This window comes from Oceanobacillus profundus (assembly GCF_003515705.1).
Taxonomy (GTDB): Bacteria; Bacillota; Bacilli; order Bacillales; family Amphibacillaceae; genus Oceanobacillus; species Oceanobacillus profundus.
Window position 1 is genome coordinate 57,672 of the sequence record NZ_QWEH01000011.1, and the last position, 57,671, is coordinate 115,342.

A 57,671-nucleotide genomic window follows, 5' to 3' on the forward strand; every position below is an offset into this window, starting at 1 on the left:
TCCTTTTTCTTTTTCCATAACCTTTTCGCCTGCCTCACACATTTCAAGCAACAGATAATCCCCGTCTTTTTCACATAGCTGCCTTAATGCTTCTTTCGTAATCAATGCTCTTGGATCCATTTTTTTCATATATACACGATGACCGAACCCCATAATCTTTTCTTTCTTTTGTAATTTCTTCAGTAGCAGTTCTTCAAATTCTGATACGGTTTTTACTTCATTTAACATATACATCACAGCTTCGTTTGCCCCGCCATGTAAATTTCCTTTTAAAGAAGCAATTGCCCCGGTTAACGCTCCATAGATATCCGAATTCGTGGACGCAATCACACGTGCAGCAAATGTAGAATTCGGCATTTCATGCTCACTATACAATAGAAGCAAACGGTCAAAAATTTCTACTTCTAACTCAGAAGGCTTTTCACCAGTAATCATGTACAAAAAATTTGCGCTGTAGGATAAATCCTGAAGTGGATAAACCGGCTCTTGTCCATTTATTATCCGGTGACTATTCACAGTTATCGTCGGAAGCTGACCCAGCAATTGATAAGCTCGTTTTTTATTAGCTGTCAATGTTCGATCTTCAATCGCCTCATCGAATCCTGCTAAAACAGACAGACCAGTACGCATCCCATCCATTGGATGTGTTTGCTCCGGCAATAATCGAAGTACATCCATCACATTTGAAGGCACATCATAATAATCCTTCAATATCTCTTCTAACTTCGCTTTCTCAGCTGCTGTTGGCAGTTCCCCTTCTAATAAGAGATGCACGATTTCAGCATAATCTTTACGTTTCGATAGCTCAATCAGATCATAGCCTTGAATAATGATTTGTTCCTTCTCCACATCAAGAAACGAAATGGACGTCTCTGCTGCAATTACCCCTTCCAGACCTGGCACATATTTTGCTTTTGTTTCCATGAATATCCCCCTAGCTTTTTTAAAATCTCAGAAAATACTATGACGAACAATTCGGCTCACTACATCACCAAACAGACAGCGCTTTCAAACCATTTCCAATTTCATTATAATATTGAATTGAAAATTATAAAAATATATAATATTAATAATTAGCCATTGATTTTTTCTATAGCTCATAAAAGTGAGGCGATTAAGGATGAACTATCAAGATTGGGAAATGCTGGCTGCACTATATTCTACTGAAAATATTACAAAAGCAGCAGAGCATCTTTTTTTATCACAGCCCACATTAACATCAAGGATTCAAAAATTAGAAGAGCACTACGGTGTACAGCTCATTCTCCGAAAGCGCAGAGGTGTTACATTCACACCTGAAGGAGAGCATTTAGCACAGCATGCACAAAATATGCTTCGGGAACAACGGAAGATTGAAGAGAAAATTAATAACATGAAAAATCAAGTAACAGGTACGTTACGAGTTGGTGTTTCGAATTTTTTTGCATTAAATAAGATGCCGAAATTATTACGTCTTTTTAAAAAAGAATATCCAAATGTTGAGTGTCAAATGGTAACCGGGTGGAGTAGTGAAATGCATCGACTAATTTTAAACAATGAGGTGCATATTAGCTTTATTAAAGGGGACTATCCATGGAAAGAAAACAAAGAGCTTTTATACGAAGAAGAAGTATGTATTGCATCTCCATGGGATTTCAAGTGGGAGGAACTGCCGCGCATGCCACGGATTGATTACCGCACTGACGAGCATATGAAAAGCATGGTGGATGAATGGTGGTTCCATAACTATTCACAAAGGGCTAATATTACCATTCAAGTTAATCAAGTAGAAACCTGTAAAGAAATGATTGTAAACGGACTAGGCTACGCGATTATCGCAAATTTAGTTGTTCGTCCTTATACAGAACTTTTTATAAAACCAATTATGCTACCATCTGGAGAGCCAATGACAAGAAAAACATGGATGTATTATCATGAAGATGCATTACAAATGAACATTGTACGAGCTTTTATTCGATTTATTCAAACGTTGGATGTGAAATCTTTATAACTCTCTTAAAGCCGAAACAAGAAATAGCTTATATCCGTGCATAAATAATATTATTAGTCAGAAACTAACGGAAGAAAATGAGCGAACACTTTATGAGAGGAATAAATACGTATGGGAAATCATGATAACATTAAATTAACGGCTCCAGAGATTTCAACTTTATGGGCTGGCTATCAAAGTAATTCAATGGCCATATGTGGTTTAAAGTATTTTTTAATGCATGTCGACAATGAAGATATTCGCAGCATAATTGAAAATGCACTCACATTATCAGAACAGCAGCTCGAAAAAACAACCGACTTTTTCAGGAAAGAGGGTTATCCAGTTCCACAGGGATTTACAGAGAAAGACGTAAATTTAAATGCACCCCGTCTATTCTCTGATAAGCTTTATCTTGCTTTTGTATTCAATATGACCGTTGTCAATTTAGCTAGTCATGTCGCCTCTTTGACGACTGCTGTCAGAAGTGATTTACTGCAATTCTACGCTGATTGTTTATCAGACTCTGAAGAACTGCACATGAAAACAAAAGAATTTTCAAAAGAGATAGGTATCCATATCCGTGCGCCACACATACCGACTCCCAGTCAAATTGACTTTGTTAAAAAGGAAAGCTTCACTGCAGGATGGCTGACAGACAGACGCCCATTATTAGGGTCCGAAATAACAAATCTAGTGTTCAATGCACGAAGAAATTCACTGGGGCAAGCTGTTATAACTGGATTTAGTCAAGTTGCCCAGTCAAAGGATGTACGAAAGTATTTTGAAAGAGGCCGTGAAATATCCAAAAAACATATAGAAGTTTTTAACTCTATTTTAAGCAATAGCTATTTATCAGACGGTACAATCTTGCTGACTCCAGAAGTAACTGAATCTACTGACCCCCCTTTTTCAGATAAATTCATGATGGTTTTAACATCGTCATTAATTGCAAGTGGTATTGGACAGTATGGAATGTCTTTGTCCTTAAGTCCCAGACACGATATAGCGGTACAATACAGCCGTTTAATGGTGGAAATAGCTAATTATGCAAATGACGGTGCTTCTATTATGATTGAAAATGGCTGGATGGAGCAACCACCAATGGCAGCTGATCGAAAAGGGTTAGCTAAATAGGTTAAAAATGGAAAAAAGGGCAGATTTAAAAAGTAAAAAACTTGAAGTACTTCTGTGGAGTATTGCTTTACCAGGATTCGGTCAACTTTTAAATCGTAAATATATGAAAGGTTTCGTACTAATTGGATTAGAGTTTTTAGTTAATGTAATGGGGAATTTTAACACCATTATTGTACTTAGCTTTAATATGAAAATCGAAGAGGCCATTGCACAGACAAATTATTTATGGCTGATGTTTTACCCCTGTTTATATTTCTTTGCTATCTGGGATGCTTATAAAGATGCCGGAGGTGGTGAAAAACCTTTCGCTTACCTCCCCCTTGTATTTTCAGCCTATTTTGTTACAGTAGGCTTAATTTTTTCTCCCACATTTACAATATTTGGTGTATACATTGGACCGATGTGGCTGCCTATATTATTTCTTCCAATTGGGTTAGGTGTTGGGGCACTGATTCGAAAGGTGTTGTTTAAAATTTATGTTAAAAGCTCTGGATAAATTCTTTCTGCTGCCGGTTTTAAGTATTTTATACGAAACCGGCTAATGCAAAGAAATATCCACTTTTTATTTTGTGCTATACTTTCCAGAAGTTAAGCTCTTTTTACTCCTGTTCATAAATCCACAAAGCAACCTGTAATATTAATGCATCATTAAACTTCCTCGGATCATAACCTGTCTCATTAGCAATCTTATTTATCCGATAAATTAACGTATTACGATGCAAAAATAACGCATCAGCCGTTTTTTGGATATTCAAATCATTTGTGAAAAATGCCTCTAACGTTCCTGCTTTTGTTTTGTCCACACATTGCAATATTCTGTTAGAGAACCTTTTTCCAACAGACTTATCAATCTGATACAATAATGCCCTCACTTCTAATTGAGCAAATGAAATAATCTCTGTTTTAGGATCGCCTATCCTTAAAGCAAGCTTACAATCAGAGTAGGCTTTGTTTAATTGTTGCAATTCGTGAAACATTAAGCTATAAGACATTCTAAATTTTATTTTTAGCTTCTTTAAAAGCCGTGCAAGTGATTGGATGTTAGTAAGCAGGTCCCTCTCTTCAAGTCCCGTTGTTGCAATAAAGATTTGATTAAGACTGATAAATCCTGTTATTACATACGTTTCGCCAAATACCTTCTCCAAACTCTGAATAAAATCCTGCTTGGGAATCTTAAGTTCATCTATTCGAATGACAATAGCTGTGAAAGGTGGAATAAGTTCTAATTTCAGCATACTTAGTCCTCGATTCATTACATCATAGGAAGGAGAACGTTTTAGCAGTTGTTCAATTATCATTTCTTTTGTACGTTGTTTCCATTCAAGCTGTGAAGCAATAAACTCTTGGTTAATCATAAGCTCTGTCGCCATCTTTACTAATTCTGCAATATCTCCCATTTCATCTGGATTGCCTGTTATCCCAATCACTCCGATAATTCTCTCTTTGAAAACAATTGGTAAATTAATACCCGGTTGCGCTCCTTCCCATGCTTCATCCTGATGTGAATAGATTGTAAGGGATTTCCCGTTTTTTAATACCTCAACTGCTCCTTCATGAACCGTATGTAATCTTTTTTCATCCTTTGTGGCAATAATAGTTCCATCCATATCCATAATATTAACGTTACGACCTAAACGTAAAGAAGTTTCTCTAACGATTGTCTTTGCAATTTCTTTTGTTATCATTTCCATGATTCATCATCCCCTTTAGTCGATACGTACAAAAAATGTCGGATTCACTTCCTATTTTTCATATGGTATAACCATATACATTTTTAGTCAAGATTCGTATAATTTAATCTACAGATAATGAAAACGTTTACCAGGATGTGATTGTGTGAAAATTATTATAGCACCAGACTCATTTAAAGGGAGTTTACGTGCGGTTGATGCTGCTAATTCAATCGATAGAGGAATCAAAAAGGCTTTTCCAAAAGCGGAAACAGTGATGCTACCTGTTGCAGATGGTGGCGAGGGGACATTAGAAACACTTGTCACTGCGACAAAAGGCGAGATACGAAACGTCACAGTGATCGGACCTTTAGGGGATGAAGTGAAGTCATCCTATGGTGTTTTAGGAGATAAGAAAACCTGTGTCATTGAAATGGCAACAGCATCAGGACTTACACTTCTTACGGATGAACAGCTTTCTCCTTTAAAAGCAACAACATATGGAACTGGCCAGTTGATAAAACAAGCGTTGGATGATGGATTTACTTCGTTTATCATTGCCATCGGTGGATCAGCAACCAATGATGGCGGGGCTGGAATGCTCCAAGCACTTGGATTAAAGTTATGCACTAAAGATGGTAATGAAATCGGATATGGTGGTGGTGAATTAAATAAGATCGCTTTAATAGAGGATGATTCTTTCGATTCGCGTATTAAAGCTTGCAACTTTTTAATTGCTTCTGATGTAGAAAATCCGCTTATCGGTCCAAACGGTGCCTCCTTTGTTTTTGGTCCACAAAAAGGGGCAACTCCAGAAATGGTTGAAACGCTTGACCAACATCTTACACATTGGGCCGATCATGTTGCCAAGCTTACAGGAATCCACTTACACAACCTGCCTGGTGCAGGGGCAGCAGGAGGAATTGGAGGAGCCTTTCAAGCTTTCTTCCCCTGTGAGGTAAAACGAGGCATTGATGTTGTTTTAGAGCATAGTAAATTTGCTGAACTGTTGCCAAATACCGATTTAGTCATTACTGGTGAAGGTAAAGTGGATGGACAAACTGCATCAGGCAAAACTCCGCTCGGCGTTGCTCAGACCGCTAAAAGTGAGGATGTTCCGACTATTATTATAGCTGGCTCAATTGGGGATGGAATTGAAGTACTTCATGAATTTGGAGTTGTAAGCATCCATAGTATTATCAGTCAACCGATGACACTAAAGGAATCGATAACAAATGCAGCTAAATTATTAGAACAAAGTGCTGAACAGGTTGTTCGAACTTACTTTTATTCTAATCATCAAAACAATAAAGCAAGTAGCGACATTACTACGAATAGACTTCCTACAACATAACTATAATGGTTCGGCGTGTTAATTGATTCATCGAAGTCATTAATTTAGTCCTGTTCTTTTTAAACATCAAAAGGAGATGGAAACTGTTTCTAAAACAATATTTATTACGCTTTTAAATTATTGAAAGTTATTATTCTCTTTGTTCAAAAATACTAGTAACACGAACAAGCGTTTGGTATAATTTTATTACGAATCAAATGTTCGTGGGAGGGTTTTACATGTCAAAAAGAACCATACAGCTAGTAATTGACCGAACGGAAGATTTAACGGAATTGAGAAAGTTAAGCACTATTTTTGGTTCAGCTACACGGTATGCTTTTAATCGCCTTCTAGAAGGTGAAAAGCCTTCTGATTTGATTAAAAAAGTAAATATCAAATTTGATTTAAACAAACGGTATGCAGAAGATGCCGTCTTGAAGGCACAGAGCATTATTTCAAGTCAAAAAGCACTGTTGCCCCTACGAATCGAAGAAATACAAAGAAAAATAGCAAAAACAGAACGTAAGCTAGAGGATTACCGAGCAGGTAAGAAAACACCCAATAAAGTTTCTCTAGAAACCTGTATAAAAGGATTAGATAGCCGTTTAGAAACGCTACGTAAAAAAGAAAACAATCTTTTGCTTCATCAAAAAAATGAAACGATTCCTAAGGTTATCTTCGGAGGACGGAAAAATTTTTTCAGGCGAATGCAAGGGAAAATCACCAATGAGGGGTGGAAAGAGCTTCGTTCCAATACGCTTTATTCTCGTGGAGATAAATCTAAAAAAGGCAATTTAAATACACGTATTGTGTGGGATGAAGAACAAGCGTACTTCCTATTAGAAGTAGCAAACCCATTGAATAAGAAAAATAACCGTTCTGAACGTCTGCGATATAAATTACACACTTCAGATAAACGATTTAGTGATGTAGTCAATATTGTTTTACCTCAAGAAACATCTTTTCAAGATTCTAATGGGAACATAAAAACGAATGAAGCTTACCAGCCTTATACCGTCGAACTAAAATATAAAAACGGAAAATGGTATGTATTCCTAAGCTACGACATTCAAACAGTTGGAGAAGAGTTGACATCTAAAGATAAAATCGATGCAGATATCATTGCTGGAATTGACATTAACATTGATAGAATAACGGTTTCTATTATAACCAAACAAGGTCGCCTTTTAGAAACGAAAACATTTTATTGTCACGAGATGGAGTATGTAAGAGGTAACAAGCGCTCCAATATTGCTGGTGAAATCGCAAAAGAAGTCATCGATTATTTCTTAAGCTGGAATGTTGGAGGATTTGTATTAGAAGATTTAACATTTCAACAAATCCACGATACGAATAAAATGTTGAATCGTCTTACAGCTAATTTCGCCTATAGAAAACTACATCATGCGCTAATGACTAGGGGACTAAAATACGGTTTTAAAATGAAACAAGTAAACCCAGCATATACGTCCGTCATCGGTCGTTTTAAATATAGTAAGATGTATGGATTATCTGCTCACGAAGCAGCATCTTATGTTATTGGAAGAAGAGGACTAGGATTTGATGAAAAAATTCCGAGAGAATTGATTAAAACACTAAAAGAAAAAGTTAAATCGCATTTACTTCAAATGATCAGGTCGATGGAAGAATCTGAGAAATTAGGTGAAACGCAAACACAAAAACGTAACGATTTAGTTGTATTACGAAACAACATTCAAAAGTTTAAAGAAAAGCCTAACTGGATGTTGTGGAATGTTATACAGAAAACATTACGTATGAAGAACCAGGAAATTTTACTTTTAAAGGAGGTGTAACCTGGATTCTAAAATCGCCTTTGCGGTTAGCTGATCTAGAAGAAATGGTTAATCGCAATATGCCGGCTCTAACAGAGCACCACAGGTTATCTTATACATTAGGTGTATGATAGAGACTAGTCTGGCTAGTACTCTCCTGACGGAATGGAGTGAGAATCTCCACGGTAGCCTTCTTACCTGGTTCGATGGCGTGGTAATATTTAATAGATTTTATACACTATTAAAAGATTTTGGAAACCAGGAACGATTTTATGAGCATAAAAGATACGATAGAAAAAGTACCCGGGGGACTTATGGTCGTTCCGCTTTTATTAGGAGCTTTTTTAAATACAATTGACCAAATGCATATACCTGCAGTAATGAACGTTTTAAAATTCCTCGGTGCACCCCAAACGGAGGAAGGCTATTACGAGTTTTTACAAATCGGTGGTTTCTCTCAGGAGCTGTTTAAGGATAGCGCACTTGTATTAATTGCTTTATTTCTATTTTGTGTTGGAAGCCAAATGAATTTAAAAGTTGGTGGAAAGGCATTAAAAAAAGGTGTCCTCCTAACTGGATCGAAATATTTTGCTGGCGTGGCAGTCGGCATGGCTTTCGGATACTTTTTCGATCCGATGAGTGGATTGTTCGGACTTTCGACGCTTGCATTAATTGCTGGGATGACAAATAGTAATAGTGGAATGTATGCAGCATTAACAGGTAAATTTGGAAACAGGTCTGATGTCGGCGGGCTTTCTATCCTTGCAATCAATGATGGACCGTTCTTCACGTTAGTTGCACTTGGTGTATTAGGTACTGCTTTCCCAATGATATCATTTATAGCTGTTTTATTACCTATCGGAATTGGTATGCTTTTAGGAAACTTGGATCCGAAAATACGAGAGTTTTTAAAACCTGGGGAATCGATTACAATCCCATTTTTTGCATTTGCACTAGGAGCAGGTATGGATTTGGCAAACTTCTTTAATCCAACAGTTCTTGCAGGTGGTTTGATACTTGCGATACTTACTTTCGTTTGCTCAGCTGGGATGGGAATTCTTATGTTTAAATTATTTAAAGAAAAAAGCTTTATTGCACCCATTTCAGAAGCTTCTACAGCAGGAAATGCGGCTGCAACACCGGCCGCCATTGCAGCCGCAGCAGCTGTAGCTGTTGGCGCAGGAGCAATGACACAAGCAGAGCTAGAAGCAATCCAAAACATTGTCCCTATTGCTACTGCTCAGATTTCGATATCCACAATCACTACTTCCTTACTCTGTCCAATAGGTGTTATTTTAATGGATAAATATCAACGAAAAAGAGGAATTGATGGTACACGGGAAGATCTTGGTCTGAATAATGCTGAAAGCACTTCGGGCACCCAAGAGAGGCATGCAGTCAACGATTAACATCAAAGAAAGCGCTATCCTATAGTGATATTTAGTCGTATATGATTTAATATGAGTAGATCCTGTTGCCCGTCAGCACAAATAAGAAAAAAATTATTAATGAAATGAGGTATGCATCATGAAGACAGAACTGTTATATGGAAAGCATGGTATTTCATTAGAATTGCCGGACAACGCTTTCCTTATTGAGCCAACAAATTTGCCAAAACTTGAGAATGAAAAAGAAGCAATCCGAAAAGCATTGCGAAATCCAATTGGTTCTGGATCTTTAAAAGAGTCCGTTAAATCAACGGATACGGTATCCATTGTAATAAGTGATATTACAAGACCAACACCAAATCATATACTCGTCCCCCTGCTGATTGAGGAATTAAATCATGTCCCATTAGAAAACTTTGTCATTATTAATGGAACCGGAACCCATCGTGACCAAACAAGAGAAGAGTTTGTTCAGATGCTGGGAGATTGGGTAGTAGACAATATTCGAATCATAAATAATCAATGTCATGATAAGGATACACTTGTTAACCTTGGAAGAAGCAAATTTGGTTGTGATGTCTACCTTAATAAAGAATATGTTGAATCAGATTTTCGAATTGTAACAGGTTTTATTGAACCACATTTCTTTGCTGGGTTTTCTGGAGGTCCAAAAGGTATCATGCCAGGGATCGCGGGTATTGAAACAATTTTGACATTTCATAATGCCCGAATGATTGGTGACCCTCTTTCTACGTGGGGCAACATGGAGAATAATCCAGTCCAAGATATGACTCGTGAAATTAATAGTCTATGTAAACCAGATTTCATGTTAAACGTTACATTGAACCGAGAAAAAGAGATTACAAATGTGTTTGCAGGGGAATTGTACGAATCACATGATCTCGGGTGTGCATTTGCAAAAGAGCATGCAATGTTCCGTTGTGATGAACGCTTTGATGTTGTCATAACATCCAATTCTGGCTACCCGCTTGATCAGAATTTATATCAAGCTGTAAAAGGAATGAGTGCTGCACATAAAATTGTGAAGGAAGGCGGCTCTATTATTGTCGCATCCGAATGTTCGGATGGTTTGCCTGATCACGGCAACTATGCAAAAATATTTGACATGGCTGAAAGTCCACAAAAATTGCTGGATATGATTAATGATCCAGAATTTAAAATGTTTGATCAGTGGCAGGTTCAGAAGCAAGCCGTTATCCAAGTTTGGGCTGATGTTTACGTTTATTCTAAACTATCCGATCAACAAGTAATAAATGCAATGCTAAAGCCTACGAATAACATTGAACAAACTATAGAAGATTTGAAGAAAAAGCATGGTGACACGATGACAATTGCTGTTCTTCCACTTGGTCCACTAACAATTCCATACGTTGAAGAAAAAGTAAGTATAAAATAAGAAGGCCATCATTTCTGGTCTTCTTATTTAGTACGTCATCAATTATTGTAAAGTAATTATACCCCCTTCCCTTACTACAAATGCCTCTTTTATTCCATATCTGAATATGGTAATCTATAGTGAGGCAATTTTATAATTTTCCTACAATAAGCTAAATGAATATGGAGAAGGTGAGCTGAATTTGAAAAGGTCTTACATTTACATAGCATTTTTTGTCTTACTGATCTTTCTTGCAGGCTGCAAAGATACTACAAATGAGGAACCGAATTCATCCAAAGCAAAAGAGAATGGTTCTGGTGAGGAACAAAGCAAATCCAAAGAAACGGAAGGTCAGAAAGAACCTAAAGAAAGTCCAATAGATTATAAAGAAGATATTGGCAACCTAAAGGTTTGGATCGGGGGCGAAATGATAGTAGAGGATGATCAAATCATTGTAGAAGGTCAAAGCAACCTATTGCCAGGCTCGATTATTAGCTCTTCCGGAAATAGTACATTACCGATTGCAGCTTTTATGAAGAATGCTGAGGTACAAAAGGATGGCTCTTTCCGTTTTGAATATCCCGGCTATGAAGGAAATGCGATAATCGATTTCCGATTATCTTCTCTGGGTGAGGATACGACAAAACATTATGGTGTATACTTCAACCAAGTTACAGGACCCCAACGTTATAAAACATCACAAAGCGAGCAATATGAGGTTAGGGCTAGCATTTTATTAGATGCAAACAAGGACATCCCGTACACACTCCCAATCGAAACGCCCAAATGGAGTGAACTCCCTGCGGATTATGGAGAATCGAATATATGGATGAATGTTGATGTAACTACTGATCATAAATTCATCTATATACACGGAAAAAGTAATCTACTTGAAGGAACATGGTTAGGTGGCGATTTAATGAACGCGACCGATGTTATTGTTCCATTTTCTTATGATTATACGAATGTAAATCCAGATGGTTCCTTCGCACTTAAAATACCTTATCTATCATTGCGCCCAGGCATGTATATCCCAATTCAAGTCCATGCCGATCAAAATTCTTGGGATGATGTTCTAGCAGCCTATGGTGAAGACTTTGGGAAGTTAGAAGGAGACCTTTTGCAAACCACTGATGATGGAAAACGTTATCTTGAAAAGACTATTGAATTAGATATACCAGACATGGAACCACCAGAAAAAGTGGATTTAACTGTGGCAGATGAAGAAATTAAGATGCAAGTTCCTGATGATCTGTTGTTTGATTTTGATGAAAGCACATTAAAAGATAGTTCGCAAGAGACATTAGATGGGATTCTTGCTGAATTAGAAGAATTAGAGCCTGAGACAACTGTTCATATCAATGGCCATACGGACAATCAAGGTGAGACATCGTATAATCTGAATTTATCTTTAGAACGAGCTGAATCTGTCTTTCATTATTTGGAGGAGCATGGTGATATTAGCCATTTAACGATTCATACAGAAGGATATGGCGAGACAGCTCCAATTGAATCAAATGAAGATGAAGATGGCAGAAGTAAAAATCGCCGCGTAGAGATGGTCATCAATCCAGAAGATTAAGTATAAAGGGATTTTCCACGAACTCTTTTTAGTGGGAAATCCCTTTTTCCTATCCGTTTATACATAGTAGGTATGCTTCACACTATCCCAACTATCCGTAATATTTGCGATTAAAATTGAAGAGATTTATTTATTCTTAACGTGGATTTTCATCCATATGAGCAAATCCAGAGCTAGTATCTATCTCCCCAAAGATTTTACTCCGTTCTAGATTTTTGCCACTCAACCAGGATTCAAAATCAATTTTTACTGGCTCCTGATCTCCTCCAAGTGCAATCCATGCCTGTTTTTCTTTTGGAAAATATGCCGATGTATGTAATGTACCTGACCAGCTTTTGTAGTTGCTTACAAACACCCCTTTATCCGTATCATTCAACAGTCGAAATGCTTTATACGCATCTGTTGCTTGCGCTTTCTGGTTGTTGATTGCATTGAGTCGTTCTTGTGACTCTGCGATAAAACGACGATTTTCATGCTGGAGCACCTCAAAGTGATTCGTACAGACATTCGATTGATGTACTTGAACAGACCTTGGCGTTGCTTCAATTACATAGGTTTCTTCCTTTTCATCTAACACAATGTAACTAAACGAAGTCCGGTGTGGTATCTCCTTCACAAGCTCAATTGCTTCTTCTGTAGTCGCACACATCTCTAAAATAATTCTACCAATCATATGACAAATAAATCCATCGCCTGGATCTTTACGATGCATGAAGTTGTACCCCATTACGAGTCCTTTTTCATTCATGCCATCCATCCGACCAGTAACACGTTGAGAAGGTCCGATGACAGCATATCCACCATCGGTCGGCTGGAATAGGTTGTAGCGCCCTTCATAGGTTTTCGGATGATAATCATAATTTCGGATCATATAGTCCTTCCCTGTCAAAATCGAACAGCCACTATAGACTGGTTGAACACGATAATTGCCGAAATCGCGAAGAATTATCGACATCGGCTGTTGAAGAGCATCTCGTAGACCAAGCAGTTCTTCCCATATTCCTGGTGCAAACCGCATAAATGCTTGTTTGGCTTCAGCTTCGTCAATCGTAAACCGTGGTCTTCTCAATCTCCAATCGCGATGTCTGTTTTTAATAATTAAAGAATTCTTCAGATGCTCACCTTGCATATAGCCATAATCGTAATGTCTCCCGCGAAATTGAATAATATCACTATGAACGCTTCTCACCTGTAACCACCCTTTGTTCTTCAATTTGATAACATGAATTTTATAATTACTGACGTTTACTATATAGCTTACCATCTTTCAATGAATAAAAGTGCAGTAATGATTCAGCCATACAATTGTCTCGTTACAAACTGCATATTACAAGCAAAGCCGTTTTATAGTATGTATTCATACAAAGGAAATCACTTTTCTCTAGCTTCAACATTCACGAGGTTGATTACTATTTAATTCCTCAATAACTTCTATTACACATTCAAATGATTAAAAGTTCTGAAACTTATTGATTATTAAAACACGACATGCTTTAATTTATATAGCTTAATTGATAACGCTTACAATTTGGAAGGAGAATGAAATATGGAAGAACGTCAGCAATTAAACAAAACATTGAAACCACATTGGGTTTGGGCAATTGCATTTGGGTCAGCTATTGGTTGGGGAGCTTTTGTGCTTCCAGTAGACTGGCTATCCATGGCTGGGCCACTTGGGGTAATTATTGGATTTTCAATTGGTGCGATTCTTATGATTATTATCGGAGTGAGCTTTAGTTCTCTTATCGAAAAGCTGCCAGTAACTGGAGGAGGGTTCGCATACGCTTATTATGGTCTAGGCAGATATCATGCTTTTATTTGTGGATGGTTTCTAACGTTAGGATATGTTGCAATTGTTGCGCTTAATGCTTCTGCTCTAGCACTTCTAGGAAAATTCGTTTTCCCAAGGGTTGTAGAACAAGGTTACATGTATACAATTGCCGGTTGGGAGGTTTACACCGGAGAAGTTATTGTAGCCTGTGCTGCATTAGCTATTTTCGCCCTTGTCAATATCCGGGGTGCAAGTTCTTCTGCATTTAGTCAGTTTGTGTTTTGCGTCTGCTTATTTGGCGGAGTTTTGTTATTAACCATCGCTATGATTATTCATCCTACAAGTTCCTTTTCCAATTTACAACCTCTCTTTCAGCCCGGAGTCGGTTCTATTGCATCGATAGCAGCAATAATTGCAATTGCACCATGGGCTTATATTGGTTTTGACAACATACCACAGGCTGCAGAAGAGTTTAACTTTTCCCCCAAAAAAGCTTTTCGTATTATCGTTATTGCCTTAGTTTTTGCAGCTCTTACTTACTCAATGACTGTTATTGCAACTGGAATTGGTCAACCATGGATGGAAGCTGTTCAAGCCGGGTCAGTGTGGGGAACAGCTATGATTGTTGAAAATGCTTACGGAACAATTGGTGTTATTTTATTATCGTTTGCATTAATTATGGGTATTCTGACAGGACTGAATGGGTTTTACATGTCTGCTAGCCGTTTATTGTTTGCCATGGGCAGAGCGAAAGTTATTCCTGCAGCTTTTGGAAAATTGCACCGCTCCCATAAAACACCTCATGCTGGTATTTTGTTCACATTAGCATTCACGCTTTTTGCCCCTTTCTTTGGGCGAGAAGCATTATTATGGGTTGTTGATATGTCCGCCCTTGGAGTCACCATCGCATACTTCTATACTTGCTTTATAGCATATCGATTATTCAAGTGGTCAGACAGTAATAATAAAAGGAACAATAAACGTGCTACTGTCTCCCCTGGAAGAAAGTTTCTATGTCTATTAGGTATCCTAAGCAGTGCCGGATTCCTACTATTGTTAATCGTACCAGGTTCACCTGGATTTTTGAGCACCCCTTCATGGATTGCTTTATTTGTTTGGCTAATTCTAGGAGCCCTCTTTTTCCTAGTTAAATTTAAACATATTCGAGCAATCCCTAAGGCAGAGCTAGATCATTTGATTTTAGGAGACTTTAAGGATAAACAAGAAGCAGCTGATATGGAAGACGATTTGGAAAATGTATCATCATAGTTCTTTCAAACCAAGCCATCCTTAAATCTAATAGCTTCAATACTTAGACCTAGAATATCCTAACCTATAAAAACCACCGTATCAGAGAAATCTGTTACGGTGGTTTACAATTTTATTGTAATAATAAAAAGCTCGATAATGCGTTTTATCCCAACAAAGCGCCCTGTTTTTCGTATACTTTTTTTCCGTCAATTAGTGTTGCTTCCACTGTGATATCTTTGATTTCAAGTGGATCCACGTTTGTTGGATCTTTATCTAATACAGCAAAGTCTGCACGTTTTCCTATTTCAATACTTCCCACAGTATCTTCACTAAAATTCATATATGCCCCATAAATGGTCATTGATTTTAATGCCGTTACGACATCGATTTTTTGTTCTGGTCCCAGCACTTCCCCTTCTTTCGTTAGGCGGTTTACAGCTGCCCAAACAGAAAATAGCGGTGAAATCGGAGTGACTGGACAATCGGAATGTAACGTAAATAAAATATCTCGTTTTACAATATCCGCTAACGGACTTATTCTTCTAGAACGTTCTGGACCAAGGAAAAGCCGCTTATGACGGTCTCCCCAGTAATAGACATGATTAATAAAGACCGAACCAGCTACACGGAGTTTCTGCATATTGTCAAGATCATCAATTGTTGCCGTTTGCACATGCTCTATCCGGTGACGATGGTCATCTCTTGGTGACTTTTCTTGAGCGAAAGCATATCCTTCTAAAATGGATCCTATTGCTCGATCTCCATTGCCATGAATGGTCACACGGAATCCTCGCTTGTGTAAGTCTAATATTTCTTCGTTAAACGCTTCCTGAAAATGAAGTAATTCTCCAACAACATCTGCATTATTATAATAAGGTTCTCTTAGAGCACCAGTTAAGCCTTGGATGGATCCATCCTGAAACATTTTCGCACTGTCCAGGCATGCTTTACCGTTAGATGCATTCATTATTTCTTCATTTAATTGTTCTGCTGTGTAATTACCAAACTTCTCTCCCTCTCGTAGAAGTGTGTGTATAATCATTAATTGTGAATGCATTGGATTGATACCTTTTTGTGCTGCTATCAGATGTGCTTCTAATTCTGATTCACCAAGGAACAAACCTACTCCGGCATCCGCATTTGTTGTAATCCCTTGGGCTAAATAATCCTTTGAGCCTTCTCCCAGTGCCGCTACTATCTCATCTACCGTGGGAACTGGAATTACTTTTTGAACATATTCCAACGCAGGTATTTCATGAAGCACTCCATCTAAACGTCCGTTTTTATCACGCCCAAAAAAGCCTCCCTGGGGGTTCTTTATTTGTTCATCAACACCAGCTAGTTCCAAAGCCTTTGAATTGACAGCTGCGAAATGACTCGAAATATGCGTAATAAATACTGGGTGATCAGGTGCAATCTGGTCTAGCTCTTCCCTTGTTGGATGTCTCTGTTCTTTTAAAAGTGTATCATCATAACCGTATCCTTCCAACCATTGTCCTTTTGGAGTAGAATTTGCTTTCACTTTAATTCGTTGTAATATATCATCAATACTTTCATTCGGTGGTGTACTGCAATTAACCTTATTTTTATTCAGTGAGTACATTAGAATGTGGTTATGTGTGTCGATGAAACCAGGAATTAATGTTTTTCCTTTTAAGTTAAGAACTTCAGTATTTGACGTTATTCGGACTGAAGCTGGTGGTTCTGATTCTTGCCATATTTCAATAATTCGACCATCAGTAATAGCTAATGAATGAGCAATACTATTTTGCTCATCAAGTGTTAGTATATTGGCATTTGTAATTAAGGTATCTATCTTATCCATTGTTTTTTCTCCTTTTTAGAAATTTTTGCAACACAGTCAGATTTACCTTATGAACTTATGATTTTATCAACTGGTTCTTGTTCTGTAGGATCCTTCACTGCTTTTAATGAGAAGAAATAGGCAGTCACGTCTTCGTCAGCTGAATGTTTTGTTTTAAGACTAACTATGATTAATAATAGAAAAGACATGATTAAGCCTGGCAGAATTTCATGCACTCCATAAGGTGTTCCAGCCAGCTTCCATAAAGAACAAACAATAATACTGCCAACCATACTTACAATTACTCCTGTTTTTGTAGCACGTTTCCAGAACATTGCGGCCATTACAGGCGCAACAAGCGTTACAGCTGTATAGGAAAGGGCAAATTGATAGATGGTTATAATATCTGTAATATATAATGCAATAACAAGTCCCAATACAGCCATACCTAATACAGAAATCCGGGATGTTTTTAACAACTGAGCATCTTCTGCACCAGGTGAAATCCACTCTTGGTAAATATCTTTGGCAATATTAATTGCTCCACTGAGCAAGAAAGATGTTGCACCGGTTAACAGTGCTGCTAATAGTGATACCATAAATAACCCACCTAATGGTGCTGGAAATATGTCTACTAAAAATTGGGTGTACACTTGATCAGGAGGTGTACTTGTATTTAGTATTTGTACGGCCATAATTCCAATTAATATTGCTAGTAAACCAATAAAACCAGAAATGATAAAACCAGTTGTAACAGACCATTTTGCAATTTTAGTAGATTTAGCTGCTGATAAGCGTTGCCATGTTGTTTGCCAAACCATATAGAATGGTCCGAACACAAGGAACCAGTTTAATAATTCTTTACCGCCAATACTGAAAAAGTTAAACAGATGCTTCGGGGTTTCATTTGCCAATACCTCGACCCCACCTATATGGTTAAGCCCGAGGAAAAACAATAAAATAACCCCAGCTAGAATTACGATGGTTTGCACCGTATCTGTCCAAGCAACACTAAACATTCCTCCCATAAGTGTAAAAATGAGACTGATTATAAAACCGATAACAATTCCCCATGTTACGGTAAGTGCTGTAGTAGAGGCTAATATAGAACCCATTCCTACTAACTGCATCGCAAATGTAGGGGTCATATAAAGTAATCCAATAATTAATGCTGGAAGTAATGCAGACGCTTTTCCAAAACGTTTTATAAATAAATCTGGTATTGTATATAATTTAAGTTTACGTATGGTTGGAGTTAGAATAGCGACAAATAGAATAGTAAAAGAAACGAAACTAATAGAAGTAATAAAATAGGAAATACCGATTTCAAAACCTTTTCCAGCTCCACCGATAAGTGCTGCAGATCCAGTAACTGTTGCTATAACTGTTCCTGTGATAGGAAAGAACCCAAGACTAAAGTTGGCCATTAAAAAGTCATCTGAGGTTTTAATTTTTCGTGAGGAAATAATACTTATACCAAAAATTACAATTAAAAAAACTACAATCCAAACTAACCACCAATTCATACGATCTCCCCCTTAGTAATTCAATTGATTGCTATTTACTGAAAATAAACTTAATATTCACACATATATAGAGGCATCAAGGGTGACATTACATAAATATCAGATAATAACTCGGTAGTATATGTAACTATTTAAAATAGATTATTTATACTTTATCATTAGGTATAAACGGAGTCAATGTATTCTAAAGAAATGAAATTATCGGATTTTACGATATAATTTATAGATATTCTTTATAAAACTTAAAGTCTAATACCTTCTCCCAATATTGACATTCCTCATATTGAAAGTTACGTTTAAAATGATAGAAAAACAACCATCAACAAACTGAAAGATTACTTGAAGGAGCTTATGAAGATGAAGAAAAAAATTATTGTTTATGAGCGGCTTGAAAAACCCGTACTTAAAAGTCTACAAGAAAAGTACGATGTGAAATTTTTAAAAAATATTGATACCCAAACTAATGAAGAATTTATGAACCATCTGAAAGAGGCAGAAGGTATTATTGGACTGGCTTTAGAAGTGAATAAAACATTATTAGACAATGCCCCTAATTTAAAAATCGTGAGTAATGTCTCTGTTGGTTATAATAATTTGGATATCGAAGAATTAACAAAGCGGCACATTATGGCAACAAATACACCGGACGTATTAACAGATACCGTTGCTGATACCGTGTTTGGTATTTTACTCGCAGCTGCCAGACGCATTCCAGAGCTAGACAATTTGGTTAAGTCTAAACAATGGGTAGAAGCATTAGGGCCAGACTATTATGGAGTCGATGTTCATCATAAAACGATAGGTATTATTGGAATGGGAAGAATTGGGCAAGCAATTGCACAGCGTGCTAAGTTTGGATTTGATATGAATATTTTGTATCATAGCCGGACAAGGAAACAAGACGCAGAAACAAAGTTTGATGCTACATATTGCAGTTTAGATGATTTATTATCCAAATCTGATTTTCCTGTTTTAATTACCCCGCTTACCCCAGAAACAAGAGGTCTTATTAGTAAAAGAGAATTTCAGCTTATGAAGCCTTCAGCAATTTTTATTAATGCTTCACGTGGAAAAACAGTTGTAGAAAAGGATTTAATCGCAGCATTACAAACTGGGGAAATTGCAGCTGCAGGACTGGATGTATTTGAACAAGAACCCGTCAGTCCAAACAATCCATTATTAGAAATGAAAAACGTTGTTACCCTGCCACATGTTGGGTCTTCCACATATGAAACCGAGTTGAAAATGTCGGAATTAGCAGCTAGAAACCTTGAAGCTGGTCTTAATGGAGAGAAACCACCTACCATGATCAATCCAAAAGTTTGGGAGCTTTTAACTAAATAACGAGGCACAGACAAGTATATAAATAAAGAACCTCTATACAACATATTGCGTAGTATAGAGGTTTCTTCATAATGGATTTAGTTTTTATCAGAACCCCATGTCTCATAATCCAAGTGTTTATATTTATCTAGCAATCTTGTCGGCAACTGCAATGCATCTCTTCTAAATGGAGGAGCAAGTTGTGTCCCATCCACATAAATGTTTAAAACTGCTGGCTTACGCTTCTCTAATACTTCTTTCACAACAGGTCCTATGTCTTCTGGCTTTTCAATCGTATAACCTAAAGCACCCATTGATTTAGCAACCTCGGCAAACTCTGGCGCTTGGATGTTCGAACCGATAAATCGGTTATCATAATAATCTACTTGGTTTTTCTTTTCAGCGGCCCATGATTTATTATTGAATACGCAGGCGATAACCGGAATATCTTGCTCTACAGCTGTACTTACCTCATGTAAACTCATTCCCCAAGCTCCATCCCCAATAATTGCAACGACTGGTGAATCTGGCTCTGCAAGCTGAGCTCCGAGTGCTGCTGGGTATGCAAAACCAGTATTTCCAAAAGTTAATGCAGCTATATGACGTCTCGTTTGATTAAATCTTAAATAAGCATTTGCAGTAGATGAGACATTCCCAATATCAGTTGAAATGATTGTATTGTCCGGCAACACTTTTGTTAGTTCTAAGAGTGCTCGTCTCGGATTAATTGGAGATCCATCCTCCATCGCAAGGTCTACTAACTCTTTTTCCCATGCTGTTTTTTCTTTGCTTACTTCCTCTAATCGATATTGTTTTTTGTCTGGACTAGGAACTGCCTCTTTCAGTAATCTATAAATTTCGTCACTTGTTGCTTTGGCATCCCCAATAATTCCTACTTCAACCGGGTGTGTTCTAGCTATATTTCTTGGGTTAATATCCACTTGAATAATTTTTGCAGCTTTCGGGAAATAATCGATATCGTAACAAGGCAATGTGCCAAAGACTGACAGCCTCGTTCCAATCGCTAGTACTACGTCAGCATTCTTTAACGTATTCATTGCAGATTTAGCTCCCATATAACCAATTGGGCCGACTGCTAGTGGGTGATCAGCTGGAAATGCGTCATTATGCATATAAGACACTGCTACCGGAATTGTCAGGTGTTCTGCAATTTTAACAACGGTGTCCACCCCATCTGCATCAACTGCACCACGTCCTGAAATAATTACTGGATTTTTTGCGTGCTTTAAAAGCTCTACTGCTTGTTTTGTTAAGGCAGGATCTCCACTTCCTCTAGAATCTGCACGATATTGATGTGGCTGAAGGATCTGATCCTCAAGCTCCCCATAAAATAAATCTCTCGGAATATCGTAAAGGACCGGGCCACGCTCAGCATAAGCGATCCGGAAAGCTGTTCTTAAACAATCAGCTACACGACTCTTATGCGTGACGCGCACTGTTTCTTTTGTAATTGCACTGAAAATCGAAACCTGATCAGCTTCTTGGAATCCGTCCCACCCGATTGTCGGCGTGCCTGCAGAAGGCGATATAACTACCATTGGCGTATGTGCTTGGTTTGCAGCTGCTACAGACGTCACCATATTTGTAATCCCAGGACCATTTTGACCAATAACAACTCCCGCAACACCGGATACTCGTGTATAAGCATCAGCCATATGTGCTGCACTTTGTTCATGTCTTACCGGTAAGAAGCGAATACCGGCAGTTGGGAATAAATCAAGCATATCCATAAATGCGGAACCAACAATTCCATATACTTCTTTTACCCCTTCTGCGACGAGCGTTTCAACAATTGCTTCACTTGGTGTCATTTTTACTTTTTTAACGACACCCTTTTTCATTTCTGCTTGCTGTTTCACCATTAGAAATTCCTCCTTTTTTTATAACCTTTAAAATCGAGTAAGTGGATTAAATGACTTGTATGGTTTGGTCAGTTGCATTTTTTTTCAATTCATTCAAAAACAAATCTGCAGTTGATTTTAAAACCTGATCTTTACGCATTGCAATATAGAAGTAACGATAGAATGCTATATTTTTAATCGGATATGATGTCAGCAACCCTAGCTTTTTCTCTTTTGAAATCGTTGCTCTAGAAATAATAGACACACCTAATCCGGCTTCAACTGCTGCTTTAACAGACTCTGTACTCCCTAATTCCATCACGATGTTTAATTCACTTTCTACTATACCAACCATCTGTAGATAGTGATTCACTACTGCCCTTGTGCCAGATCCTTTCTCTCTCATGATGAGCGGGATCGTCTTCAAGCTTTCAGCGGAAATTTTACCATCATTTTCTTTTAAAAAATCAGGAGCTGCTATCAGCAACAGTTCATCTGTTAAAAATGGCTCCAATATAATTTGTGGATCATCAATTGGGGTTTCAATTAACCCGACATCTATAGCGTGATTTTTTATACTGGAAATAATTGTATCCGAATTAGAAATATCTGCACGAATCTGCACCATTGGAAAATTGTCTTTGAAACGCTTCAAAAATATTGGAAGAATGTATTCACCAATTGTAAAACTACACCCTATCTCTAAATCCCCATGTATGTTACTGCCAATTTCCTGTATTTTCTCCTGTGCGGCATCACTCAGCTGGATAATCTCCCTAGCGTATTTTATTAAAATCAACGCAGCCTCTGTCATTTCAACCCTTTTTGTCGTTCGCTCAAATAGTTTGGTATGAAGCTCCTCTTCCAATGCTTTGATCTGCGAGGTAATGGTTGGCTGTGAAACAAATAATACTTTAGCGGCCTCGGAAAAGCTCTTCTTTTCGGCAACAGCTACAAATGTTTTCAGTCTTTCATAATTCACGTAAACTCCATCCCCTCGGATTCCCTTTCTCTCTTATAGGAACAGACTTATTTAAAGACTTCGAATTGCTGACGTTAAAGTATCAATTAAAAAATCTAAATCTTCTACAGTACTTGTTAATGGCGGCGCAACAATAATGACATTGTTTTGTTCTGGAACGGTATCTCCATTTTTACCAATGATTAATCCTTTTTCTTTACACAAACCTATTATTTTTGCCAGTTTTTCATCAGACATCGGCAGCTTAGACTGTTTATCTTCTACCATCTCAATCCCTAAAAGAAAACCAATTTGCCGAACCTCTCCCACGTTTTTGTGATCTATTAAATGATGCAGCTCCGATAATTTAGTCCCGGCAAGTGTGCGAACTCGTTCAACAATGTTCTCACGCTCAATGATATCAATATTTTTTAATGCAACTGCACATGCGGCTGGATGTCCTCCATAGGTAGATACATGACGAAAATGTGAATCCTTGCCAGCCTCTCGAAATACATCATATATTTCAGATTTAACAGCAGTAGCTCCTAATGGTAAGTACCCACTTGTCAGCCCTTTTGCCATTGTCACAATATCAGGCTGTACCCCCGCCGCATGCTTAAATCCAAACATTTTTCCGGTACGTCCATAACCGGATACTACTTCATCCATAATCAGAAGCACATTGTATTTCTTACAAATTTCCGCAACTCGTTGAATATATTTCATTGATGGAACAATAACACCGCCCCCAGAAATAAATGGCTCCATGATAAATGCTGCAACTGTTTCTTCTCCTTCCCAGTTAATCATTTCTTCCAACAGCTGTGCTGCCTTCAGATCTGACTCTTCTGGACTTCCATCAAAAATAGAACGGTAGCTGTATGGCGGATAAACATGTAGAAATCCTGGGACACCCGGATCATATTTTACTCGCCTATTTGCTTGTGCTGTTGCACTTAATGCACCTAATGTTGAACCATGATATCCACGATAACGAGAAATCACTTTATACTTCTGCGGATTACCAGTTTGATTATGGTATTGTCTCGCAATTTTAAATGCAGTTTCATTAGCTTCAGAACCACTATTAGAAAAAAATGTCTGGTATTTCCCACCGAGCAATTCACTAATCTTTGCAGCTAGTTTAATTGCAGGCTGATGGTTCATTGTTAATGGAAAATAGGAAAGGTTTTTCATTTGCTCAGCAGCGGCTTCGACTATTTCTTCACGGCCATGACCTAGATTTAAGCACCATAATCCAGAAACCCCGTCCAAATAACGTTTACCAGATTCATCGGTAAACCAGGATCCTTCCCCCTTAACAGCGACTACTTGTTCCGCTTCTGGATTGTAACGATGCATGGCATTCCATAATAGCGATGCTTCTTTCCCAACCACCTGATTCATTTCGCTTTCCGTCTTCATTCAACCTACCTCCATTCATTTAGTTAGATTCTTTATGAAGCAATACATAATCAATCGAAACCTGATTTTGAAAGATTGATTTAGATGGTATTTCATGCACATTAGCACCCTGGATGGTTATCCATTAATTTCGTTTCCTACATCAGAAACCGCTTACATTTATTAGATAATATTTTTAAAAAACTTCCTAGGATCGAGAAGATATCACAATACTAAGCTCATTCGTTTTAACTCATTTGAAATCTAAACAATCGTCATTCAATCCTCCTTACATGAATTTGCAAAACGATAAGTCTGACCTATCATGATGATACTGACGTCCGAACCAGTTGTGATGTGATGGTCTGCTATCAGTATAAAACAGTCCGATTTTAAATTCAATATATTATATAAATTCAGTTATTTAAAATGATAATAAGTCTTATTATGCCTGCTAATAATCTTATTCCAAATACGTGATACAACTTTTGATGAACCCTGTTAGCCAAACTTACGAGACAAGTTTATTTTAAATGTATATAGGTCATTCCGATAAAAGGCTTTTTCGAATTCAATGATTTCACGATTTCGATCTCTAATAATTCGTTCGGCAATTAACGCGTTCGTTCCATTCGGCATTTTCATAAATTCCCTATCTTCATCTAAAAAAATTCCACCGCTAATTGTCTGCTCGGCTTCTGCTAGTCTAATTCCTAAATGATTTTCCAGCAAATCATATAATGTTGCATCATTGAGGTCGTATTTAATTAATTTTACTCCTATTTCGATTGGATAATAATGTCGCTCCACACCAATTGGCATATCGTCAGCAAAGCGAATTCGTTTTATAAAGTAAGCATCTTTGAGACCAGTTTTTTCTTGAATATATGGTGTGGTTTCCGTCAAATAATGCGTAACTAACTGTGCTCCTGGCTTCTTCCCCATTTGCATAATCGTATCAGTTGTACTGCTTAGATTACCGAGCCAATCTTGAATTGGTTTTAAGGAAACAAATGTACCTTTTCCATGCTTTTTCTCTAATACTCCTTCACGAACTAAAAGGTTAATAGCTTCCCTAACCGTACTTCTACTAACATGATATTCCTCCATAAATTGCCTTTCACTTGGTATTTGCCCGGTAAATATTCCTTCTTCAATTTTCTTTTCAATAATATTCTTCAATTGAATATGCAACGCTATCGAATTATTATAATCAAGCATGTTAAAGGCTCCTTTTTGTTTTACATAAATCATAGCAGAGATTAGATTATTCGGAAAGATATAGATAAAGGATGTACTCAATAATAATTTGATAACCATTTTCCAAGTTTAAAAACTTACCAAATATACTGTCTATTGGTACGCTTTACTATATAACGGGTCTGGTACCTTATCTCAAAAATTCTCTTTGAAGAATGTATTAAAGAGTCTTTGTTTAATTGGTCATGTCCAGTGTTGGTAGATTTTGAGGAATCTTCTTTAATTAGTAGCGGAATGGTTGCCATGCTATCGCGTCTTAGAGAGTTTTGAGTAGATATTCTTGAGGTGAAAAATCTGATTATAATATAGCATAATTTTATTCAGCGAGGCAAAAGGTTTAAATACTATATATGAGCTAAAGGGCTGACCCTTTTTTCCGTCTATTTTTTCATTTGGAGCATACAATGTTTTCGAGGTGGAAAAATTGAGAGAAGTAACCGCAGACAAATTACACATTTTTGTCATTATGTTTTTAATCAGCCTGATCATGAGTATTCAAGCACCGATTTTCACTCCTTATGCTGCAATGATTGGAGCGTCCAGTGTATTGATTGGAATTATGCTTAGTGCCGCTCAGTTCGCTAATCTAGTAGGAAATTTAATTGCAGGTCCACTTGTTGACAGGTTTGGGAAGCGAATATTTATTACGCTTCCATTGCTTGTATCGGGTAGTTTGTTTATTTTTCATGGCTTAGTGGCTAACACTGCAGAATTATTACTACTGCGGGCATTAAATGGATTTTCATTAGCCTTTTTGATTCCAGCAGCAATGGCACTACTTTCAGGATATGCAGGAAATAGCCGACAGCAAGGGAAAAACATGGCTGTGAATGGGATTCTCGGTACAATCGCAAGTATTATTGCTCCACTGATTGGTGGAAAGCTTGGAGTTATGTTCGGATACGCCAATTCTTATTTTGTTATTGGGGCAGCACTGATTATAACGGCTGTGTATACCATGTTTTTTCTAAAAGATAGACAAGCAGTCACAGTGAATAAAAGAAATCAGTCATTGAGTCTTATTCAGGTTTTGGCAAATCCGGGTTTGCATGTTGTTTTTCTGACAGGCTTTGCTGTGATGTACATTCATGGTGTGATCATCTATGAAATTCCTTATTTATCGGTGGAAAAAGGACTATCTACCGTCACAACAGGTAAAATGTTCAGTTTTATGGGTATTGGAACATTTTTTTCCTTATCTCTGTTTTTTATTAATCGATTTGCTCCTGTGAAAAGGCTGATTTTCGGTTTATTTGGGATGTGTATGACTCTGTTTGCACTTTTAAATGAGTGGACTACAGCCTTAACGCTTTTGTTATTTTTAATGGGATTCTTTTTTGGGGTGATAATGCCGGCAATGGCCACAGCAGTAACAGATGCTGTCGCAAGGGAAGGACATGGCCGTGCTTTTGGGGTGATGTCGGCGGTCTATTCATTGGGAATGATTTTCAGTTCATTTGTAACCGGGCTTATTCGTGAAGTGATTTCTCCATATTTTATTGCGTTTTTAATAGGTATGCTAGTTTTGTCTTTTGTCGGCTATATGAAACTACGGCTACCGCGATCTGCACATACAAAAGCTACTCCTTTACGGTAAGAAGGAAGCGATGACGATACCATGATTTCTGCGACTACAATCCAGAACTGATTTCCGTCCAGGGTGTAAAGAAATCCCGTGGAAAATCATTGGATAAAAAGTTTGAACCGAAATACGGAAAAGATGCAGTTGCTCGAGCCATGCTCTATTTTCCACTAAAATATACGGATGAAATTGAAGCTTCGCATAAAAAAGAAATAGATGTATCCCTGCTTCTAAAATGGCATGAAAATTTTATTTTCCACCCGACATTTATAAAAGTCATCACAACCTTGCTATCTATGAAATTCAAGGCAGTCGCAATCCATGGATCGATTATCCAGTTAATCTGATGTGTATTTCTCAATAAAATGAAGAAGAGGCTGGGAGAAAAGCGTCTAGAAAAATCCGAACATAATTCAAAAATTTTCCTATTAGATTTTGAATTCGCTCGGATTTTTCTTTTTATACCTTTTTAATCATTCGTCGGTTCGCTCCAAATAATTACTTGCCAATTGAAATAGTGCTGCAATTCCATAAACAAAAGCCTGTTCATCCACATCGAAGCGTGAATTATGATTGGAATATGCTGTTTCAGCATTACCCCCGTTTGTCCCTAAGTTAAAGAAGACAGCTGGAATCTCATGTGAATAATAAGCGAAGTCTTCTCCACCCATGGATGGATTTTTGTATACGATAGCATCGCTTGTAAATAGCTCCGTAATCGTTTCTTCAAATAATCCACGTAAATCCTTATCAATTTTAATCGATGGCGTTACAAAACGGTAATTCACATCACATTCGCCGCCAAGCCCCTCCGTAATAGTCGTTGCAATTGAACGGACTTTTTTAGCAACCGCTTCTCTTGTTACAGGGTTCAATGTCCGGACAGTTCCACTAAGTGTTACTGAATCTGGTATGATGGTTGATTTCGTCCCGCCATGGATTTGGCCAATACTAACAACTACAGAATCAAGTGGATCCGTATTTCGGCTGACGATTTGCTGAAGTGCTGTAATAACTTGCGCCGCAATTGCAACAGGATCGATTGTGCGGTGCGGATGTGCTGCATGTCCGCCATTTCCTTTTATTTCCAGTTCAAATAGATCCATTGCTGCACAGCTGAATTCCGTTTCTGTGATTCCAAATTGTCCTGTTTCTATGGTTGGATGTACATGCAGACCAGCCATCATATCCACTTTTGGATTTTCCAGTACACCATCTGCAATCATTGCAGCTGCACCTTCACCAATTTCCTCAGCTGGTTGAAAAACTAATTTTAACGTCCCTTTTTTCAAGCCTCGTTCCGCAAAAATCTTTGCAACGCCTAATAGAATCGATGTATGAGCATCATGCCCACATGTATGTGCAACATGATCTGTTAAACTTCGGTAATCAGCTGTAATTTCATCCATCATTGGAAGTGCATCCATATCCGCACGGAGTCCCACAACAGGTCCTTCTTTTTCACCTTTAAGGATGCCAACCACACCAGTCTTTCCAACACCTTCCGTTACCTGATAGCCCCAATCACGCAGTTTTGTTGCCACAATCTGAGCTGTACGGGTTTCTTCAAAGGCAAGCTCTGGATGCTTTCGAAAGTCTCTTCTTAATGCAATAACTTCTTTTATAATAGAATTAATCTGATTATATAAATCTGGATAAGACGTTTTTAAATTTTCAAAGGATGACAATGCTTCATATGTTTCCATGCTGAATGCTCCCTCCTAACTTATTCTTCAATATAAACATCTTTGAGCAGCAAGGTTTTACCTGGTGTCATCGATAAACCTTTAACTTCTTTACGTACACCTAATAAATATTCTGGGTGCACTAAGTAAACCATTGGTGTCTTTTCAGTTAAAAACTCCTGTGCTTCTGTATACAGAGAAAGGCGCTCTTCTTCTACTACCGTTTGTCTTGCTTTTTCTAGAGTTTCGTCCAATTCATCATATCGAGTAAACATCTTGTTTCCACCTGTACCCGCATTACTGGAATGAAATAATGGGAATAGACCATTATCCGCATCTGCTGTTCCGTTATTCCATGACATCACATACATTTCATGCCCGCCATCGCTTGTTTCAGCTAAATAAGCACCCCATTCAAATACCTCTATTTCCAAATCAACTCCAATTTCAGCGAGCTGTGATTGAATGTTGGTTACAATATCAATGCGTTCACGGCTATCATTTGTCCAAACTGTGGCTGATAAACCATCTTCGAATCCGGCATCTGCCAACAATTCTTTGGCACCTTCAGGATCGTAATCAGTCGTTGAAATGGAATCATCATAGCCAAACACATTTGGTGATAACGGACTTTTTGCCGGCGTCCCAATATTGTCATAAATTCCTTCTAAGATTTGTTCCTTATCAATCCCCATTGCAATCGCACGTCGAACACGTTCATCATCGAACGGCGCTTTCTCAACATTGAATCCGAGAAACTCAATTCCTAAGCTGTCCTGCCGTACGACAGTTAATTCTTCATTCCCCTCTACCTGGGCAATATCAGAAGGACTCAACGGATTTGTAACATGCGAATCCCCTGTCTCTAACTCTGCAAGTCTCGTTAAATCTTCAGGCACAACTTTAAATGTGACGGAATCAAGTTTAGCCGCTTCCTCTCCCCAATAATCTTCATTATTAACAAGGACAACATGCTGACCTGGTGCCCATTCATCAAATTTAAAATAACCTGTTCCAATTGGATGCTGATTCACAACACTTCCTGGATCTTCTCCTGCTTCCATTGCTTCGTAGTCTTCTTTAATTTGCTCTAACGAAACGATTCCAGCACTGCCATGAGCTAAATTCGATGGCAATGGTGAGAACGGATACTCCGTTATAATTCGTACAGTGTAATCATCGACCACCTCTACTTCGGATATCATTTCAAATCTACTATAGGAAGATGAACCAACTTCCGGATCTTGCAAACGATCAATATTTGCTTTTACCACTTCTGCATTAAAAGCTGAACCATCATGGAATGTTACATTTTCACGTAATTGAAACTCCCATGTTGTCTCATCAATCGCTTCCCAGCTGACTGCAAGCCCTGGCTCCAATTCCATTTGTTCATTCTGATTAATCAGTCGCTCAAAGATATTAAATTGTATATCACGTGATGGAACATCATTCGAACCTGCTGGATCCAGTGTCACTGCATCAGATATAGTGGCAATAACAAAATCTCCTCCAGCACCTTCCTGCTCATCTCCTGATGTTCCATTTGCGTCACCTGGTTCATCCGCACAAGCAACTAGCACGCCCATCATACAAATTACGATGAAAAGTAAAAATCCTTTTTTATAATTTCTCATTTCTAACTCCCCCCCAGTTACATGTCGACAATTTTTACACTATTTCAAAGAAATGCTAATTTAAAATATAACTGATTTCCATTTCAATCACAAGTATTTTGGTTGGAATTATATAATTAATCTCATGAATTTTAAAAAGAACCCGTAATCAATTAGACTGATTACGGGTTAAAGTTTATAAAAACCAAGCTCCCCAAAATCCGAAGAGTAGAATTCCAGGAAGAATAAGATCACGCTTTGTTACAAAAAACTGACGGTAAAAGGTTCGATTTCGATCACCTGTAAATCCTTTTGATTCCATGGCAACAGCTGTTCTTTCCGCTTTTCGAATCGCACTCGCCAGCAACGGAATTGCAAAGCGTTTATATTTTGAAAATTTATCTTTTAATGATTTGCCTTGGCTAACACCACGGACTTGATGGGCAGCATGGATTATTTTAATTTCATCCTTCATCATTGGTAAAAATCGATATCCCGCTAAAACTCCATAAGCAATTTTAGGTGGAAGTTTTAACTGCTGGATCAAGCTTAAAATAAAATCAACCATATTGGTTGTAAAAATAAACATTAAGGATAGTGCCGCAACATTTAATATTCGCAGCGAAAGAGCCAAAGCAACGAGAAATGAATCAAGTGGCAACGTTAGTCCGAGCATGTTGATAACCTTATTTGTATGCTCCGAAGTATCTGCAAACGCAATTGTTGTCCAGAGCATTCCGATTGCAAAAATAAAAAAGGGAAGAAAATAGAGAACATATTTTTTCCAATTTACCTTACCGAAAATAAAGGTTGCCGCAATTGTCCAAATCAAAAATAAAAACACGGTCATCGGCTCAAATACAAATGCCAAATGTACAACTAATATACAAACTGTTAGTGCTTTTATGCTTGGATTAAGATGATTGAGCAGCATAATCACCTTCCTTTTTTAAGCAGTTCTGAATCTGAACTTGAATTGGTAATGCAAGCTGCCAATCATGCAATTTTTCTATTGGCTGCGCCCATAGTTCCGCTGGTGCGAGATCTGCAACAAGTCTGCCTTTGTGGAGAACTAGAACCCTCGTTGCATAATCATGAATCAATTCCATATCATGTGTAACCATCGCAATTGTTGCTCCCGATTTATATCTTCCTTGTAATAGTCCCATCAACTGAGCATTGGAAGATGCATCTTGTCCGAAAGTTGGTTCATCCAGCAATAGAAATGGCTGATCATCAACAATCATTGTTGCTACACTCAAACGTCTCTTTTGTCCTTGGCTCAATGTATAGGGATGCTCATGTTGTAAGTGCAATAATCCACATGTTTCTAATACTGCCTGTACTTTCTCTTTGACTGTTGCTTCCGTTTCCATTTTTAAGCGAAGACTAAATGCAATTTCTTCATAAACCGTGTTTGCAATAAATTGATGCTCAGGATTCTGGAAAACATAGCCGATTTCTTCCCGTAACTGTGACTCCTTCCAACTTCCAATCTTTCTATCTTTTATAGAAACGCTTCCTTTTGTAGGCCGCTGAATACCTGCTAGAATTCTAGAAAAAGAAGTTTTCCCACTGCCATTTGCCCCAACAATTGCAATAAATTCACCATGGTAAAGCGTTAGCGATATATCGTGAATAATTGGTTGCTGTTCTACCTTCCATGATATATGAGAAGCTTTTACATAGGGCAAACCTGCTTCAGAGGGAATACTTGCTGTATTCACGCTTTTACTCTCGAATAATGAAAAAGGGTTTATCTCTCCTACGGTAAGTGGTAATTCCCGCTCTGTTTGCGGTCTGTTTTTCAAGAAATATTGCGTTACTTTCGGTAGCCAAATACCTTGTTCTTCCAACTCTTCTAGCCTGCACGCAATGGCATTTCTTAAATCACCATCATAAAATATCTCACCGTTCCGATTCAATAAAAGACAGCGATTTGTTAGCTCTGTCCAGCCATCCAGCTGGTGTTCAATAATAATAAGAGAGCAATTTGTTTTTTCTTGTATCGATTGGATGGTCTGAATCACATCCTTTGTTGCAATCGGGTCTAGATTAGCTGTTGGTTCATCTAAAATTAATAAAGAAGGCTCTAATGCAAGAATACATGCAAGTGCTAATCTTTGCTTCTGCCCTCCTGAAAGTGAGCTTATTGCAGACTTTTTAAACGCAAGCAACTGTACTAATTCTAGAACATGGTTAATTTTTTCTTCCATATATTCATGCGGAATGCCGATATTCTCTAATCCAAAGGCAACTTCATCTTCAACAGTCAGCATACAAAATTGTGTCTCTGGATCCTGAAAAACAACTCCGACTTGCTGACTAATTTCGCCCGGACGATATGCTGTCGCTGTTTTTCCATTAATGACAATTTCTCCATGTACTTCTCCATCTAATTCGCGAGGATATAGTCCGTTCAGACAATACGTTAATGTGCTTTTTCCGCAGCCACTAGGACCTAATAGCAATAAGCTTTCACCATGATTTAGACGAAAATTCAAATTGGACAGGGTGTCCCCCTTTGGATTCGATTCAAATTTTAAAGTGAATTGCTTTACTTCTACCATTAAACTCATGCCGCATTTTTCCTCCGATATTCTTTTCCTAAAGCAAAGCTTGATAACACACCTGTTTTAGCTAGTCCATCACTCAATGCCTTTCCTAATAATCCAGCAATCAATGCTCCGCTAATTAGTCGAATAATGAACATTGCTAGAACATAGCCTGTAGCTAAAGCAGCATAGCCACTCATGAAATAACCATAAATAAAACTGGTGATAGCTGATCCCATTCCCGCTGCCATTAATACCCAAGTCGAATAATTCTTCCATTTAGTTGCTGCAAATACAGCTTCCGCACCGATACCTTGAATCATTCCAGTAACAATGAGCATTGGTCCAACAGCATTTCCGATTAACACTTCGACCATAGCTGCTATCGTTTCAGATAAAAATGCGGCCCCAGGCTTCCGTATAATGTAGGCTGCAATAATCGAAACAATAAACCAAATACCAAAAATAAAGTCATAGCCAATTGGTCCAAAGAAACCAACTAAGACTGCTCCAACTGGCAAAAAAGCTAAATAGACGACTGCGAACACAACGGACAAGGCTGCTAATACAACAATTTCTTTAAAGCGCCAATTATTCATTTTGATTCGTTCCTCTATGGGATGGACTGTTCGCTGACATCGAAACGGTCATTACCGTATGACTTGAGCCGCCTTCAACGGTTGCTTTAAACACTTTTTCCAATCCATCAAATATTGCAATCGCTTCACCATCTAATCGTGTAGCATAATGGGCGTGACTAACATCTACGTATTGCTTCATTGCCTCAATTTGACTGTAAATTACATCCATATAATTACCGCCGCCCAATGGATACAAGGAAAATTTTGCTGCAACCCGCTGCTTTATATGTTTAACATGCTCTGCATTCAGAGGAATCTCATCTTCTGCCAAATAAGCCTCCCCCTTTGAATCCCCAGGACATCCTAATGAATACGTAGCTTCAAATGCAACATGTTTCCCACTTTTTGCTGCATGAGCAAATATCGCCTTTGTCACATCAAAAACATGTGTCAGCTTGCCCCTTACAGTTGTTGTTACATCGTCTGTATCCATATGAACTTTCGATGTATCTGCCTCCTCTAAAGCACCTTTAATAATCTCGATAAACTGGTCACTCATCGGATGAATTGAAAAACTAGCTCCTGCAATATCACTTTCCGTACAAGTTTGATGTACCATTGTAAATTCCTCCTTGTTATATATATTTCCAAACAAAAAAACTACATCCCTGGGGAATGCAGTCTACATGTATATATCGATATCAATAGAAAGATATACAGATCGACTACACTTCCCCACGCTAGTATTATCTAGTTCGGGTGCAAAGGGTCAGAACAATCCAGTTCTTCTCAGCCGCTTTCACAGCTCCCCTAGCGTAAAAATAATGATGAAGTTTTCTGTCTTCAAGATACCACAGGCTTGATTTATTGTAAAGCACTTATTATTTTTAAAATTTAGTAATTCAATACGTTACCCACTAGACTATATATCCTTTTACTAACATCTAGCGACTCCACATTTTAACTTCCTCCTAGCCTCTTTTCCCCAGCTTTTTACAGCCTCAATCGAAACACCTTCTTGTTCAGCAATTTCTTTAACAGACATGTTCTCGATAATAAAATAATTTACCCATTTCCATTGATTTCCGGTAAGTTGTTTTTTCACATGTCCCCAAAAAATCTCATCAGTTATCGGCTTTTCAGCTATCATCATTGGATAGGAAATAACATGACTACGATAACAATTTCCATTATGGAGAAGTCTTTTCTGTTCAATATTCAAAAGTATCTGCTTTTCCTTCTCTCTATTTGTCTTACGTATTAAATCTATCAAACGGTTGCGAATTATATAGTTGAAGTATGTTGCGAATGGGCCTTTATCTGGTTGATGCTTCTCGTATGCATTCCACATCGCCACTAAACCCTCTTGAAAAAACTCCTGTTCGGTGTCTCTAATATTTAATCGATGGATATGATAGTGAATTCTTCGCTCATTTTGTTCAACAATCTCTTCAAATGTTACGTTGTTATTGGTCATTCAATCCCTCCTCGTCTAAAATACACATTGGCTTTTAGACTTTTTCGTTCGATTTACAACCCTGTTCACTTTGATGGTACAAAGATAAAACGATTAACGAATGCTAGTCCGTTATTTCTTCTTTTTCTAATCACCTTCATTATAGAACAAATGTTCCTATTAATAAAGTGTTTTCCTTTAAGTAATTAATAGAAATGTGGGAGAGTTATTATTGAAAAAGTGCGATAGAACGCACAATTCTCACTGGAGCGCTCACTGACTGCGTGTCAATAGTATTGCAATTTAGTAACTTATAGAGAATACAATAGACAAAAATAAGGACCTCTATTGAGATCCTGGCTTTGAATTCCTTTATTTTTTTATTAAACCCTAATAAATTTTTCAGAGGTAACTAATTATTATGTCGTTTGTTAACTTCAATCGTAATGAACTCCGGCAAATAGCTGGGAGTACATCCTTTTGCTACTATTTCATCTTTGTAAAGACCCGTTTTCTCACCTAGTTTAATACAACGTGCACGATTCTTTTCATCATAAACACCTATCCAGCCTGCGGTGAAATTCATAGCCCATTGAACTTCCGGTTCTTCCTGCGCAATATTAGCTTCTAATGCAGATAGCAAGTCTGCGGTGTTATCAGGTGGTGTTTGTCCAGTCCATCTCAATCGCCCTTGATAATACCAGAAAGCTCGCCTTTGAAGAGCAGAGGGGCTATTTTCCCATGACTCCATCAATGCAATTTTCTTCTTGTCTTTGGTGAGCTGATTAGCCATTAACCAATCCATTAAGTTATTTCGCTCATCAAAAGTGTGAGTCTGCATATCCTTATCAAGCTTATTTAGCACATCTTGTGAAAGAAGTTTTTTGTCCATAATTAAGATTGCTAATAGTCTGGGCAAAAACGCTTCGGTTGACCAAAGTTCCATAGCTAGTTCGTGATCTTTTTTAATATCCTTCGCGATTTTCCGTAAGTCGCCTAGCTTCGTTTTACTATTAATCTGAGCTAGAATATTTTCTGCCTTTGAAGAGCGTTTTATTTCTGTATCTTTTGTTTCATCCATTGTATACAACTCCTTTATTAAAGCACTGTTTCATAATATGTCCTTGACGGGATATATCAAGAACCTAACTTCGTTATAAGTCTTATTGCAGTGGTGTGTCTCCAAAGTTTACCTTTTTTAATATTGTAGCATATATCGTATTAAAGCTTTCTACACCTATTATAGAAGAGCAACCATCTTTAATATAATAATATCCTTTACTTCCTTTTAATTGGATACGAAAAGAGCATTCCATTTAAAGAAGCACACCAGATAGTTTAAGTTAAAAAAATTCACAGTATTTCAACCTTATAAAATCTAATCCCTTTATGTGTAGCCCATATCAAAAAGACGCCTTCTTATTCAAGAAAAGCGCCTTTTAGTTGAATAGTTATGGCTTGAAAATTAAATGCTTTTTAATATTTCTGCTAAAAGCGTTCAAAGAATTAAATTTTCAAAACGATTCAAGCGATAGCACACTCTCGTTGCTTGCCTTACAACCCTATTTCTCCTAAAAGTTAACGGTTCATTTCAAGTTGCAGTATTTCAAAAAATATCGTCACATGATAGCCATCTACTGTTGCATGATGAACCTTAATATTCACTGGCATTAGCAACTGTGAACCAACTTTTTCGTACTTCCCAATGGTAATCATTGGTGTTAAATTATTTTTGATAGCTCCTGGATGAGATGAAAAATGTTCAAAATGCATCCAAGGAATTGATGAAATATTCACCACATTTTGCGGAACATTTCCCATTGGTGCGATATCTGTTGTGTTTGCATAGTCTTTTATAAGCTTTTTGTAATCACGGTCAACTGATTTATAATCTGTTAATCCTTCCAGCCATAAACTATAAAATAACTCTGTTTCTTGATTAAAGTTCGTAAACGTTGGCGCTAATTCTTGCCATTCTACTAATTGCTTATCTATGTGGGCATATCTCATATTCGGAATCTTGTTAACCGATTTAGTCAAATTAAAAATGGAGTAAGCATAAAAACTTATAGATTCGTCTTTGCATTTTTTAACTGCTCGCGTAACATCAATTTTTACTGTCATTTCAAACGTTGTGTCTATCCCCATAAAATACTCATAATAGTTTCTTCTTGGAAAACTTTCTAAATCAATGACTTGATAATTCGTCATCTATTTCAACCTCTCATTTAATATATTCAATTATTATAGTATCAATACATTGTTAGTAAGACAGCATGTATATAACTTTCCATAATTACATCAAAATTTAATTTTGCCTTTTATGATAAACAAAGCCTTTATAAGGCATTTTAAGATACTTAAAATCAAAGTACGAAGTTAAAGTTTAAAGTGAATTAAACAATATCAATCAATACTGTCGGATTTTTAGACCTAATAACAAAGCAAATTGTATCGCTTGAGACGTTGATACTATACATCCTTTTAAGTTCTCTATTGAAACAGTTAAAGAATCAAAATCGGATGAGCTTATATCGATTCCTTTTAATGGTGTCTCTTCAAAGCTCGCGCCATTAAGATTGCATGAAAGAAATTCTACTTTCTTAAGCTTACAGTCAAAAAGGTCAGCGCTTTCTAACGCAGCATCATCAAAAATCACCTTTTCAAGTTTTGAGTTACCGAACGTAACCATATTAAGAATTGATTCCCTAAATCTTGTATTACCGATATAAGACTCTGTTAGGTTGCTGCCTAGCAACTTACAATTAAGAAACTCAACTCGATTCATGGATGCATTACCCAAATCAGCATTGGATAAATCACAATTCTTAAAAACCACATCGGTAAGATCAATTCGGTTAAAATCCGTATTTGTGAAATTACAATTCCTAATCACTGTTTTATATAGTCGCACTCGATCAAGTGCTTCGTTGGCAAATTCTGAATCGGTAACCATACACATTTCAAATTCAGGATCTTCTTCGTAAAAAATATCTGTAAATCTTCTCTCCGTTAGATCTTCAGGGATCTTGGGTGTGTCAATCTTCATTGTATACCTACCTACTTTCAAACGAATTTAATTCATTTATAAGCTCTATAGATACAAATATAAAGGAACGCACGTTCCTTTACAAGGCTTGACTTCTATGCATTTTCTGATACATGGGATTCATCAAGAAGCATATCTTAACTGAAATTGTTTTGAGTTCTAAGAAATCCCCTTATTAAGTTAAATGGTCCGATTGATGAACAAAAATCAATCGGGAATCTTTCACTAAACTGCGCCTTTAGTACAATAACTTCTATGTAAAATAGCGTTAATCCTTCTTGAATTAATGCACCATTTACTTTAAGTACACTAATTCACAATCCAAATTATAATTTTAACATAAATTTCCAATTCCTTAGCTATTTATCAGAGGAATTCGCTAAGTTATTAGGGAGTTGTTCTGCTAAATAATGAAGTTGACACAAAATTATGTCATCTTGGTAAAATAAGTGCCAAATAAGGAGCCATTTTTCTTTCTTTTTTGTAGATAGACATTGTTAAACCAACAAAAATTAGCAATCCATTTTATATGCTAATTGGATTGCTAAAAGGTTTGTTATTTTATGTTTTGTACTATTAAACTTAACCCGTTAGATGATGGCACGCTACTCTCTTATATTTATTCAGTATGAAGTAACAATTGATCTAAATCCATTATTTTAATTTTCTTTTTCGGTAACTGTTTAATCAATCCAAGTTCTTCTAGAGTAGTAAATTTACGGCTGATTGTTTCTGGTGTGGTACCAAGATACGAGGCTAAATCCTTTTTGGACATTGGTAAGATAATCGTTGGACTATTGCCACTTCCCTTTTCAACATTCTCAGCTAAAAAGGATATAATGCGGGTTTCTACATTTTCAATCGCTACTTGTGTGGTTTGTTTTTCAGAATCCTTCAAACGCATCGTTACTTCTGACAGTATTTTTAATGAGATCTGCGGATATTCCACCAAATACTCTTGTAAATCCTCTCGTTTAATTAAACAAATGGATGTATTTTGTAGTGCTTCCGCATAGTTCTCATGAATACTTCCAGGTTGGAAAATGGCGACTTCACCTGTAAAATCACCGGGATTTAAAATGCGAACAAGTTGTTCTTTTCCAGAATCCGATAAGCGGTAAATCCGAGCCTTACCTGAATTGATAATATATAAGGTATCATCTTTCTCACCTGCACGGAATAACATTTCCCCTTTTTGTAGATGAAGTGTCTTGGCAGATTCCGCAATCAAATCCATTTGTGAGTCTTCCAGATGGTTGAAAATGGGAACAATACGAATACATTCTGCATGTCCATGTTGGTGATGACAACATTGGTTTTGTTCCAAAATAACCTCTCCTTTTTATAAAAAGCCTAAGAGGGCATCTTAGGCTTCCTTTCTATTCACTCGATTAAGCAGGTTTTACCTTTGATTTGACAACAGGATATCCTAAGTCTTCAATTGCCTCTTCGATATCGTTAATAACGACTGCTTCTGAATCAAAATCTACTTTTACTTTACTAGCATTGAACATTACCTTCAAGCTATCTTGATTCACACCGTTTATTCCTTTCACCGCATTTTCAATCTTTTGGAGACAAGATGGGCAAGATAAGGTTTCTAATTGAATCGTTGCTTTTTGCATAAATCATTTCTCCCTTCATTTTTTAACGACCGTAAACCAATTTATTCTTTTGTTTTTGGGTTACTTTTAAGCCTGATATGCTTTGTCTACTTCTGATAACATTTCGTAGGTGCCTGCATATGTTTCACATACATCTCCAGGAATGGCGTAGTTGTCTGTGATTTTTCGTAACTGAGCAAATTCAACATCCAAGTCTGGTTTGTTTGCACCAGCATCTTTTACCTTTTTACTGAGTTTTTCAAATAGTTCACGTACTTCAAAGGCTTCTGGATGGTTCTTACCATGGGCCCGTGTAATCGCAGTAGTGTATAAATCCAGTTTTTCAAAATGGTTTGTTATTACTTCGTTAAATGTTTGTTCAGACATTATTATTTCCCTCTTTCTATATATAATTTTTGTTATGTGTGTTTGTCTTAGGCAGATTTTACTTTTGATTTAACAACGGGATATCCTAAGTCTTCAATTGCCTTTTTGATATCGTTAACGGTGATCGTTTCTGAATCAAAATCTACTTTTACTTTACTGGCATTGAATAATACTTTTAAGCTATCTTGATTAACCCCATTTAATCCTTTCACCGCATTTTCAATCTTTTGCATACAAGATGGACAAGATAATGTTTCTAATTGAATAACTGCTTTTTGCATGAATTATTTCTCCTTTCATCTTATCTTTGACTTTTTTGTTTTCCCTCTTCTTCTTTACAATTTAAGTATAGCTGCGGTTCAACGAAATGAAATTGACGCAAATCAAGTTTTAAGAAAAAAGTAGGGGAGTATTTTGTTCTTCCTACCTGAATACTTCCCCTTTATCATTCGTCAAGACCGCTTTCTATTAAATTTATCCTCTCAAACGGTATCGAAGCAATCTCATACCATTCAAGATGACTACTAAGATACTTGCTTCGTGAACCAACATCCCGATTGACATATTCATCCATTCACTAAATAGTAGGCTAGCAAGTAAGACTAATACCACACCAACTGCTATGGTGATGTTCTGTTTCATGTTTCTTGAAGTTAATTTTGTTAAGCCTAATGCGTGTGGTAAACGACTAAAGTCAGAATTCATTAAAACGACATCCGATGTTTCAATTGCAACATCTGTTCCACTTCCCATTGCGATTCCGATATCTGCTAAGGCTAATGAAGGACTATCATTCACTCCGTCACCGACAAAGGCAATGAGTTGGCCTTTTGCTTGCATTTTTTCAATATATGCGGATTTTCCTTCTGGAAGCATATGACCGTGTGCTTCTGTTAATCCAAGTTCTCGAGCAACTAAATCTACGGTTCCTTGGTTGTCCCCTGAAAGAACGACTAGGTTTTTGACTCCAAGTTTTTTTAGGTTTTGAAGATCTTTTTTAACACCTGGACGGATTTGATCCCGAATACCCATCAGAACTTTTAATTCTCCGTCAACCGCAGTTAACACAAGAGAATTCCCATTTTTCTCAAAGCGTTCGACGTCTTTTTTAGCTTTTTCGCTTAATTTCACATTTTCTTTTTCCATTAAAGCTACGTTACCAACGGCTATACGATGAACACCTATTTTTGCTACAATTCCGCCACCTTTAACGACTTCGGTTTCTTCAACAGTATAGAAAGTTGTCTCGCCAATATCCTGTAAGACAGCTTTTGCTAGTGGGTGGTCCGATTCGCGCTCCACACTTGCTAAGTATCCTAGAATTTCTTCAGTGTTGTTGCCGTAAAATTCTTTTTCGGCAACTTCAGGGTTTCCTACTGTCAATGTTCCCGTTTTATCAAAAACGATAGTATCTACTCTGCTAAAGTCATTGATAACTTCACTACCTTTTAGGAGGACACCATTACGTGCACCGTTTCCGATACCGGCAACGTTGGATACAGGAACCCCGATAACTAATGCACCTGGACATCCTAAAACAAGAATCGTGATAGCTAGTTCAATATCTTTTGAGAATAGCCAAACAATAAAACCAAGGACTAAAACAGCTGGTGTATAATATTTAGAGAATCGATCAATAAACCGCTCTGCTTCTGATTTGGAATCCTGTGCTTCTTCCACTAATTCGATAATTCTACCAAATGTTGTATCTTCCCCTACACGGTCAGATCGAATTTGAATCGTTCCATTTTCTAAGATTGTTCCCGCAAATACTTCAGAATCGACCCTTTTGCTTACTGGAACAGACTCTCCGGTAATACTTGCTTCATTGATGTGACCTTCACCTGTTAACACGGTTCCATCTACGGGGACTTTTGCACCCGTTTTGACTAATAAAATGTCACCTTCATCTACATCATCGACATCAACTTCTTCAAATTCTCCATTTTCCATTTGCTTTAAAGCACTTTCTGGTGCCAGCTCTGTTAATTCTTTAATGGCAGAACGTGTTTTGTTCAAGGTACGTTGCTCCAAGTAAGAACCAAATAAGAATAAGAAAGTAACGATGGCTGATTCCTCATAATTTTGAATCAATACTGCCCCAATTACTGCAATGGTAACTAAAACATCAATACTGACAACTTTTACTTTTAATGCCTGAAAGGCTTGAATCGCAATTGGTGCTACACCAAGAATAGATGCAATGATGAGCGACCAATTGAAAATGGCCATGTTGTCTAAGGAAAATCGTCCGAAGAATGCAAGTGCAATCAAAATTGCACTGATCAGTGTAATGGAATTCTTTTTACTTAATATATATCTTTGCATGTTGATTCCCTCCAATTTCATTTTCATTTGTATTCCTTGTTGATGACTCTAGTATAGGATGTTTCTATGAAATAAAAATTGATTAGGATCAAGTTCTATTGTAAAAGTGAAAAATTATAAAAGAACAGCAAAACAAATCCAACTGTTTTACTGAATAACTGAATAACTCTTATATATTATCGAACATACAATCAAAAAAAATCATTATATTGTACATTCTTTATTCAGCAGGCTTTAGAAAAGCATTATAAACTGCAAATCGAGTAGGAGGGGGTGACTAACCCCCGACCTCTCACACCACCGTACGTACGGTTCCGTATACGGCGGTTTCATTTAGGTCCAACGCATGGTCTGATATCGCTTGGATAGACTCTTCAACCCTTGCTCTAACCAATATTGGTTGCCAAGGGCTCTAGACAAGATGGGGCTCTTGGCTATACGCCAATATGCCTTCCTTGAATTTGCCCATTCCCACGCTTTTCCTTTCTTAATTCCAAGTTTCATGAGATTCTTGTATTTTGTTTTGACTTTCTTCCATTCCTTCCAGCGTATCATTCGAAGTCTTCTTCTTATCCAGCCATCTAGAGCTTCAAATATGGTAGGTGTTTCTGCTAGCTGATAATAACCAAGCCAGCCTACTAAATATCGATTTAGCTTTTCGATTCTATCCCTCATATTCATAGATCTCTTTCTGGAGGTTAGTTCTCTGACACGGTGTTTAAACCGTTTGATACTCTCTTTAGAGACCCGAATCTTTGGGTTCACCTTATGGAAAGTGAAAGAAAATCCAAGGAATTTACGTTTCCATGGGCGGTCTACTGCACTTTTCTGTTCATTTACTTTTAACTTTAGTTTTCCTTCGATAAATTCAGTAATACTTTTCATCACTCGTAAACCAGCTCTCCTGGAACGGACATAGATATTACAGTCATCCGCATAACGGACGAAGCGAAGTCCTCTTTTCTCTAATTCCTTGTCTAGTTCATCTAAAACAATATTAGAAAGTAGTGGACTTAATGGTCCACCTTGAGGTGCTCCTTCCATGTTCGGCTGTACAATCCCACCGTCCATAATACCAGCTTGGAGATATCTGCGAATCAGTTTAAGCACTCTCGCGTCTTTGACTCGTTGGCTCAACGTTCGCATTAATCTGTCGTGATGTACTTTATCAAAGAATTTCTCTAAATCCATATCGATAACCCACCGATAGCCATCTTTGATATAGCTTCTTGCTTCTCTTACTGCGTCGTGGCCTCGTCTATTTGGACGAAAACCATAACTGTGCTCTGAGAAGGTTGGGTCATAAATGGTTGTAAGAACCTGTGCGATTGCTTGTTGGATGAATCGGTCTAACACGGTAGGAATTCCTAGCTTCCTCATTCCGCCGTTTGGTTTCGGGATTTCGACACGACGAACGGGTTGAGGATAGTAGGTACCTTCTTCGAGTTGTCCTCGAATGGAAGTCCAGTGTTCCATGATATGCGCTCGTAGGTTTTGTACAGGCATCTCATCCACACCATGACTTCCTTTATTTCGCTCAACACGTTTAAGTGCGAGTATTAGGTTTTCCCGTGATAGAATTCTTTCCAACATGATATCTTACTCCTACGTGAATTGTTCCTTCTTCTTGTGTGGCAATAACTTTCAGCCCTTCTAATGTCCCCCGCGGGATTCACCGTTTCCTCCACTAGGAAGGTTTACATGTTTCTGCTTCATCAAGTTTTGCGTACGCAAAGCGACAATTCTTCTTAAATGATTCAGCCCTTCCTAGATATCCTAGAAATATCTAGTACTACGGCTTCGGCTGACTTCTGATAGTTCAGCGAACACTTACATGTTCGGTTACGGCGTGTGCACCGCATTTCTATCAGACCTCCCAGGGTAAGCACACATTCTTCCTCTCCATGTCCCCACTTCATTTACTTTGTATACCCTTTGGCAGTAAGGGTTTTAGTTTGTAATGCAACCTCACCCAAGTATACCTAGCCTGATGAAGTTCGTGTTCCTAAGGGCGGAGATTTGCCGCCGACTTCCTTCAGATTCTGGGTCGCCCCAGACACCCTTGTCTTAAGCTAACCACTACTACTGCCTTCGTGGCTCGGGACTTCAACCCTAAAGAATGTGTGCATGCCTGGCACACACTAAAACGCTCAGAAAATATTCTGAGCGTTTTTATCTTAATATTTAATTTTTCTTCTTCAACTAAACTGCCACTTACCTCAATGTCGCTTCTTTCGCTAATGCACCCATTAGTTTAAGTACATTTGTTCACAAGTTTAAAGTTTTTAGAACCTGCCTGTTATTTTTTGAGTATAAGTTTAAATGCCGTTACAAATAATACCCCTATAACAAATGAGGGGGTTAATAAAATGGAAGAAGCACCTACAAGTAATAATGGAATGAACACAAGCAATAATGGAATGAGTACATCTAATAAGATAAACCTTTCAGGTCTTGGTGTTGGAGCAATTGTACTAACCACTGTTTATACGGCGGTTTTGGCTTCACAGTTAATGGCTACCAAGCATAAAGTCGATTACCTTTATTACAAAGAATTAACACAAAATAAATAGCTAATTATAGACGGTGCGTTTTCACCGTCTTTTATTTATATAAAACAGAATTTGAACTAACCTGCCCGTTAGTTTAAGTGTATTTATTCACAATAACTTTCCAAAATAATCAAACAACTAATGTTATTATAACAAAAAACTCGTCTAAAATAAGACGAGTTTTATCAGTCAATTCATTAGTCAACTTTAATTCATTTGAGGTGTATTTTTTGAATTTACACCTCAAAATGGAACCCTATCAGAACTGGCCCTTTGATTAAAATACTATTGTTTTATTTTTATAGACAAGGATGCGGTCTTCGAGATGCCATTTTACTGCTCGAGCTAGTACACTTCGCTCAATGGATTGGCCAATTTTTTTCATATCATCTCCATTATCACGGTGATCGACTCTGCCAATATTCTGTTCGATAATTGGCCCCTCATCCAAATCATTCGTTACATAATGTGATGTCGCACCAATCATTTTCACTCCACGCTGATAAGCACGCTCATATGGTTTCGCCCCAATAAAAGCTGGTAAAAATGAATGATGGATATTAATAATACGGTTTTCATAATGCCCTACAAAATCTGGTGTCAAAATCTGCATATAACGTGCAAGCACAATTAAATCGACTTCATATTGTTCAAGCAATTGCTTCTGTTTTTCTTCCACCTGATGACGTATTTCCTTATTCGCTGGTATATAATAAAATGGAATGCCCAGCGATTCGACCATCTCACGAGCAGTCTCATGATTACTTATCACAAGTGCAATGTTTGCCATTAGATCGCCACTTTGCCATTCCCAAAGGAGCTCTAATAAGCAGTGCGGTTCATTCGAGACAAATATCGCCATGTTTTTAATATCACGAACATACATGATTTTCCATTCCATATTGAATTTCTCTGCAATTGGAAGAAACGTTGTCTCCAGTTTCCCCATTTGCCCTTTTAAATCAGGACATTCGAACTCGATCCGAATAAAAAATTCCCCACCTTCAGGGTTCATCGTAAACTGATCAGATGCGACAATATTGGCATTGTGCTCATAAAGGAACTTTGAAACTGCCGCCACAATACCAGGTTGATCTGGACATTTAATTAAAAACCGAGCACGATTGTCATTTTGTTTTTGAAACGCTTGTATTTTACCTTCCGAATAACTGTTCATTCCTATTCCCCTCATTTTTCGAATATCATTTTACTTTAGGCAATTGATTGGAAACAGTCAAGTATTATCTATATTTTGCAATTCAACAAAGACATCCTACGCTTTTTAACGTAAATCTGCATCAAAGACAATTTCTGCGTCTTTTCTCGCTGCCTCCAGTACTTCAACAACTGACTTTGTATAATCAAGCAACGCATAGCATTTTTCAAAATCCTTTGCAGCAAAAATTTTCTGCATCTCAGCCACCTCATAATAAAGGCGATTTTCATTTGTTTGTGTATTGAGCTTTATTTCGCGATTTTCCTTCATAATCATAACCTCTTGACAACCATTCGCACCGTTTACTACGTTCAAATATCCTTTTTCGCCTTGAATCATTGCAAAATTCATACTTTGTGTATCTTTCGCACCGACGCACTCTGCAATAAAGTTCGGATAGGACAGTACCGCAACACCAGATGTATCAATTCCATTTCCATGTTTATTTGCTGTGTAGCTAACTTTTTCCGGTTTTCCAAACAGATTCATTACAAAGTGCAGATTATATACATTGATATCTACCAAAGCACCTCCGGAAAATTTCGGACTAAAAATGTTTGGTGTTTCTCCATTTAATAATACTTCATATCTGCTTGAGAACTGACTGTAGTTACATTGAATGAACTTAATTGCACCAAGACTAGCGATATGCTCTTTCACTAATTTATAATTTGGCATATGGATCGTGGAAATTGCTTCAAAAAGCATCCGTTGTTTTTGTTTTGCCAGTTCAATTAATTGTTCGGTTTCACGTATGGTCGATGTAAAAGGTTTTTCACAGATTACGTGCTTACCGTGTTGTAATGCAAGATATGCCTGTTCAAAATGCAAGCTATTTGGTGATGCAATATAAACAAAATCAATAGCAGAATCACGCATCATTTCATTTAAATCAGTATAAATAGCAGAAACATCAAATTTATCTGCCAGAGCTTGTGCTGATTCTTCTTTCCTTGAATACACAGCAACACATCTAGCTCCATCAACTTCACGAACAGCGGATAGAAATAATTCCACGATCCTTCCCGTTCCGATTGTAGCAATGTTCATATGTAACACTCCCTCAAAATTCTATAGTCCAACCTATTTTAGCATGGAATGTTCGATACTTGCAGTTTCTCTCGCTAAATGAAATTTTTATCCTAAAAGAGATTGTTCAAAAAGTTCACCAGGATCACATATTAAAAAGACTGCTCCTAAATTTAATCAGGAACAGTCTTTTCTTTTTACAAATATTTATTTAAGCTAAAATACTCTTTTACCGCTTGAACCGTTTCTATACCCTGGTAGAAAAACACAGACAAAGCAGTTAGAGAAAAGAACCCTAATATGACAAATCGTATCCACATCATGAACATAGCCTCCTTTTAATTAAATTGATTCATTTAATTAAAAGAGGTCTGATCACATAATTAGATTGGTAAAATACTGGAGTTAGCACCATGAGTCTTCTCATGAGCTTTATACAAAAGTAAGACAGGTATGGTAAACATACAAACAGAAATAATAAAAATTCAAACTTAACAATTGAAATCTTTTGCTTTCCATCATCTGTAGGGTGAAACCCTGTTGAAGTATTGTTACTTAAGTTCTCACCTTGCTCCATAACAAAATGATTATGCAGCTGTCCATCTATGGCAAAATAGGAATACCCAAATATCGTCGTGAGATAAATGAAAAGGACGACGTATTTTTTCATAAATACACACCCTTTAGAATTGTTTATACAATTATACACTATTAATGTCTATGTTGAAAGTAAAAATTTGTGATGTACTATTTTAACATACTACGAGATTACAGTAAAGCTCACGCCATGATGGATGGAGTATATTTAATTTCCCGCTAAGTAAAGACCTAGACTAGCAATCAACGTACTTCCTAAATATGTTCCAGTAAAAACAAACATACCTACTATCGCAATTTTCCAAGATGTTTTTCTCAGATCAACAAGCCGATTTGCTACAGAAATTCCCGCAAATGTTAAAATAGGCGTGGTTATTGAAAGAAAATCAACAGCTTGAATCGCTGTAATAAAAAAGTCAAATAAAAGGCAAAGCACTAAAGAAGTAATCGAAACCCAACCTAATACAGGGAATTCCCTCATAAATTTGACTGGTGTCTTCTGCATTAGATCTGAAATACCAATTCCAATCATAGAAAAGAGCCATAACGTACTAAGACCAAGAAAAGTCATTGATGTGACTGGCATCGAATCTGGATTTTTTATATGTTTAATTTCTTGTGTAAAGACAATCAGGCTAACACTAAGAAGCAATATCAGGCCGTACTTTATATATTTATTCGTTAACATGTTAGCCATTATTCTTCACCTCTAACCAATAGTTTGTACATAAATTTCTGTAATGGCGCAGCTAAAAATACCATTGTAAATGTTCCAAGAAAGCTTGTTAATAATTGACTTGCAGAAGCATAGGCTAAAATCGTGCTTTCCATGTCAGGAACCTGTGCAACTAAACTTGCAGAAGATGCACTCATCATACTTCCAGATCCCACTCCTGATGCCATCGCCAGTGCTTCAACCGGAAAACCGAAACCGAGCAATATTGGTGCTAAAATACTGAAGAAAATCGTTCCAAATAATGTACCAATAATATACAAGGAAAGAACTCCTCTTCCCTCACTGGAATTAAGGGTATATTTTTCTGATATATACGCAAGCTCACCTTCACGCCCAATTCCTAACGTTGCACCAATCGCTTCACGTCTTAATCCAAGCAGAATTGCTATTGGCAGTCCAAATACAACTGTACCAAGGTTTCCAATTTCTTGGAATAAAAATACCCATCCAACCTGAAGTATTTCTCTTATTTGCGGGGCTACATCTGCTCCGTATCGAGCCATTAATGGCAGCATAATAAAAATTAAATACTTCCCGGCAAAATCAATGTTTGCTTTACTATAAACATGCCTCCAGAAACCTTTTCGAAACAGTTGCAACCCTAAAATCATCGTAATCACAATAGCAAATACTAAAGGTAATAATCCAATCGAGATACTTCCTATTGGTATACTCTGAAAACCAATCATTTCAGCTACTGTAATAATAATAAGCACAAAGATAATAAGAAATATAAAGTTTTTGTTCTTCATGTGATTGTCCTCTTCCCCAGATAGTTACTTAACAATTCCTTCAATTAATTCTATATACGATTCATAACTTCTTTTGTATAACTTAGCTTTATCAATTCGTCCGTTCATTTTTTTCAAAACGTCAGCTAAAAACCTTGGAAAAATCTCATAAATGTACTCAGGATCGATATCGATAAAGTCATCACCATGAATCGTGCCAGTAAAGCCACTGTAACCAATTTGGATACATGGCATCATATAGGATAAATCACCAATGTCCCCAGCAGCACTAATAAAGTTATTATTCTTTATCGCTTCAATTTCCTCGTTTTCCTCGAATGCCTCCAGCACAAATTCTGACAGATAACGATCTTGAACAAAAGGAAGATATCCCATTTGGGTAGTCCCTTCAACTTCTCCCTGTAAGGCATAAGCACTGCCTTTAGCAGCATCATCTAATTTCATTGCCGCTTCTTTCATATACTCCACCGATTTTGTACGCAAATCTGTACCTACCATAATGCGGTTTGGCACGACATTTGTAGACATGTCAGATTCCATTACAATTGGATTTATTCTGACTTGTTCTGAATCTTTTAATTGCTGACGACTCAAGCCAACAGCAACATTAAATAATGTCGACATATTGTATGCGTTTTTTGACGAAAACGGATCAAATCCAGCATGTGTTGCTTTTCCTTTGAATGTATATTTTTTATACAGAAAACCAGCTAGATCAGCATTTATTTCTGTAGACCGCTTATCAAATTCTCCACCCATTGCATGAACGCAAATGGCGAGATCAATATCATCAAATACCCCTAATCTCATTGCCTCAGGTTTACCACCATAATGTTCAATCGTTTTTTCTTTCATTAGCCCTTCGCGATAAGCTAAATCCAAGTACTCTTCTGCAGGAACAAAAACAAATGTAATTTGATAATCTAAGTCTCTGTATGCTTCTGTCTTGTACAAATAATGATATAGGCTAAGTGCTATTGCTACCTGTGTATAGTGCCCACAGTTATGCGCTGCACCTGTCTCTTTATTTGCATGCATATGTGTAGGCGCATATACAGCATCCAATTCAGCAATAAAAGCAAGGTGCAAGTCTTTCTTTTCATTTCCTAGTGTAACTCGGAATCCTGTTGTACTAAATTCATCAATTTGGATGGTTGAATTAACCTTTTTTAAATAATCAATTATTGTTTGCTTCGTCTGATGCTCTTTATATCCTAACTCTGGATGATAATATATTTGTTCAGCAATTTTTTTGATCTCTTCATAATGTTTTTTGAAATGCACAGTCAGATCTCCTTTTGCTTAAAGTATGATAATTAATATAAAAACAGTACTGAATAATACTATCACGATTGGATTATAACGTCAATAACAAACCTTTTATTATATATTTTTAATAAACGTTCGGTTTTAGCTGCTAATGAATTATTCAACGATATCCATATTGGAAAACGTCTATTTACTGCTATCACACACTTTATATAGCTTTTTTTCTATTTTGAAATTATACTATTCTAGAACGAATAGATAAATTTCTTTTAAGGATAAGAAATGAGACAGTTATTGGCATCATTAGTATTAGCAATTATTATTGCTTTTCACCTCAAACAGCTTTGGCAATTGAAACTGATGAGCCCGAACTCGGGGCATTTTTAGAAGATATCAGTTGGGAAGCAAAGGATTATATTGATTACTTGGAAAGTTTTTCAGTAATGATTTTTCAATAATCAAAATGGGATATTATAATAAAGAAATAGGAGTAATCTAACGTTGAAATAATAGCTTAATCTTTTTGGGTAGGTTCCGTCTCGTATAACTCTTGAATGCTAGGTAAGCCACACTAACCAATTCAGAAGGGGGAATATGAAATTGGATTCAAACATGATTAAATTTCGAAGGCTTATATTAGAGGATTTACCACTTTTGTATAACTGGATTAGAAATGACCACTTTGTTAACCGTTTTTGGGCCTTCAACAAAAAGGAACCTTATGAGAAGGTAGCTAAGGAATTTTCTGATTATATCAAACGGGTTGAGCCAACTGATCCGTATCTAATTCTTTATGATGATACACCTATTGGTTATATACAAACATTTAATTGGAGTGATTATCCAGTATTTGAAAAGTACGTTGATCTAACTAACTCAGCTAGCTTAGACCTATTTATAGGAGAAGAGAAGTATAGAAATAAAGGACTTGGCACTAAAGTTCTTTCACTTTTCCTAAGTCAGTTTGTTTTTTCAGATGAAAGTGTAGACAGGTGTATTATTAATCCAGAGGTTAACAATCGTATAGCTATCCAAGCTTATGAAAAAGTTGGGTTTCAGATTATCAAAATGGTCCCAGATATCCCAGAAGAACCTGGACCTGTTTTTTTCATGAGCTTAGATCGTCATGAGTTCCAAGGATAAATACCATTACCGGAAAGAGTGAGCAGCCAAACGGAGTCCATTTTTAAAATACGATTAATCAAAATGGACTCTACTTCAAGGAACTAAATTTCAACTAATTTTATAAGGAAGCTGTATCTGACCGTGTTTCGCATTAATCACCGTAATAGACGTCAAAAAAGTCAAAATCGAGGCCACACTAAAAGATATATTTTTACTCGTTCATTATTTCGCTGGTACTATTCCTAATTCGAAGAAAAACAGTATATATTTCCTGGGAAATATTTATCGAAATTAATGTGCTGTTGTCATCCAGGCTCGATTTTTCTGCCATTCAACATTAACAGAGGTATTAAAGAAACGAGACAGGTTTCGATCTGTTAATACATTTACACTTTTACCTTTATCAAATATTGTGCCTTGACGAAGCAACAGTGTGTTTGAGAAAATCGGCAATATCTCTTCAATATGATGTGTTACAAAAATAATGGTTGGAGCCTCTTCTTCTAATGACAATTGATTGACGGCAGCTAATAATCCTTCTCTTGAAATAAAATCTAGTCCATTTGTTGGCTCATCTAAAATAAGCAATTCCGGTGATGCCATTAATCCCCTTGCAATTAATATTTTTTGCTTTTCTCCCTGTGAACAGGTTTGATAGGTACGACCTTGTAAATAATCGCAGCCTAATTGTTCCATGATTCGATTCGCTTTTTTATAGTCTCCCGTGGTAGGGTTATCGTACAGTCCAATTGAGGCAAAACTCCCGCTTACAACGATATCTTCTGTATAATTGCTTCCTTTTATTTTTTCCTGTAGAGATGAACTGACCCAGCCAATTGATTTCCGTAATTCTCTAATATCCGTCTTTCCAAAGACTTGATTTAATACACTGACTTGTCCAGTGGTTGGCCAAATATAGCCATTAATCATGTTTAATAGTGTCGTTTTTCCTGAACCATTTAATCCTAAAATTGCCCAATGCTCACCTTTTGAAACCTGCCAATTGATATTAGAGAGAATGTGCTCTCCCTCTCTTCTCCACGTTACATCCTGCATGTGAATTACATTTCCCAACATTGCCCACCTCTTTGTACCCTATTAATTTCCGTTTTGTATTTAATAGTAAGATTAATTCGATTATTATTATATTCTAACAGTTTATATTGAATTAAGGAATCATTAACATTTTTCGACAAAGATGCTTGAGGTTTCGATAATAGATCTAGATCTACTAGGTTGTCCAACGATCCACAATTATACCAACCAAGTACCAATCATCGTTCACTTCCTCAAAGGCAAGAATAAGATTTGCCCAATCCATTTCCTCATCTGTTCCAGGTACATAATAGCTTACAAACCTTGCTTCTGGATAAACTTCTCCCACATTCATCCTCATATTGCCACGCGGATCAATGTCATTTACTAGTATTTCGGTTGATTCCGTAAAATCACGAATATAGAGATAGTCATGATAATACGCATTAGGAGTTAACCGGATTGCATCTCCTGTCCCATCCTCTGTTCCCCATTCATATACTTCACTATCATTAGGGAATCCACGCACTTGTTCAGCCTCAAAAATAGGCTGCTCTTCTTCCTCTATAAATGCATATGGAGTAAATCGAATCCCTTTTTCCGGATGAACAAAAGTGGATAATTGTTCAAAATCTTTATTATCTAATGCGTCTACAATCAAATCTGCGTGTGCTCGTAATTGCTCTTTATCTGCAGCTGTTTCTTGAGCTTCTTTATTCGCATCTTGTGCATTACTTTCCTCAGTGGTCGTCTCAGAGCTGCTGCAAGAGATTAGAAACATAACACTACTAATACCCAAAATTATAATGAAACTTTTCATTGTTAGAACCGCCTTATTAGAGATTTTACAAATTACGTTTCCCGTACCGAAGCTTTATAAACTTTTAACATCCTCTCGTACTTTCTATAGTCAATGAAGAAAAAATTCAAAATTCCATTCGATTTATTGAGGAACAAAATGATAGACTATATAGGAGTAATAAATTCCGAAGATTAAGCTAGAATTTGTCAGTAAATTATATGGAAAGGATTGATGTTATGGTAAGTAAACTAATTGCAGATAAAACAATGGAACAATGGGTGAAGCAACATCCAATTCTTGAAGAAATAGTCTATGCAGATGAAGTTTTCTGGCCAAACCCTGCATATCGAATGGAGAACTCCAAAAACACACTAACAAATGCGGATATAGATGATGCAGCAGAACGACTAAAGCGTTTTGCACCCTATATAGCTAAAGTTTTCCCTGAAACTATGGAGACAGAAGGTATTATTGAGTCACCTATAAAACCAATACGTAGCATGCAGAGAGTAATGGAGCAAAAATATGATGTTGCATTTCAAAAAGACCTCCTATTAAAATGCGATAGTCATTTACCAATATCTGGATCCATTAAGGCTAGGGGTGGGATTTATGAAGTATTAAAGCATGCTGAAGAGGTTGCCTCAAAGCATCATTATATTTCTGTTGATCAAAACTATACCCAATTTGACAGCGATACATTTAGAACGTTGTTTTCAAACTATGAAATCTCAGTTGGTTCTACGGGCAATCTCGGCTTGAGCATTGGCATTATGAGTGCCCAACTTGGATTTAAAGTAACCGTACATATGTCTGCAGATGCAAAGCAATGGAAAAAAGACCTTCTGCGCAGCAAAGGTGTTCAGGTTATAGAATACGAATCTGATTATAGTAAAGCAGTGATTGAAGGGAGAAAGCAAGCCGAAAATAATCCTAGGTGTCATTTTATTGATGATGAAAACTCAAGAAATCTCTTTTTAGGCTATGCAGTTGCCGCCTCACGATTAAAAGAACAATTACATGTGATGAACATTGAAGTTAATGCAGATCAACCATTATTTGTATATCTTCCGTGTGGCGTTGGAGGCGGACCAGGCGGGGTTACTTTTGGTCTTCATGCTGAGTTTGGAGAACATGTCCATTGTTTTTTCGCAGAGCCTACAAATTCTCCATGCTTTTTACTGGGTCAGTTGACAGGGCTTCAAGACAAGATCTCTGTTCAGGACTTCGGCTTGAGTAACCAGACTGATGCAGATGGGCTTGCTGTAGGAAGGACTTCCAGTTTTGTAGGTGAAACGATTAGACATTTGCTAAGTGGCTGCTATACGATCCAAGATGCGAGACTGTATGCTTTGCTTCGTGATTTGGCTGATACAGAAGACATCTTCTTAGAACCATCTGCACTAGCTGGGTTTTATGGTCCTGTTCAGCTTATGTCACAGCAAAGTGGTCGAAACTATATCAAAAAACATAATCTGACAGATAAGATGAAACAGGCTCACCATCTAATATGGGCAACTGGCGGGAACATGGTACCGCAAGAAGTGATGCAAGGGTATTATGAAAAAGGTAAAAATATAAACATTTAGTTTTTAATATACACGCAACAAAAAACGCCTGTGGATTATTTATTGTCTCCACAGGCGTTCCTTTAATCATTTATTTATTTTCGTAAATTGTATCCTTTTTAAACCTTGAACCCTTAAATGCGTATTTCGAAATAATAATATAAGAAATACCTGCAACAATAAAGCCGATTATCCATGCTAGATCAACAAATGAGAAGGCTGCAGCTGCACCGATTAACATCGCAGTAAATGCTGCTGGGTTCGAGCCTGCAAATTGTCCATCTTTTTCATATAATTTCTTTATATTCACTTTTTGTTTTCTTAATAGGTAGTATTCAACTAATAGAATAGCAACTAAAGGTCCTAAAAATGCTGAATAAATAAGTACAAACATGTCGAGACCTTTTGCGGAAGAGTCTTGTACTAACAACCAAGGGAATGAAACCATTCCTAAAAGTCCAGTTATAATTACAGCAATTTTATAATCTAATTTTGTAAACAATTGAATTACATAGGTTGGTGATACAATATTCGCAACCATATTAACAGCAACCGATCCAAATACGATAAAAGCAGATATAAAGATCGTAATAAACGTATTATCAATTAATGCTGGTAATGCTCTTGCCGGGTTTGTGAATCCAGTTGCAGTCGCAAGCATTGCACCAACTACAATTACCGAACCATATGAAATAGCAATTGGCAAGAAGTAAAATAGCCCACGTTTTTTATCACTAATCCCTGATTTAAGTTCTCTTGAATAATCAGCAGCGCTTAAGAAAATCGCAGCATAGTTACCCATAAATACCATAATAAATCCAAAGAATGGAAGTCCCCATGATCCTTCTGCACGTACCCAGCTATCTGCGATAACAGCACTATGATCTTTCAGAAGTACTACAGCTACAAACGCTATAATTAGCATAAGCACCACAGATGCCACCGTTTCAACCCATTTAATTGCATGGAATCCAAACATAGAAAGCACAATTTGTAAAGATTGTAATATGATAAAACAAATTGCAACGTTATCGATCGAACCGCCTGAGGCAATCTTAACAATTTCATTTAAAGCCGTTGCCCCGATCCAGCTTTGAATACCATACCAGATAACTGCCGGTACTCCTCGTAGTAGTGAGGATATTATTGTACCTTTTTCACCGAAAGACATTCTAAGTTGTACAACGTAAGGTATTCCTGTTCGATAACCAAGTCTGTCATTTAATGCAAATATTATTGAAATAATTCCAATCGCTACCAAAGCTGCAGCAAAAGTTTGAACAGCATTTAATGTTGCCACACCAAGTACGATGATACTAGCACCTAGTGTCATATTACCCATGTTAACCCCGTCACCGACCCACATCGACATATAGCCAAATGGACCTAACGTCCTATCTTTTTCAGTATTCGGCTTTAATGAATCGTTTTCGTGACTCTGTAAATTCTTTTTATCATCAACAGTCAGTGTATCATTTTTTGTAGACATACTGGCTTTCAACCCCTTTTCATCAATCTATCTATTTTATAATTGTTAAGTCATCAAGTAGTTTATGATAACTCTTAAGCCCTTTTGATTATAAGCGCTTCCAGGTATAATGTCATTGTTCATAACGTACAAACTAAATCGTTTTTTATTATATAAAACCGACATAAAATATTGTGATTATGCTATTTTTGCTAATTTGTCTCTTTTTTTTATCACATTTGCACAAAATAACGACTTATTACATAAGAACCAGTTGGGTAAATAGCACTGAAAATTCGCTCTGCTAACTAATGCTTGCGTAAAAATTGATGGGTTATTCTGTATTTATTTCTCTTCATTTGGGTGCTCATCGCTCCCATGAGTTACCGTTTTCCTTTTGTTTCTCTTCATTCGGGTGCTCATCGCTCTCATGAGTTACCGTTTTCCTTTTGTTTCACTTCATTCGGGTGCTCATCGCCCCTATGAGTTACCGTTTTCCTTTTGTTTCTCTTCATTCGGGTGCTCATCGCCCCTATGAGTTACCGTTTCCCTTTTGTTTCACTTCATTCGGGTGCTCATCGCCACTATGAGTTACCGCTTTCCTTTTGTTTCACTTCATTCGGGTGCTCATCGCCCCTATGAGTTACCGTTTCTCTTTTATTTCTCTTCATTCGGGTGCTCATAACCCCTATGAGTTACCGTTTCCCTTTTGTTTCTCTTGATTTGGGTGCTCATCATCTATATTTTGCGTATTAAACAAAAATATATTATAGGATCGATAAATTTGGTCATATTTTCGCGGAAACATTGTAATTTTAAGTAAATAAAAAAACGGAATCAGATGAGTAACCTCTGATTCCGTACAATATCTATTAATTTCATCCATGTTAGTCGACTTTATCCCATGATATTAGATTTTCTAAAATTAATGCAAGTGTAATACCAACGATTAAGCCATTACTTAATAATGGACGAATGATTTCCGGTAATGAATTAAAATAATATGCCGGCATTGTCATAATGATGATACCTACAAGTAATGGAATCGCAGAACGATAAACATTTCTTGTATTCCATTTAACATACCTAAAGAAGTTCCTAGATGAAATGACAATCTGCAAATAAGATACAAATAAAACCGCACTACCAATACTTAATGGAAGCGTCGAGAAAAATGCTCCAACTGAAGGAATAATACCCATCATGAAGAACAGAAATCCACCAATAAGAAATGGTATCCTTTTAA

The 57,671-nt window shown here is 37.1% G+C and carries 50 protein-coding genes and 1 riboswitch (2 of these 51 cut by a window edge); of the genes, 15 read left to right on the forward strand and 35 right to left on the reverse strand.

All coding sequences use genetic code 11. The features are described 5' to 3' along the window. On the reverse strand, window positions 1–924 hold the 5' portion of the coding sequence (gene mmgD, locus D1B32_RS15350; protein ID WP_095311004.1) for a citrate synthase. 186 nt of this gene lie to the left of the window's left edge; only the first 924 of its 1,110 coding nucleotides appear in the window; its start codon is at window positions 922–924; its stop codon lies off the left edge, out of view. Between the two features lie 196 nt (window positions 925–1,120). Here mmgD and D1B32_RS15355 point away from each other — a divergent pair, with 196 nt between their 5' ends. The 3 genes from D1B32_RS15355 to D1B32_RS15365 all read left to right on the forward strand — a co-directional run bounded on the left by D1B32_RS15355 (window position 1,121) and on the right by D1B32_RS15365 (window position 3,602). Next, window positions 1,121–1,990 carry a LysR family transcriptional regulator gene (locus D1B32_RS15355; RefSeq protein ID WP_118889801.1) on the forward strand — a complete coding sequence of 290 codons (870 nt, stop codon included), beginning with the start codon at window positions 1,121–1,123 and terminating at the stop codon, window positions 1,988–1,990. A 111-nt stretch (window positions 1,991–2,101) separates the two neighbouring features. Then, the gene (locus tag D1B32_RS15360; protein ID WP_118889802.1) at window positions 2,102–3,106 is read left to right on the forward strand and encodes a DUF3231 family protein; all 1,005 of its coding nucleotides are present in this window, start codon (window positions 2,102–2,104) and stop codon (window positions 3,104–3,106) included. 7 nt (window positions 3,107–3,113) lie between these two features. Beyond that, window positions 3,114–3,602 (forward strand): hypothetical protein, encoded by a 489-nt coding sequence (locus D1B32_RS15365; protein ID WP_118889803.1) that lies wholly within the window; start codon window positions 3,114–3,116, stop codon window positions 3,600–3,602. 103 nt (window positions 3,603–3,705) lie between these two features. Here D1B32_RS15365 and D1B32_RS15370 read toward each other — a convergent pair whose 3' ends face one another. Further along, entirely contained in the window at window positions 3,706–4,797 is a 1,092-nt protein-coding gene (locus tag D1B32_RS15370; RefSeq protein WP_118889804.1) for a CdaR family transcriptional regulator, read from the reverse strand. A gap of 145 nt (window positions 4,798–4,942) precedes the next feature. Between D1B32_RS15370 and D1B32_RS15375 the strand changes: the two genes are divergently transcribed. From D1B32_RS15375 to D1B32_RS15395, 5 genes are all read left to right on the forward strand, one after another. Next, the gene (locus tag D1B32_RS15375; RefSeq protein ID WP_118889805.1) at window positions 4,943–6,130 is read left to right on the forward strand and encodes a glycerate kinase; all 1,188 of its coding nucleotides are present in this window, start codon (window positions 4,943–4,945) and stop codon (window positions 6,128–6,130) included. Between the two features lie 218 nt (window positions 6,131–6,348). Then, window positions 6,349–7,923 (forward strand): SSO2105 N-terminal domain-containing protein, encoded by a 1,575-nt coding sequence (locus D1B32_RS15380; protein WP_118889806.1) that lies wholly within the window; start codon window positions 6,349–6,351, stop codon window positions 7,921–7,923. 251 nt (window positions 7,924–8,174) lie between these two features. Further along, window positions 8,175–9,311, forward strand: coding sequence for a 2-keto-3-deoxygluconate permease (locus D1B32_RS15385; RefSeq protein WP_118889807.1), 1,137 nt, complete (start codon window positions 8,175–8,177; stop codon window positions 9,309–9,311). Between the two features lie 118 nt (window positions 9,312–9,429). After that, entirely contained in the window at window positions 9,430–10,707 is a 1,278-nt protein-coding gene (larA, locus tag D1B32_RS15390; protein WP_118889808.1) for a nickel-dependent lactate racemase, read from the forward strand. 181 nt (window positions 10,708–10,888) lie between these two features. Further along, window positions 10,889–12,268: an OmpA family protein gene (locus D1B32_RS15395; protein ID WP_118889809.1), complete on the forward strand. Its 1,380-nt coding sequence runs from the start codon at window positions 10,889–10,891 to the stop codon at window positions 12,266–12,268. A gap of 136 nt (window positions 12,269–12,404) precedes the next feature. Here the strand turns inward: D1B32_RS15395 and D1B32_RS15400 are convergent, their stop codons facing one another. Beyond that, window positions 12,405–13,457 carry a C45 family autoproteolytic acyltransferase/hydrolase gene (locus D1B32_RS15400; protein WP_118889810.1) on the reverse strand — a complete coding sequence of 351 codons (1,053 nt, stop codon included), beginning with the start codon at window positions 13,455–13,457 and terminating at the stop codon, window positions 12,405–12,407. A 357-nt stretch (window positions 13,458–13,814) separates the two neighbouring features. On the opposite strand from D1B32_RS15400, the gene D1B32_RS15405 reads away from it, so the two are divergent. Continuing rightward, entirely contained in the window at window positions 13,815–15,308 is a 1,494-nt protein-coding gene (locus tag D1B32_RS15405) for an APC family permease (protein WP_118889811.1), read from the forward strand. A gap of 145 nt (window positions 15,309–15,453) precedes the next feature. Here D1B32_RS15405 and D1B32_RS15410 read toward each other — a convergent pair whose 3' ends face one another. Together D1B32_RS15410 and D1B32_RS15415 are read right to left on the reverse strand one after the other, a co-directional pair. Further along, the gene (locus D1B32_RS15410) at window positions 15,454–17,115 is read right to left on the reverse strand and encodes an amidohydrolase (RefSeq protein WP_118889812.1); all 1,662 of its coding nucleotides are present in this window, start codon (window positions 17,113–17,115) and stop codon (window positions 15,454–15,456) included. Window positions 17,116–17,162: 47 nt separating this feature from the next. Then, entirely contained in the window at window positions 17,163–18,620 is a 1,458-nt protein-coding gene (locus tag D1B32_RS15415; RefSeq protein WP_095311024.1) for a sodium:solute symporter family protein, read from the reverse strand. A 357-nt stretch (window positions 18,621–18,977) separates the two neighbouring features. On the opposite strand from D1B32_RS15415, the gene D1B32_RS15420 reads away from it, so the two are divergent. Next, window positions 18,978–19,964, forward strand: coding sequence for a 2-hydroxyacid dehydrogenase (locus D1B32_RS15420; protein WP_118889813.1), 987 nt, complete (start codon window positions 18,978–18,980; stop codon window positions 19,962–19,964). Between the two features lie 77 nt (window positions 19,965–20,041). On the opposite strand, the gene xsc is transcribed toward D1B32_RS15420, so the two are convergent. The 4 genes from xsc to D1B32_RS15440 all read right to left on the reverse strand — a co-directional run bounded on the left by xsc (window position 20,042) and on the right by D1B32_RS15440 (window position 25,394). Next, window positions 20,042–21,826: a sulfoacetaldehyde acetyltransferase gene (gene xsc / locus D1B32_RS15425; protein WP_118889814.1), complete on the reverse strand. Its 1,785-nt coding sequence runs from the start codon at window positions 21,824–21,826 to the stop codon at window positions 20,042–20,044. A gap of 46 nt (window positions 21,827–21,872) precedes the next feature. After that, window positions 21,873–22,787: a selenium metabolism-associated LysR family transcriptional regulator gene (locus D1B32_RS15430; protein ID WP_118889815.1), complete on the reverse strand. Its 915-nt coding sequence runs from the start codon at window positions 22,785–22,787 to the stop codon at window positions 21,873–21,875. A 51-nt stretch (window positions 22,788–22,838) separates the two neighbouring features. Continuing rightward, window positions 22,839–24,194 (reverse strand): aminotransferase, encoded by a 1,356-nt coding sequence (locus tag D1B32_RS15435; RefSeq protein ID WP_095311031.1) that lies wholly within the window; start codon window positions 24,192–24,194, stop codon window positions 22,839–22,841. A gap of 480 nt (window positions 24,195–24,674) precedes the next feature. After that, window positions 24,675–25,394: a GntR family transcriptional regulator gene (locus tag D1B32_RS15440; protein WP_095311033.1), complete on the reverse strand. Its 720-nt coding sequence runs from the start codon at window positions 25,392–25,394 to the stop codon at window positions 24,675–24,677. Window positions 25,395–25,857: 463 nt separating this feature from the next. On the opposite strand from D1B32_RS15440, the gene D1B32_RS15445 reads away from it, so the two are divergent. After that, window positions 25,858–27,030 carry an MFS transporter gene (locus tag D1B32_RS15445; protein WP_240033808.1) on the forward strand — a complete coding sequence of 391 codons (1,173 nt, stop codon included), beginning with the start codon at window positions 25,858–25,860 and terminating at the stop codon, window positions 27,028–27,030. Between the two features lie 89 nt (window positions 27,031–27,119). Then, entirely contained in the window at window positions 27,120–27,362 is a 243-nt protein-coding gene (locus D1B32_RS15450) for a hypothetical protein (protein WP_095311035.1), read from the forward strand. Window positions 27,363–27,488: 126 nt separating this feature from the next. On the opposite strand, the gene D1B32_RS15455 is transcribed toward D1B32_RS15450, so the two are convergent. The 16 genes from D1B32_RS15455 to ltrA all read right to left on the reverse strand — a co-directional run bounded on the left by D1B32_RS15455 (window position 27,489) and on the right by ltrA (window position 43,872). After that, window positions 27,489–28,721: a M20 metallopeptidase family protein gene (locus tag D1B32_RS15455; protein ID WP_095311037.1), complete on the reverse strand. Its 1,233-nt coding sequence runs from the start codon at window positions 28,719–28,721 to the stop codon at window positions 27,489–27,491. 20 nt (window positions 28,722–28,741) lie between these two features. Continuing rightward, a complete protein-coding gene (locus tag D1B32_RS15460; protein WP_118889816.1) occupies window positions 28,742–30,337 on the reverse strand; it encodes a glutathione ABC transporter substrate-binding protein in 1,596 nt (531 codons plus the stop codon). Between the two features lie 175 nt (window positions 30,338–30,512). Next, window positions 30,513–31,250, reverse strand: coding sequence for an energy-coupling factor transporter transmembrane component T family protein (locus D1B32_RS15465; protein WP_095311041.1), 738 nt, complete (start codon window positions 31,248–31,250; stop codon window positions 30,513–30,515). After that, window positions 31,231–32,895 carry an ABC transporter ATP-binding protein gene (locus D1B32_RS15470; RefSeq protein WP_118889817.1) on the reverse strand — a complete coding sequence of 555 codons (1,665 nt, stop codon included), beginning with the start codon at window positions 32,893–32,895 and terminating at the stop codon, window positions 31,231–31,233. The genes D1B32_RS15465 and D1B32_RS15470 overlap by 20 nt, the downstream gene beginning before the upstream one ends. Further along, window positions 32,892–33,470 (reverse strand): ECF transporter S component, encoded by a 579-nt coding sequence (locus D1B32_RS15475; RefSeq protein WP_095311044.1) that lies wholly within the window; start codon window positions 33,468–33,470, stop codon window positions 32,892–32,894. The genes D1B32_RS15470 and D1B32_RS15475 overlap by 4 nt, the downstream gene beginning before the upstream one ends. Further along, entirely contained in the window at window positions 33,463–34,071 is a 609-nt protein-coding gene (locus D1B32_RS15480) for a YkoF family thiamine/hydroxymethylpyrimidine-binding protein (RefSeq protein ID WP_095311046.1), read from the reverse strand. Before D1B32_RS15480 ends, D1B32_RS15475 begins: the two co-directional genes overlap by 8 nt. Before the next feature lie 96 nt (window positions 34,072–34,167). After that, window positions 34,168–34,274, reverse strand: a riboswitch (TPP riboswitch). Between the two features lie 115 nt (window positions 34,275–34,389). Beyond that, window positions 34,390–34,929 (reverse strand): sigma-70 family RNA polymerase sigma factor, encoded by a 540-nt coding sequence (locus D1B32_RS15485; protein ID WP_095311048.1) that lies wholly within the window; start codon window positions 34,927–34,929, stop codon window positions 34,390–34,392. 391 nt (window positions 34,930–35,320) lie between these two features. Further along, window positions 35,321–35,989, reverse strand: coding sequence for a DNA alkylation repair protein (locus D1B32_RS15490; protein WP_095311050.1), 669 nt, complete (start codon window positions 35,987–35,989; stop codon window positions 35,321–35,323). Between the two features lie 497 nt (window positions 35,990–36,486). Then, window positions 36,487–37,119, reverse strand: coding sequence for a CatA-like O-acetyltransferase (locus D1B32_RS15495; protein ID WP_118889818.1), 633 nt, complete (start codon window positions 37,117–37,119; stop codon window positions 36,487–36,489). 199 nt (window positions 37,120–37,318) lie between these two features. Next, complete coding sequence (locus tag D1B32_RS15500; RefSeq protein ID WP_095311055.1) at window positions 37,319–37,957, reverse strand: pentapeptide repeat-containing protein; 639 nt, start codon at window positions 37,955–37,957, stop codon at window positions 37,319–37,321. Between the two features lie 619 nt (window positions 37,958–38,576). After that, window positions 38,577–39,284, reverse strand: coding sequence for a Crp/Fnr family transcriptional regulator (locus D1B32_RS15505; protein WP_066189347.1), 708 nt, complete (start codon window positions 39,282–39,284; stop codon window positions 38,577–38,579). A 64-nt stretch (window positions 39,285–39,348) separates the two neighbouring features. Continuing rightward, complete coding sequence (locus tag D1B32_RS15510) at window positions 39,349–39,582, reverse strand: heavy-metal-associated domain-containing protein (RefSeq protein ID WP_066189344.1); 234 nt, start codon at window positions 39,580–39,582, stop codon at window positions 39,349–39,351. Between the two features lie 66 nt (window positions 39,583–39,648). Beyond that, the gene (locus D1B32_RS15515) at window positions 39,649–39,948 is read right to left on the reverse strand and encodes an iron-sulfur cluster repair di-iron protein, ric (protein WP_066189342.1); all 300 of its coding nucleotides are present in this window, start codon (window positions 39,946–39,948) and stop codon (window positions 39,649–39,651) included. A gap of 47 nt (window positions 39,949–39,995) precedes the next feature. Next, window positions 39,996–40,229, reverse strand: coding sequence for a heavy-metal-associated domain-containing protein (locus tag D1B32_RS15520; RefSeq protein WP_066189340.1), 234 nt, complete (start codon window positions 40,227–40,229; stop codon window positions 39,996–39,998). A gap of 193 nt (window positions 40,230–40,422) precedes the next feature. Further along, on the reverse strand, window positions 40,423–42,276 hold the full coding sequence (locus tag D1B32_RS15525; RefSeq protein WP_066189335.1) for a heavy metal translocating P-type ATPase: 1,854 nt from the start codon (window positions 42,274–42,276) through the stop codon (window positions 40,423–40,425). A gap of 333 nt (window positions 42,277–42,609) precedes the next feature. Then, window positions 42,610–43,872, reverse strand: a complete 1,263-nt coding sequence (ltrA, locus tag D1B32_RS15530) for a group II intron reverse transcriptase/maturase (protein WP_094887488.1) — start codon at window positions 43,870–43,872, stop codon at window positions 42,610–42,612. A gap of 773 nt (window positions 43,873–44,645) precedes the next feature. Here ltrA and D1B32_RS15535 point away from each other — a divergent pair. Beyond that, window positions 44,646–44,849, forward strand: coding sequence for a hypothetical protein (locus D1B32_RS15535; protein ID WP_078989028.1), 204 nt, complete (start codon window positions 44,646–44,648; stop codon window positions 44,847–44,849). A gap of 256 nt (window positions 44,850–45,105) precedes the next feature. On the opposite strand, the gene purU is transcribed toward D1B32_RS15535, so the two are convergent. The 6 genes from purU to D1B32_RS15565 form a co-directional block, all read right to left on the reverse strand. Then, window positions 45,106–46,005 (reverse strand): formyltetrahydrofolate deformylase, encoded by a 900-nt coding sequence (gene purU, locus D1B32_RS15540; protein ID WP_095313158.1) that lies wholly within the window; start codon window positions 46,003–46,005, stop codon window positions 45,106–45,108. Between the two features lie 105 nt (window positions 46,006–46,110). Further along, entirely contained in the window at window positions 46,111–47,094 is a 984-nt protein-coding gene (locus D1B32_RS15545) for a Gfo/Idh/MocA family protein (protein WP_095313160.1), read from the reverse strand. Window positions 47,095–47,270: 176 nt separating this feature from the next. After that, window positions 47,271–47,396: a hypothetical protein gene (locus D1B32_RS24450; RefSeq protein ID WP_262366399.1), complete on the reverse strand. Its 126-nt coding sequence runs from the start codon at window positions 47,394–47,396 to the stop codon at window positions 47,271–47,273. Between the two features lie 482 nt (window positions 47,397–47,878). After that, window positions 47,879–48,367 carry a hypothetical protein gene (locus tag D1B32_RS15555; protein ID WP_118889819.1) on the reverse strand — a complete coding sequence of 163 codons (489 nt, stop codon included), beginning with the start codon at window positions 48,365–48,367 and terminating at the stop codon, window positions 47,879–47,881. After that, a complete protein-coding gene (locus tag D1B32_RS15560) occupies window positions 48,367–49,158 on the reverse strand; it encodes a DUF3100 domain-containing protein (RefSeq protein WP_118889820.1) in 792 nt (263 codons plus the stop codon). The genes D1B32_RS15555 and D1B32_RS15560 overlap by 1 nt, the downstream gene beginning before the upstream one ends. 24 nt (window positions 49,159–49,182) lie before the next feature. Continuing rightward, complete coding sequence (locus tag D1B32_RS15565) at window positions 49,183–50,442, reverse strand: M20/M25/M40 family metallo-hydrolase (RefSeq protein WP_118889821.1); 1,260 nt, start codon at window positions 50,440–50,442, stop codon at window positions 49,183–49,185. A 585-nt stretch (window positions 50,443–51,027) separates the two neighbouring features. Between D1B32_RS15565 and D1B32_RS15570 the strand changes: the two genes are divergently transcribed. Then, window positions 51,028–51,570 (forward strand): GNAT family N-acetyltransferase, encoded by a 543-nt coding sequence (locus D1B32_RS15570; RefSeq protein WP_158586273.1) that lies wholly within the window; start codon window positions 51,028–51,030, stop codon window positions 51,568–51,570. A gap of 273 nt (window positions 51,571–51,843) precedes the next feature. Here the strand turns inward: D1B32_RS15570 and D1B32_RS15575 are convergent, their stop codons facing one another. Together D1B32_RS15575 and D1B32_RS15580 are read right to left on the reverse strand one after the other, a co-directional pair. Next, complete coding sequence (locus D1B32_RS15575) at window positions 51,844–52,626, reverse strand: ABC transporter ATP-binding protein (protein ID WP_118889853.1); 783 nt, start codon at window positions 52,624–52,626, stop codon at window positions 51,844–51,846. Window positions 52,627–52,783: 157 nt separating this feature from the next. Further along, complete coding sequence (locus D1B32_RS15580) at window positions 52,784–53,407, reverse strand: hypothetical protein (RefSeq protein ID WP_118889823.1); 624 nt, start codon at window positions 53,405–53,407, stop codon at window positions 52,784–52,786. Window positions 53,408–53,625: 218 nt separating this feature from the next. Between D1B32_RS15580 and D1B32_RS15585 the strand changes: the two genes are divergently transcribed. After that, window positions 53,626–54,978 carry a D-serine ammonia-lyase gene (locus D1B32_RS15585; RefSeq protein WP_118889854.1) on the forward strand — a complete coding sequence of 451 codons (1,353 nt, stop codon included), beginning with the start codon at window positions 53,626–53,628 and terminating at the stop codon, window positions 54,976–54,978. Window positions 54,979–55,048: 70 nt separating this feature from the next. On the opposite strand, the gene D1B32_RS15590 is transcribed toward D1B32_RS15585, so the two are convergent. Both D1B32_RS15590 and D1B32_RS15600 read right to left on the reverse strand, forming a co-directional pair. Further along, complete coding sequence (locus D1B32_RS15590; protein WP_118889824.1) at window positions 55,049–56,446, reverse strand: NCS1 family transporter; 1,398 nt, start codon at window positions 56,444–56,446, stop codon at window positions 55,049–55,051. Between the two features lie 866 nt (window positions 56,447–57,312). Beyond that, window positions 57,313–57,671: the final stretch of a uracil/xanthine transporter gene (locus tag D1B32_RS15600; protein WP_095313181.1), read on the reverse strand. Its footprint extends 943 nt past the window's final position; 359 of the gene's 1,302 nt are visible here — the last part of the coding sequence; the start codon falls outside the window, past its right edge; the stop codon is at window positions 57,313–57,315.

Excerpts from the sequence above, each read along its gene's own strand:
- D1B32_RS15475 (WP_095311044.1), bottom strand. The coding sequence starts at position 33,470 with ATGAATAATTGGCGCTTTAAAGAAATTGTTGTATTAGCAGCCTTGTCC.
- D1B32_RS15380 (WP_118889806.1), top strand. The coding sequence starts at position 6,349 with ATGTCAAAAAGAACCATACAGCTAGTAATTGACCGAACGGAAGATTTA.
- D1B32_RS15520 (WP_066189340.1), bottom strand. The coding sequence starts at position 40,229 with ATGCAAAAAGCAGTTATTCAATTAGAAACATTATCTTGTCCATCTTGT.
- xsc (WP_118889814.1), bottom strand. The coding sequence starts at position 21,826 with ATGGTGAAACAGCAAGCAGAAATGAAAAAGGGTGTCGTTAAAAAAGTA.
- D1B32_RS15485 (WP_095311048.1), bottom strand. The coding sequence starts at position 34,929 with ATGACCAATAACAACGTAACATTTGAAGAGATTGTTGAACAAAATGAG.
- D1B32_RS15515 (WP_066189342.1), bottom strand. The coding sequence starts at position 39,948 with ATGTCTGAACAAACATTTAACGAAGTAATAACAAACCATTTTGAAAAA.
- D1B32_RS15525 (WP_066189335.1), bottom strand. The coding sequence starts at position 42,276 with ATGCAAAGATATATATTAAGTAAAAAGAATTCCATTACACTGATCAGT.
- D1B32_RS15470 (WP_118889817.1), bottom strand. The coding sequence starts at position 32,895 with ATGAGTTTAATGGTAGAAGTAAAGCAATTCACTTTAAAATTTGAATCG.
- D1B32_RS15385 (WP_118889807.1), top strand. The coding sequence starts at position 8,175 with ATGAGCATAAAAGATACGATAGAAAAAGTACCCGGGGGACTTATGGTC.
- larA (WP_118889808.1), top strand. The coding sequence starts at position 9,430 with ATGAAGACAGAACTGTTATATGGAAAGCATGGTATTTCATTAGAATTG.
- D1B32_RS15460 (WP_118889816.1), bottom strand. The coding sequence starts at position 30,337 with ATGAGAAATTATAAAAAAGGATTTTTACTTTTCATCGTAATTTGTATG.
- D1B32_RS15405 (WP_118889811.1), top strand. The coding sequence starts at position 13,815 with ATGGAAGAACGTCAGCAATTAAACAAAACATTGAAACCACATTGGGTT.
- D1B32_RS15580 (WP_118889823.1), bottom strand. The coding sequence starts at position 53,407 with ATGAAAAGTTTCATTATAATTTTGGGTATTAGTAGTGTTATGTTTCTA.
- D1B32_RS15510 (WP_066189344.1), bottom strand. The coding sequence starts at position 39,582 with ATGCAAAAAGCAACGATTCAATTAGAAACCTTATCTTGCCCATCTTGT.
- D1B32_RS15545 (WP_095313160.1), bottom strand. The coding sequence starts at position 47,094 with ATGAACATTGCTACAATCGGAACGGGAAGGATCGTGGAATTATTTCTA.
- D1B32_RS15415 (WP_095311024.1), bottom strand. The coding sequence starts at position 18,620 with ATGAATTGGTGGTTAGTTTGGATTGTAGTTTTTTTAATTGTAATTTTT.
- D1B32_RS15410 (WP_118889812.1), bottom strand. The coding sequence starts at position 17,115 with ATGGATAAGATAGATACCTTAATTACAAATGCCAATATACTAACACTT.
- D1B32_RS15480 (WP_095311046.1), bottom strand. The coding sequence starts at position 34,071 with ATGGTACATCAAACTTGTACGGAAAGTGATATTGCAGGAGCTAGTTTT.
- D1B32_RS15355 (WP_118889801.1), top strand. The coding sequence starts at position 1,121 with ATGAACTATCAAGATTGGGAAATGCTGGCTGCACTATATTCTACTGAA.
- D1B32_RS15420 (WP_118889813.1), top strand. The coding sequence starts at position 18,978 with ATGAAGAAAAAAATTATTGTTTATGAGCGGCTTGAAAAACCCGTACTT.
- D1B32_RS15560 (WP_118889820.1), bottom strand. The coding sequence starts at position 49,158 with ATGAAGAACAAAAACTTTATATTTCTTATTATCTTTGTGCTTATTATT.
- D1B32_RS15435 (WP_095311031.1), bottom strand. The coding sequence starts at position 24,194 with ATGAAGACGGAAAGCGAAATGAATCAGGTGGTTGGGAAAGAAGCATCG.
- D1B32_RS15495 (WP_118889818.1), bottom strand. The coding sequence starts at position 37,119 with ATGACGAATTATCAAGTCATTGATTTAGAAAGTTTTCCAAGAAGAAAC.
- D1B32_RS15465 (WP_095311041.1), bottom strand. The coding sequence starts at position 31,250 with ATGCTGCTCAATCATCTTAATCCAAGCATAAAAGCACTAACAGTTTGT.
- D1B32_RS15500 (WP_095311055.1), bottom strand. The coding sequence starts at position 37,957 with ATGAAGATTGACACACCCAAGATCCCTGAAGATCTAACGGAGAGAAGA.
- D1B32_RS24450 (WP_262366399.1), bottom strand. The coding sequence starts at position 47,396 with ATGATGTGGATACGATTTGTCATATTAGGGTTCTTTTCTCTAACTGCT.
- D1B32_RS15360 (WP_118889802.1), top strand. The coding sequence starts at position 2,102 with ATGGGAAATCATGATAACATTAAATTAACGGCTCCAGAGATTTCAACT.
- D1B32_RS15370 (WP_118889804.1), bottom strand. The coding sequence starts at position 4,797 with ATGGAAATGATAACAAAAGAAATTGCAAAGACAATCGTTAGAGAAACT.
- D1B32_RS15590 (WP_118889824.1), bottom strand. The coding sequence starts at position 56,446 with ATGTCTACAAAAAATGATACACTGACTGTTGATGATAAAAAGAATTTA.
- D1B32_RS15555 (WP_118889819.1), bottom strand. The coding sequence starts at position 48,367 with ATGGCTAACATGTTAACGAATAAATATATAAAGTACGGCCTGATATTG.
- purU (WP_095313158.1), bottom strand. The coding sequence starts at position 46,005 with ATGAACAGTTATTCGGAAGGTAAAATACAAGCGTTTCAAAAACAAAAT.
- D1B32_RS15440 (WP_095311033.1), bottom strand. The coding sequence starts at position 25,394 with ATGCTTGATTATAATAATTCGATAGCGTTGCATATTCAATTGAAGAAT.
- D1B32_RS15490 (WP_095311050.1), bottom strand. The coding sequence starts at position 35,989 with ATGGATGAAACAAAAGATACAGAAATAAAACGCTCTTCAAAGGCAGAA.
- D1B32_RS15585 (WP_118889854.1), top strand. The coding sequence starts at position 53,626 with ATGGTAAGTAAACTAATTGCAGATAAAACAATGGAACAATGGGTGAAG.
- D1B32_RS15455 (WP_095311037.1), bottom strand. The coding sequence starts at position 28,721 with ATGGAAACATATGAAGCATTGTCATCCTTTGAAAATTTAAAAACGTCT.
- D1B32_RS15365 (WP_118889803.1), top strand. The coding sequence starts at position 3,114 with ATGGAAAAAAGGGCAGATTTAAAAAGTAAAAAACTTGAAGTACTTCTG.
- D1B32_RS15535 (WP_078989028.1), top strand. The coding sequence starts at position 44,646 with ATGGAAGAAGCACCTACAAGTAATAATGGAATGAACACAAGCAATAAT.